Source organism: Haloarcula sp. Atlit-47R, assembly GCF_003665985.1.
Taxonomy (GTDB): Archaea; Halobacteriota; Halobacteria; order Halobacteriales; family Haloarculaceae; genus Haloarcula; species Haloarcula taiwanensis.
In genome coordinates this window covers 443,384-499,320 of the sequence record NZ_QPLQ01000001.1, presented here as the reverse complement: position 1 = coordinate 499,320, position 55,937 = coordinate 443,384, and the positions used below count along the sequence as shown (strand labels likewise).

Sequence of the window (55,937 nt, the reverse complement as noted above, 5' to 3'; positions counted from 1 at the left end):
AATATCACTCAACTTGATATTTGGCTAGGAGAGGAAGCCGAGTATGAGCCAGAACAATTCCCATATATCGTCTACCACCCTTCTGATATCGACTGTACGATGACAATCTCTGCATCGGGTAAATGTGTCATCAATACCTCTGTCGGGGAAGAAGCAGTCAATCGTGTCATCTCGAAACTTAAACAACAATTAGATGAGCTGCAAATGCAGGAATAGATATTATCTAACTACAATATAGTACGGCTCAGAGCCATTCTCAGGGCCATAAAGGTAGAATGTCTTTCCAGTCAAATCCAACTCACTCACCTTTTGGTTCAATTCACCCCACCGTAGCATTGTCGTTACATTCCGCTGTTCAGCTTCCCAGACGGGTTTATGAATGAGTTCAAGTTGATGATAGCCTTCATGCTCATCGTCGAGGTTTACGTGAAAGATGACCTGAGCAGATTCAACAATCGGGTTAGTCTCAATTTCTTCCCAATCAAAGTCTGAAAATACATCATATCTGAAGTACGTAGTTTGGTCAATAACATCCCCAGAAATTTCCCAACCAGCCTGACTAAATCGCAATTGCCCAGTTACGTGACTAGCTCCAGCATCTTGAGCATCTGACCGTGGTAAATCTGGTTTTTCCCACAGTAGAGGCCCTCGCCCCGTATCCATCTCTTCTACCTGACGAACCTCTGAGTCTGAGAGTCCGGGGTCCGAGTGTTCTGCTGGTGGACGAGCAACATCAATCGGGGGGAACAGGTCGCGGACTTCATCAGATGTGTCGCTTTGGCCCGAAGCTGATGACCCAGAAGTGCTCCTAGTCTCTACTTCACTCTGTATGAGTTCGCTTTCGTATAGCATATTAATTAAATCAGTAGATAATTCGTGGACATTGGGACTAGCTCCTGAAATCAACGGCTGATAATATTCCTGAATATCGGTTATTACCGCCTCTCCATCCTCATCTGGTTTTTCGAAATCGACAAGAATCGATGATTCCACGTTCCGAAACAGACCTGAATTGGTTAGATTAGAAGAACCCACAATCACCCTTCCCTTTTCGGGCCCCTCAAAAACGTAAATTTTCGGATGGTATGTACTTGGAGACCTTGTATAGAATACACTTGCACCAATATCTAACTCTAATAAGTCTTCTAACGCTTCTTTTGTGGTTCCCTTTTGGTCAATACCAACAATAACTTGAAATTCATCGATGTTCTCCTTTGACTGTTGTATTACCTCACTTAGACTTCGGATTCCAGATGAACGAGCAAAGGCGACAAGGGAGATGAATTTCGTATAGCTCTCATCGGCAAATGACTCATTGAGTAGGACCCCTATTGGATTATCAGAATTCCCGAACCCTTGACCCACGAAAGACAGTTCCATACAACTCGGTTCCTATCCGATTCACTAAGCATTTACTGACAGGAAGGTCGTTAACGCTGTCTGATTTCGTGTTGTGGAACAGTAGGACCGATAACAGGGCCTATGTGACGCCTCAGAGTGTACTCTATTCGCCTTTTGATTACGACTGTCCTCTCTCAGAGGGTAGCAGACGCGATTCTCTGACGTTCGTGCACTTCTTTCCCGAAATGTATGGATAGAAAGCTGGCCTCGGCACTCATAGGGCTCGTCACCAGCGGGGAGTCACCCCGGTTCGGCCCTGTGAGTTGTCGTCATCGGCCGTCAGATGGTACCGCCGCCGGCGACAAGACGGTTACTCATCGTGGCCACACAGTGGAACAAACGCTAAACCCACGCGGGTCAACCAGTCGTATATGAACAGACGACGCTTTCTCACACTTTTCGGGACGGGTGTCGTCGGCGCCATCGCGGGGTGCAGTGGTGAAGCAGACAACGCCGAAACCATTGACAGCCACCCGGCGGCCGCCGACCTCGAAGCCCAGCCCCGCCGCGGCGAACTGGGCGGCCACGTCGTCCTGGCGTTCGAAGACCCCTCCTGTCCGACCTGCCGCCGCTTCCACGAGAACACGGTGCCGGCTATCCGGGAGAACATCGTGGGGACGGGCAAGGGCGCATACGTCGTCCGGACGTACCCGGTCATCTATCCCTGGGGTGAGCCGGCGACACAGGCGCTGGAGTCGACGTTTGCCCGCGACAGCGAGGCGTACTGGGCGCTGTTCGAGCACTACTTCGCCGAACAGTCGTCGTTCGATACGGACAACGTTCTGGACCGGACGGCGACGTTTCTCACCGAGGAGACAGCGGTTGACGGCGAGGCGGTCGCACGCGATGCGCGGGAGCGAGCGCACGACGACGCTGTACAGGCTGATATCCAGGCGGCCGAGAACGCCGGGTTGGGTGAAACGACGCCGATAATTCTGCTGTTTGAGGACGGAGAGTTCGTGACGAAGGTCAACGGGAGCGTCAGCTACGACCTCATCGCCGAGGCGCTGGGAGAGCGCGACGGATGAGCATCGCACGCGGCCTCCGCCTGCCAACCACGCGCGGTGACTGGCGGCTCATGGGCCGAACGGTCAGGCTCGTACTCACGCTGCCGGTCTATGCGGCGGTCGCCGTGGTCGCTGCCGTCGTCTCGCTGACGGTATTCGTCGTCTCGCTGAACGTCCCGCTAGTGCTTGACCTCGTTATCGGTGGGTCGCTCCCGCTTGCCAGCCGGCTGCGCGTGCTCGCTGAACTGTACCCGTTTATCGGCACGTCGTTCAACCCTGCCCAGGGTACCCTGCTGCTCGTCGTCGCCGTCCTCACGGGCGTCGACATCGGTCTGGTGGCGTACCACTTCCGCGAGCACGGGCTCGACCTCCAGCAGGGTGGCGCGGGTGTCGCGGGCGTTGTTCTCGGCACACTCGGCGCTGGCTGTGCGGCCTGTGGGTCGGCGGTTTTGCTGGGACTGCTGTCGCTACTCGGCGTTTCGACCTCGCTGCTGTTTCTGCCGCTCGACGGGCTGGAGTTCGCGCTGCTTGCGCTCGTGGTGTTGACCCTCTCCATTTACTGGCTCGCAGAGGGGATGCGCGGCGGCGAGATCAACGGGTGTCCGGTCGACATCTGACTGTGTCGCCGTGCAGTCATCCGTCCGGCTCTCTCGAGGAGATATCCGTGTCAGCGAGAGAAAACGTATAGTATCGTCAGCCGAACACCCATACCGAGAAGGTATGTCCGAGACGGAGCCTCAGGTGACGGTTTCGACGGAGTCCCCCGCCGAGTACGAGCACCTCCACCGGAAGCGGAAAGAGACAGTCGGGACAGTCGAACTGGCCGAAGTCGTCGATGTGTGGGTCGGTGAGAGCGAACTCGTCTGTCGGTTCCAGTTCGACTGGGCGACCGACCCGATACAGCGGCGCTACGACCTGAACAGCGACCGCGACATCGCCAAGGTCGAGCGACTCTGTGAAGCCAACGGCCTGCAGTTCGAGCAGGTCAGTCATCTACAGGGGTCGCTGGTCGAACTCGAATACACCGGTTCCCAGTGGCTGCCGCGGCCAGAGGCTGCCTACACAGACGGTGAAGGATCGGCGGTCGAGACGTTCCGCGCGGAGTGTCGGTTGCTGGTGGCTGAGCTGGCGCAGTCGCCCGCGTTCGTCCGGCGAGGGATCGAACGCGTCCGGGAACTGTCGACGACGCAACTGATTATTGGCATCATCCTCGTCAAAAAAGTCGCCATCATTGCTTTGCTCGCTCACCTTCTGCTGTAGCCGGACGCCTGCCGGCCTGCAGTGTGTAAGTCAGTTCTTGACTCGCCTCAGTCACTCATCGCGGGTCCGGAGTCAGCAGGCGTGTCCACGCGGTCGGTCCCGGCGGTCTCGAACTGTGAGAGTTCGTCGTTAAGAGTGGTGGCGTCGTCGGCGAACCGCTCCACCGAGTCGACCATCCCGGCAACGGTCTGGCCCTGCTGCTCGACCGTCGTGGCCATTTCACGGGCGTCGGTTGCGGTCTCCCCGGCGATGTCGTTGATATCGTCAATTATCCGCACGACTTCCTGTGCGCTGGTCGCCTGCTGGTCGGTCGCTCGGTCGATTTCCTGAATGCCGCCGTTGACATCGACGGTGGCGTCGACCACATCTTCGAGCGTGGTAATAGTCTCGGAGATGGTGTTGCTGCCGCGGTCGACAGCATCTTCCATCGTCTCCATGGCGTCGACGGATGTGCCGACTTGGGACCGCAGCGAGCCGATGAGGTCTTCCACGTCGCCGGTGGCGTTCTGTGTCTCGGTCGCAAGCTGTTTGATTTCGTCCGCGACGACGGCAAAGCCCGAACCCGCTTGGCCGGCACGAGCGGCTTCGATGGACGCGTTCAGCGCGAGCATATTCGTTTCCTCGGCGATGCCGTCGATGACTTCGACGATCTCGGCCATGTCCTCGGCGATGTCGTCTAGTTGCTGGACCTCGCTTGCGGCGTTCGTCGAGTGATGGCGGATCTCGTCGACGGCACTCTGGGCTTCCGACGAGGACCGCTGTGCGTCTCGGCCGAGATTCGCAGCAGTGTTGCTCTGGTCGGCGATTTCGGCCACGGACGACGCCATTTCCTCGACGGTCGCCGAGAGGTCGCTGAGTTCGCTCGCTGCGTCGTCTAGTTGCTGGCGCTGGGTTTCTGCCCCGTCGGCGATGTCGGATGCGGTGTCGGCCACGGACTGTGTCTCAGCACGGACCTGCTGCCCGTCGGCCAGGACAGTTTCACTTCCGGTGGCGATACGTGTCGAGGTCGACTGGCCGCTGCCGATAGCAGTCTCCAGATCACTCAGAGTCTCATTGATCGCGGTCCCGACGGCGGCCATAGCGTCGCTCATGCTGTCGGTGTCAACACGGGCAGTCAGGTCGCCGGCGGCCGCGTCGTCGAGCGCCGTCCGGTACTGTGTCGCTTTCAGTTCGAGGTGGCTGCTCAGCGCCTCCATCTCGCTTCGCTCGGCTTCTGCGGTTTCACGGGCTTCTTCGGCCGCTTCGCGGGCCTCCTCGGCACGCTCCTGAGCTTCGTTTGCTTCCTGAATGTTCCGGCCGAGTGAGGCCGCCGCCCGTTCGAGTTTCGTGTATGCGTCTCCGACCTCGTCAATCCGGTCGACGCCGAAGTCGATGTCGTACTGGCCGTTGTCGACTGCCGTCGCCTTTCGATTAATTTCGATTATCGCGCGGTACATCTCACAGTAGCCCAGAAATCCGGTCACAGCGACGACGAACCCGATGAACACTGCGGCGGCTGTCACAGAGGAAAACAGCACGATAGCTAGTGCCGGTGCGCCCACAATCGACATCGCTGCCAGCAGGAAGACACGGGCGCTGAACGTCCGCCGGAGTGGCGTCGGCAGGTGCGGTTCGATTGTCATGGGCACGGTGCCGACCGCAAGCATGAGCCGGCCAAGTGCGCCCGTCGAATCATCCGTCGTCATCGAAACCACCTCAAAACAGATGACGAGCAAACGACAAAAATAGGCCTTTTCGGGTGCATGTGTTCCGTTCTTTCCGACGTATAAAAAGTCGCACCCTCAGAGTATCAGCGGTGAATCTCCCAGTGTTAGTTCGTTGTCGTGATTTCGACCACGTCGCGGTGGTCGAGTTCGGTGTCAGCGCCGATCTGGCGTTCGGTTCGCACGTCGTGCGCATGGAGGAATCCGTCGCCGATGTCGGTGTGCAGGAAGTACGCGAAGTCCTCTGCAGTCGACCCGTCTGGGAGGACGAAACAGTCCTGCAGGAAGGTCCCGTCCTCCTGGGGCTTGCGAGCGCCGGGGAACACCGCGATAGCTCCCAGTTCCTCGAACAGCGCGGTTTCGAGGGCCTGTTGGACGCCCGTCCCGCCGAACTCGGTCACGAACTCCCGAATCTGTTCCAGCCCCGCGGCCTTCTCCTCTGGTAGGTCCGCCGTCACGGTAAACTCTTCGTCGCCCGGCCGGTAGTCGAGTACGCCCTGCTCGTTGCCGTTTTTCAGGGCCTTCTCCGCGTGGGCCGAGACGGGGACGAACGTCAGGTGCTCGTACTCGGGGTCCTCGGTGACGGTTTCCCAGTTCGCCTGGGCTTCCGGGGTGTCCATCTTGTTCGCCGCGATGAGCATCGGCTTGGTCCGGATGCGAATCTCGCGGGCCAGAGCCTCCTTGTCCGCGTCGTCCCAGGTGTCGGGGTCCAGTTCCAGGTCCAGGGCGAGCACGACCTGCTTGATCTCGTCGGCGTTGATCTTGAACGCTGACATCTGCTCGGCGAGGTCGTCCTCGATGGCCTTGTCCTCGCCGTGGTAGCCCGAGCGGTAGCGCTCGATGCCTTTCTCAAGAATATCGAGATACCACATGTCCAGCTCGTCTTCGAGGAAGTCAATGTCCTCGCGCGGGTCGTGGTCCTCAGTGGGTTCACCCTCCAGGTCCGTCTCGCCGGTGAAATCGACGACGTGGACGAGCACGTCGGCCTCGTTGAGGTCTGTGAGGAACTGATTCCCCAGCCCCTTCCCTTCGTGTGCGCCGGGAACGAGGCCGGCCACGTCGACAAGCTTCGTCGGGACGAACCGGACGCCGTCGGTGCAGTAGCCGTGGTTGGGCGTGCAGGTGTGGTCGAACTCCGGGGCCGCACAGTTGACGCGGACGTAGGCTTCGCCCATCGACGGGTCGATTGTCGTGAACGGGTACGCGCCCTCGGGCACGTCGTTCATCGTCGCCGCATTGAAGAACGTGGACTTGCCGACGGAGGGCTTGCCGACGAGTCCGATCTTGTAGCTCATTGCACCGACGAAGCGGTTTCAGCGGCTTAAACGCTGTTACACGAGCGACGAGAGCGTGTGAGTCACACGCAACGGGTGGGAAATTACACTGTCCGCTCGTACACGTTCACGGGGTGTTCCTGGCCGCCGAACTCGGCCGTCCGCTCGCCGATCTTCTCGAAGTGGGTCCGGTAGAACCCGTTGCCGACTTCGTTCTCGGCCAGCACCTCGTCGCGTATCTTCCGCACGGAGAGGTCCCGCAAGTGGCCCTCGCCCCGGCGAAGTAGTTCGGTCCCGATACCCTCGCCCCAGTAGTCCGGGTGGACGTACAGGTCGAGGTCGCCGAACCCGGTCGCGTCTGTCATCCCACAGCTCATGTACGCCACTACGTCGTCGTCGGCCGTCGAGACGAACAGTCCGACCTCGTCGAGTTCTATCATCCGTTCTAGTACCGGCGGCGCGTACCCCTCCCTGAGGTGGTCGTTTACCGTCTCCGCCCCGAGGATATCGTCGTACACCGCGTGCCACGCGGCCCGTGCGACCCGACGGATATCTGCGATATCCACCGATTCGGCCGGTCGGATGGCTGTCTGGAACGACATATGTGAACATCCAGCGTGAACCCTCATAGAACTGTGGTCTGGCTGACACCGTCCGGTATCCGCCGTGGTCCGCTTCGCCTGAGATAATAGGGCAACTCTTATGTACACTTCTGTACGTTAGTGTTCAGTAATGGACGACAGTGAGGAGATAGACCCAGCGGTTCAGTCGATTCTCGACGCGGCGCGGGAGCGCGGTGGCGGCGGCGACAGGGTGTCGGTGTCGCCCCGGTCGCTGTCGGACGCCTTCGACGCGGTGGCGGCCGACGGACGGACGCCGGTCATCGCCGAAATCAAGCCCACGAGTCCGACCGCGGACGGCGAGCGGACCGACGACCCGGTCGACCTCGCCCGCCAGATGGTCGAGGGCGGCGCGGCGGCGCTCTCGGTGCTGACGGAACCAGACCACTTCGGCGGGTCGGCGGCGGCGCTCGAACGGGTTCGCGATGCCGTCGACGTGCCCGTTCTGCGAAAGGATTTCATTCTCCACGAGGACCAGCTGGACGTCGTCGAGGCGGATGTCGTCCTGCTCATCGTCCGCTTTCTCGAAGCCGACGGGGCGGACGACCTCGCGGACCTCCTCACGGCCGCACGCGAGCGGGGCTTCCAGGTCCTCGTGGAGGCCCACACCCCGGCGGAGGTCGAGACGGCGCTGGAAGCGGGCGCGGACATCATCGGCGTCAACAACCGCGACCTCGCCGAACTCGACGTGGACCTCGGAACGTTCGAGTCCGTCGCGCCAGACGTCCCGGAGGGCGTCACACTCATTGCTGAAAGTGGCATACAGACAGCAGACGACGTCACACGGATGTGCGATGCCGGTGCGGACGCCCTGCTAATCGGCTCGGCGATCATGGACCACGACGCGGCGACGGACGTGGAAGCGAACACGCGGCGACTGACACGCGCGGACACTGATGCAGTTGAGACGACACCTACAGACACATGAGCACTGACGACGCATACGACCCCAAGTTCGGTGAGTACGGTGGACAGTACGTGCCCGAGGCACTGATGCCAGCTATCGAAGAGCTGACCGACGCCTACCAGCGGTACGTGCTGGAAAACGAGGACGGCTTCATGGACGAGTTCCGGGAGCGGCTGGCCGACTTCGGCGGCCGACCGACGCCGCTCCAGTACGCGGACCAGCTTTCTGCCCGGTACGATACCGACGTGTATCTCAAGCGCGAGGACCTGCTCCACGGCGGCGCACACAAGCTCAACAACGCGCTCGGGCAGGTCCTGCTGGCGAAGTACATGGGCAAGGAGCGCATCATTGCCGAGACCGGCGCGGGCCAGCACGGCACGGCGACGGCGATGGCGGCGGCCCACCTCGACATGCCCTGCGAAATCTACATGGGCGAGACTGACATCGCGCGCCAGCGTCCCAACGTCTTCCGCATGCGCATCAACGGCTCCGAGGTCAACCCTGTCACGGTCGGCCGCGGCACGCTGAAAGAGGCCATCTCCGAGACGATGCGCGACTGGGCGACCACCGTCGAGAACACCCACTACGTCATCGGGAGTATCGTCGGCCCGCACCCGTTCCCGAAGATGGTCCGGGACTTTCAGGCGGTCATCTCTGAGGAGGCCCGCGAGCAGGTTATCGAGAAGACCGGCGGGCTGCCCGATTCGGTCCTCGCCTGCGCTGGCGGCGGCTCGAACACCATGGGCACCTTCGCCCACTTTGTTGATGATACCGACGTCGACCTCTACGCCGTCGAAGCCGGCGGCTCCTCGCTCCAGGTCGACGAGGAGGAGGGCGTTGCGCCCAACTCCGCCACTCTCTCGACCGGCGACGAGGGCGTCCTCCACGGCGCGCGCACGAAGCTCCTACAGGACTCTGATGGCCAGATCATGGAGTCTCACTCCGTTTCGTCGGGGCTCGACTACGCCGGTGTCGGCCCGGAACTGGCCCACCTCGTCGACGAAGACCGCGTCACGCCGGTCAACGTCGACGACGACATCGCGCTAGAGGCGTTCCACCGCCTCTCCCAGGACGAGGGTATCATCCCGGCTCTGGAGACGGCCCACGCCTTCGGCTATCTTGAAGAGCACCACGACGAAGTCGGTGACTCTGTCATCATCAACGTCTCCGGCCGTGGCGACAAGGACCTCGAAATAGCCATCGAAGAGACCGCGAAGCGCGACCTCGATATCGCGCCGGACATGTCTATCTTCGAGCGCGTCGGCGGAGGTGGCCTCTGATGGGTCTTGAACGCGCCTTCGCCGACGAGCCCGCCTTCGTTCCCTACCTCGCGGCCGGCGACCCGAGTTACGAGGCGTCGCTAGAGTACGTCGAGGCGCTGGCTCGCGGCGGGGCAGACGTCATCGAACTCGGCCTGCCGTTCTCCGAGCCCATCGCGGAGGGCAAGACCATCCAGAACGCTATCGTCCGCGCGCTGGAAGCCGGGATGACGCCCGACCGCTTCTTCGAGTTCGTCGAAGACCTCGATGTGGACGTACCGCTCGTCTGTATGACCTACTATAACCTCATCTATCAGTATGGCGAGAGCGAGGGGCCGCGCCCCTTCGTCGAGAAGGCCGCCGCGGTGGGCATTGAGGGGCTCGTCGTCCCGGACCTCCCTGGGGAGGAAGCCGGCCCGCTCCGGACGGCCTGCGACGAGTTCGGGCTCGATCTGGTGTTCATCGTCGCGCCGACGACGAGAGGCGACCGGCTCGAACGGATGCTCGAACAGGTGTCGGGCTACGTCTACGTCCAGGCACGTCTGGGCGTCACTGGCGCACGAGAGAACGTGGACGATGCCACCGAGGAGTCGCTGGCTCGCCTCTCAGACTGGAACGTGCCAAAGGCCGTCGGGTTCGGCATCAAGACCGGCGACCACGCCGAGCGAATCGTGTCTGCCGGCGCTGACGGCGTCATCGTCGGCTCCGCGCTGGTGGATATTGTCGCCGAGGGCCACGAAAACGGCGATGCTGTCGGTGCGGTAGCCGACCGGCTCGAGGCGAAGGCTCGCGAACTCAAAGAAGGTGCGCTCCGGGGCGGACCAGAACAACCGCAACCGGAACGCACATAATCGTACTTGCCACACTGTCTCATATCATGACTGCAGGAAAACGCGCACGACTCGAACGCATCGGGACAGACGACACATACGTCATCATCCCGATGGACCACGGCATCACGATGGGGGCGGTAAAGGGCCTCAAAGACATCGAATCGACGATTGACGCGGTTACCAGCGGCGGCGCAGACGCCGTCCTTACCCAGCGTGGCATCGCCGGACGGGTCCACCCCAACAAGAACGACGCGGGCTATATCACCCATCTCAACGGCTCTACTACTATCGGCCCGGACGAGCAGGACAAGCGGACCACGGGAACGGTGGAAGACGCCATCCGCGCCGGGGCCGACGCCGTCTCGTTCCACATCAACGTCGGCAGCCAGTACGAACCCGAACAGATCGAGGAACTCTCCGAACTGACGACCGAAGCCAGCCAGTACGGCCTGCCGGTACTGGCGATGGCCTACGCCCGTGGCCCTGACATCGACGCCGAGAACGAGGACTACAACCAGTCCGTTGGCCACGCCGTCCGACTGGCCGAGGAACTGGGCGCGGACATCGTCAAGACCGGCTACACCGGCTCTGCCGAGACGTTCCAGCACGTCGTCGAGTCCACGTCACTGCCGGTGGTCATCGCCGGCGGCTCGAAGGGCACCGACGAGGAGACCGTCCGGATGGTCCGGGGAACGATGGATGCCGGGGCCGCCGGCGTCTCGATGGGCCGCTCTATTTTCCAGCACGACGAACCGGAGAAAATCGCTCGCGCCGTCTCCGCTGTCGTTCACGACGACGCCACCACCGAAGAGGCGCTCCGCGAGGCCGGACTGGCCGTCGAGGCCTAAAAGCCAAACAGCGACCGCATTCGCGAACCGAGACCGTCTCCGTCGCTGGCATCCGCGTCGCGCTCGCTTGGCGTGTCCGACGGCGAGTCACTGGGTTCTTCTTCCGGTGTGTCGGCACCTCGTGACACACCGCCGTCTCGCTCTACCTCGTCAGCATCCTGTTCTGGCCCGTCCATCGGTGCTGGTTCGCTCTCCACCAGCTCAGTCCCGTCGATTACCGACGGGGTTTCGGCTTCGTTTTCGGTGTCCGTCTCCGAAGCGGCTGGGTTATCGAGGTCGCTCAGCTCGGCCCCGTCGTCTGCCGCTGGCTCGTCCTCTCTGTACTGCTCGGCTGGCGCTGGACCGATCAGACAGCTGTCGTCCCTGATTGCGTCCGATGGGGGGACTGTCTTGCCGCCGTCGGTTGTCCCGAGGCTGTGGCTCTGTGGTGGCTGCTCCGTTGGCCGGGCCTTCGGTTCTAGGTCGTCCGAGTCAGTGGACTCCTTCAGAGCGCCTGCGTTTGTGGTGTCGGTCGACGCCTTCTCGGTGTCGACGAGCTGTTCGGATATCCGCTCGTAGGCAATCGCGGCACCGCTGTTGGGCGCGTTCCTGACGACGGGCGTGCCACTGTCCTGTGAATGTGGGACGGCGTCGTCTTCCGGCACGTGGCCGAGCAGTTCGACGTTGAGAAACGTCGCGATTTCATCGGCACCCGGCGACGCGCCTGTCCCAGACTTCGTGAGGATCAGGCCTCGAACCGGCGCATCGACCCGCTCTGCGAGTTCTTTGGTGTTCGAGACGTTCCGTATTGATGCCACCCGCGGTGTCGACACGAGCAACACGTCGTCGGCGAGTTTGAGCGGCTGAATCGTCTCTTCGCTCAGTCCCGCCGGGGTGTCCAACAGGACGATGTCGTGGTGCCACCTGAGGGTTTCGACGATACCGGGCAGCCGGTCGAGGTCGGTGTCCGCGTACCCTTCAAGTGTGGTCCCGCTCGGCACGATTGACAGGTTCACGTCGGTTTCGTACATCGCGTCCGTGACCGACGCGTCGCCGGCGAGCACGTCGTGAAACGTCGCGTGCTTGTCAGTGTCGATGCCGACATCGAGAAAATCGACGAGGTTCGCCATCGCCAGGTCCATCTCCACGACAACGGTCGAGTAGCCGGCCCTCGCCAGCAGTGTACCGAGGTTGATGCTGGACGTCGTCTTTCCGACCCCCCCTTTCGCCCCGGCAATCGTGTAGACGTGGTTAGTAACCATCTGTAGCTGGACCGTATTTTGTAGTTACTTTATTAGTAAAGCTTATTGATAAGTTTACTGGCTAACAATTAATTACGATAATCGGATGTAGATAAATAACAAGTGTCGTATTTCTTCTGGTTCTAATTCCAGGAACCCACCCGAATCGCCTGTCGTACCCATTTCTCTTCTCTGTTCACCACTCGACAGACCCACCCGGGTTCCGCCACGTTCAAGCCTCGCCGTTGCGGACGTGGGCGTATGACTCGAAGCGTCTGGCTCAAAGCCGACAGCGAGGTCGGCGACTGGGAGACACGGAAACGCCGGATAACCGCTGGTATCGAGGCCGGCGTCGACTGGGTACTGGTCGACGAGGACGATGTCGAACGCGTCTCGGAACTCGGCGAAATAAACATCGCTGCGTTCACCAACGGCGATGTCCACGTAATGGAGGCCGAGGCAGCGGACTCAAAGGCCGACGCCACCATCGTCGGGAAAGACGGAGAGGGCGACGGCACGGTCGACCTCCCGTCCGACTTCTCCGGGTCCGCGGACCTCTCGACGCTCCGGCAGAACGGAGCCGCTCCCGACGGCGGCTACGTCCGCATCTTCGACGAGGACTACGAGGCCTTCGCCGAGGCGGTCGCCGCCGAAGCCGACTTCACCATTGTAATCGGCGAGAACTGGCAGATTATTCCACTCGAAAACCTCATCGCCCGCGTCGGCGAGGAGACGGACCTCATCGCCGGCGTCCGGACCGCCGAAGACGCCCGAACGGCCTACGAGACGCTGGAACTGGGTGCCGACGGCGTCCTGCTAGATACCGACGACGTCGACGAAATCCGCAAGACGGTGGAGGTCCGCGACGAGATGGGACGGGAATCGCTCGACCTAGAGTACGCCGAGGTCACCGCCATCGAGCAGACCGGCTCCGCTGACCGCGTCTGTATCGACACGGGCAGCCTGATGGAACACGACGAGGGGATGCTCGTCGGGTCGATGGCTCGCGGACTCTTCTTCGTTCACGCAGAGACGGCAGAATCACCGTACGTCGCTTCCCGGCCGTTCCGGGTCAACGCCGGCGCGGTCCACGCCTACGTCCGGACGCCTGACGGCGGGACGAAATATCTCTCGGAACTCCAGTCCGGCGATGAGGTCCAGATAGTCGACGCGAACGGTCGGACCCGCGAGGCTATCGTCGGCCGCGCGAAAATCGAGAAGCGCCCGATGTTCCGCGTGCAGGCCGAAACCAAGGACGGTGACCGTATCGAGACGCTGCTCCAGAACGCCGAGACAATAAAGGTCCACACCCAGAACGGCCGAACCGCCGTCACGGACCTCGAACCCGGCGACGAAATTCTCATTCACCACGAGGATACGGCGACGCACTTCGGCGAACGGATCGAAGAGAGCATCATCGAAAAGTAAGCCGACCCCATTCGGGGCTGACCGCAGCCGTCGGGCTACTGCTGGTCCGCCTCGAGCGGGTCCAGTTGCGTCGTACACCAGTGACAGAAGTCGATGTCTTCGTCGAGTTCCTTGCCGCAGTTCGGGCACGTTGTGCCGGCTTCGACTTCCGTGGCCTGATTTTCGTTGACCGCGACCCAGTAGGCGTCGACGACGTTGAGCGTCGTAATCACAACCGAGCCGATTGTCACTTCGGTGGGTCTGGACTGATACGACGACGAGATAGCCTCTACGCTTAGCTGGGTGACAGGGTCGATAGCGCCAGTGACGACGAACACCACCGACAGCATGAACAGTAACCCGAGCCACAGCAGTCCCCGCACCCACTTACGGAGGTAGAAATGTCCCAACCCGGGGAAGATGAACGCAAGCACCACGGCCAGCAACGGCCGCTTGCGTCCTTTGCCAGTCATACTCAGCGAGTCTATCTCGCATACCCCTATATCTTCCGAAGGATCCCTGTCCGGACGAAAGCCCCGTACAGGCGGCTCCCCCATCAGCCGTCGCTCTGTAGCTGTCTGACCAGCGTCCGGAGCGTTGCGAGGTCGTACTGACCCGGCGCGGTCGCGTCAGCGGGATCAACCGGTGCATAGCCGATGCGGGAGCCGTACAGCGGGGCAACGGCCCGGGAGTGGCGACCGGCCGACCCCATGCACATCGTGGCGACCTGTTTGCCCGCGGTGGTCAGCGCTCGGGTCGCCCCGAGCATCGCCAACACGTCGTCGGGCGACTGGGCTGTGCTGGCCATCTTCCCCACGTCGCCCTGAGCGCAGGCCCGTTCGAGCCGACTTACAATCGCCTCACGGGCAGGTGTGGACTCGAAGTTGTGCGTCGAGACGACCACGGACGCATCGCGGTCGCGGGCAGCGTCGGCGACGCGGCCAGCGTTGTGGTCGCCGGCTCCCTCCAGCGCTGCGAGTTCGAGGTCGACGGCCCTCACAGCGTCGTGTTCGAGCGCAGCTTCGAGTGTATCGAGGCGGCCTGCGGTATCAGCGGCCTCGCCACCCTCCCACGTCGGTCGGTTCGTGACGAGTATCGGGAGATCGCCGTCGTAGGCGTCCAACTGTGCCAGCGGCTCGTCGGCGAAATCCATCCGTAACTCCAGCCCGTCGGCGTCGGCGCGAGCGGCCGGCTCCACCCCAAGGTCGTCGGTGGCAGCGAGCAGGGTGAACGACTCGAAGTCCATGGGTCGGCTTGGACGGAGTCACACAAAAAGGCGTGCTTACTCGACCCGCTCGTGGACAGCCCGAAAGCCGTCATCGGTCGCTGTGACTGAGTCAACCGCGTAGAACTGGATCCGTTTTTCCTGTTTCGTGTTGACGACGAAGTCGTACTGCTCGGCCTCGTAGCCCGGTTCCTTGCCGTCGGCGCGCCGTTGCTCTACCCACGAGCGGTGGTCGGCGAGGCGCTCCTGAGCGATGGTTCGGGAGCGCTCCGGAGCGGTGGCAACCCGATCTTCCAGCGTCGACAGCAGGTCCGGGTCGCGGTCCACGCCCACCGAATTGCGGCCGGCGACCATCGCCGCCAGCGTCGTCGTCCCGGTGCCGAGAAACGGGTCGAGCACGGTGTCGCCGTACACCGAGAACATCGAGATGAGCCGATAGGGCACCGTCAGCGGGAAGGCTCCCGAGCGGTCCCGGAGCCCGTCGTCGAGGTCCTGCGTCTCGCCGGGCAGTTCCCAGAGGTCGGAGAACCACTCGTTGCGCTCCTCCCAGAAGTAGGCGCTCTCGTAGCGGCGGTCTGCGCCCGGTTCGAGGCGGCGGCGCTCCCCGTTGCGGAACACGAGGATGTGTTCGTGTTCGAGCGTCGGATAGGCGTTGGGTGGCACCATCCCCGAACCCATGAACTTCGCGCCGCTGTTGGTTGGTTTCCGCCACAGAATATCGGGCAGCGCCCGCAGGCCGTGGTCGGTCAGTCGGTCGGTTATCTCCGCGTGGTTGGGATAGGAGCGAAAGCCGTCCGCCATTGATCGCGTCGCGTCCCCGACGTTGATGCAGGCGATGCCGCCGGGGACCAGCACGCGCTCTATCTCAGCCCACACCGCATCGAGCACGTCGTGCATCAGGATAAACGCCCGGTCGCCGTCCCCGCGGTCCAGCGCCGCCCCGATGTCGGGGTCTAACTCTGTGAAGATGTCGTCCCACATCTCTATCATCGGATAGGGCGGGGACGTGACCACCAGTTCGACGCTGTCGTCGGGGCAGTTGAGCGTGCGGGCGTCACCGGTTCGAACCCGGTGTGTCGTCTCCATACCGGTCCCAGCGGGCGGGCCGACTCTAGTCTTGCGGTTATCGGTCGGTGAGTCTGCTCGCTGAGCGGTCGATACTAAAAAACGCTCTCCGACGCTCCCCTGTGACACCTGAACGGGTTACGCGACGGGCAGGTCCTGCTCGGCTTCCAGCAGCTCGTGGTAGCGGTTGCGGATGGTGACCTCGGAGATGTCGGCGACCTCGGAGACGGCGGCTTGCGTCGTCTTCTCGTTGGTCAGCAGTGCGGCGGCGTAGACGGCGGCGGCGGCGAGGCCGACCGGCGACTTCCCGGAGTGGACGCCCTGTTCCTTGGCGTTCTGGAGGAGCTGACGGGCGCGGTGTTCGGCCTCGTCGGACAGTTCCAGCGAGGAGGCAAAGCGCGGGACGTAGCTCTCGGGGTCGGCAGGACGGACTTCGAGCGAGAGTTCGCGGACGACGTAGCGGTAGGTCCGCGCGATTTCGCTTTTCTCGACCCGGGAGACCTCCGTGATCTCGTCGAGCGAGCGCGGGACACCGGCTTGGCGCGCGGCGGCGTAGACGGACGCCGTCGAGACACCTTCGATGGAGCGGCCGGGCAGGAGGTCCTCGTCCAGCGCGCGGCGGTAGATGACGCTGGCCGTCTCGCGGACGTTTTCCGGGAGTCCGAGTGCCGAAGCCATCCGGTCAATCTCACCGAGGGCCTGCTTGAGGTTGCGTTCCTTGGAGTCCCGCGTTCTAAAGCGCTCGTTCCACTTGCGCAGGCGCTGCATCTTCTGGCGCTGTTTACCCGACAGAGAGTTACCGTAAGCGTCCTTGTCGCGCCAGTCGATATTGGTCGAGAGGCCCTTGTCGTGCATCATGTTCGTCGTCGGTGCGCCGACGCGGGACTTCTCGTCTTTCTCGCTGGAGTCGAACGCGCGCCACTCGGGGCCGCGGTCGATCTCGTCAGACTCGACGACAAGGCCACAATCCTCACAGACTGTTTCGCCGTGTTCGTCGTCGATAACGAGCGAGCCACTGCACTCCGGGCACGCCGTGCTCTCTGATTCCGTCGACTCCGTCGTCTGTTCTTCACGTTGCTGTCGTGTCCGTGTGTGTTCACTCATTGGTTGCGAAGGCGGGTGCTCACCGGGTGGGAGACATCACAGAACCCGGAGGCAGTCGGTAACACTGTATTCGAACGAAAGTCATTAAAACATTCCGGTATTGTCATCGAGACCACCGATACACGTCACGAAACCCACGTTTGTGCATCAGTCGCATGACCATTCATATAATAGCTGTCGGGTATTTTCGGGGTCAGTTCCCACAACCCGGTTATAATTGCGTACAATAAGTAGCGCCACCCCTTCGTTGTCACTGCCTACTGAAATGTTTCGACGACAGCGGGCAGACACCCCTCCCCGGGCTCGTAATAGGAATTGTGGTCGGCAACGGCCGCCGTGACATCGTAATCGGTGTAATTCCCGGGAGCGTCTTCGGGACTCTGGACACCCTTTTCACCGACTGCTTCCGTCCACTCCGCAGCACTGAATGCAGTCCCCAGCACCACGTCGTCGTCCTTGTGGAAGTTGTCGAAAGACGCGGTGGCGTACTTGATGGACTCGCCGTATGTCTCATCGACCTCAACGACGGAGTCACCGATAGCGCCCCCCAGTAGAGCTACCGACTCGACTGCATCTTCGCGTTCACGCTCGTGGAGCGACGCCATCGTTTCCACAGCCACTTTCGCACCGAGTGAATGGCCGAGTATCCGGACTGGTAGCCCACCGCTGTCGTTGTGGTCGACAACCCACTGCGCGAGCTTCGGACCGTTCTGTTCGGCGATGGCGACCCCTTCGCTCCAGCCAATGCCGTCGCCCATATCGGCATCCCAGGTGAACCCCACGGTGAACTGGTCGTACTCGTTCGCTTCAAGCCCGATCTGACAGGTGTAGGCGGCGTCTCTGGCATCCGTCTCCCCGAGGCTCCAGCCATGGACGAAGATGACGAGTTCCGTATCGTCGTTAGTCCGGTTAGACTGCCAGTCCCCGACTGTTTCGTACTCTGTCTCTGTATATTTGGCCTTCAGTTTACCGTCGTCAGTGAACTGCTCACGTGTCGAAACGAGCGGGAACTCCGCTGGAGCCGTGTACTCTCCGTCATCACCGCCGAGCTTGCCCCCTCGCACAGAGCCACTCGTACCGAGTGCTGCCATCGATGCCACGGCACCAGTCGAGGCTCTGAGGAAACTGCGTCGCGTTTGCCCGTCCAGTTCGCTCGATCGTATGCTACGTTGAAGCATAGCAAAATCGCGTAGCTTTCCACTTTATATAACATTAACTATTATGATTAACATTGTTAGTAAAGACTCCCTTATTTGTAATATTAATAAAGAAGGGAACCGCCTGAGGACTGCTAGCTGGACGCGAAGTCTCAGTGGGGCGTTGTTGTATCGGCCCGAGTGTTGCCAGCGCAATCCCAGTCGAGTGGGGTGCTGTTGCAGGACGCGGCGGCACTGCGATCAGTCGTTCGTTTCCGGTTCGATAGCGTCCGTCGACTGGGACTCCTCGACGGCTGTGGTCAACGAGACGTTGAGCCAGGCCATAGACACGACGCCGCCGATGATGGTGACGATGTTCTTGACCGCGTGGTCGACGATAGCGACACCGATGGCCGCGGCGACGCCGACCGGTGTTAGCGACGCGACGATGACGGTGAACGCACCCTCGTAAAGACCGACCCCGCCGGGCGTCAGCGGCAGAACCTTGGCGAGGTTCCCAACGCTGACCGCGAAGAAGCCAACGGCAACCAGTGACGGCGTCAGGCTGTAGCCGAAGGCCGCAAAAACGATTAGAGCCGTTATCACGTCGAACGTCCAGATCAGGAGACTTCCGATGCCGACACGAGTGAACGCTGACCCATCAGCGGCCACCGTCTGTACGTCACCGACGAACCCCTCGATAATGCCGGCAACGTAATCAGCATAGGAGTCACCGCTCAGTCGCTCGATGACGGCCCGAACGAGGTTGCGGTCGCTCCGCGCACTGGCGACAATAGCCACCACGGCTCCGATTGCTACAAGGCCAACACCACCAGCTACGGCCACGGCAGTCCGTCCGCTGCTGGCTGCGTCGCCGCCGACTGTATCGCCCGTCAGCGCCGTCAGCAACTGTTCGGCCGACCCCGTTACAGCCAGCCCGATCATGACGACACCAGCAAGTAACGTTATCGTCAGCAGATCAAACACCCGCTCGACGGCCAGCGACGCGAACCCGGACGGGTACGGAATCGAACGACGCGCTTTGATAACATACGCTCGGACCGCGTCACCGGCTCGCGCCGGGAACACAAGGTTCCCGGTCTGGCTGATGAATACCGCCCCCGTCAGGAAGCGCCACCGCTCCCGATACCCCATCGAGACGAGGATGTCCCGGTAGCGGATGCCCCGGAGCGGCCACGAGACGGCGTAGACGACGGCGCTCAGCGCGACGATTTCGGGCGCTGCCCCGGCCATCTCCGCGAGGACGCGGTCGGGGTCGAGGTACTGCGTCATCAACAGGAGGGCGACGACGACGAGCAGCGTCCCTGCGCCCAGCGACACCTCACGGGTAATCCGGGGGCTGACCGACAGCTCCCAGAACGTCCGGAGAATCTGGCTGCCCATGCCGAACACGTCCCGGACGATGTCGACCTTCGAGTCGCCCTTGGGCGTCCAGTCGACGGGGAACTCCTTCACCCGGTAGCCGTTGCGCTGGGCCTTCACGAGCAGTTCCGTGTCCCAGAACCAGTGTTCGTCTTGGACGAGGGGCAACAGCGTCTCCAGCGCCCCCCGGTCGAAGGCCTTGAAGCCACACTGGTGGTCCCTGATGTCCGACCGGAGGAGCGTCCGGACGAGCGTGTTGTAGCCGAAGCTCGGAACCCCCCGCTTGGCAGGTCTGTCGGCGCGGTTCTCGGGCATCCAGCGCGACCCCGTCGCCACGTCGTGGCCGTCGACGCGGACGGCGTCGACGAGTTCTTGGAGGTGCCCCATGTCCGTCGCCAGGTCGGTGTCGAAATACACCAGCGTGTCGCCGTCGGCCCGCTCGAAGGCGTACTCCAACGCGCCCCCGCGGCCGAGCCGCTCGTCGCTGTGGACGTGTCGGACCCGGCTGTCCTCGTCTGCGAGCCGCGCCGCTATCTCCGGCGTGCGGTCCGAGCACCCGTCCTCCGCGACGATGACCTCGAACGCGTCTTCGGGGAGAAACGAGGCGAGCGTCCCGACCGTCGTCGAGACTGTGCTCTCGATGGTGTCTTCCTCGTTGTAGGCGGGGAGAACGACGCTCACCTCGACCGCAGTCATACGCTCTTGGTCATCCCCGGAATGAAAAGTACTTTCCGTTCGTTACGCTCCCGGGACGGGAACGGCAGTTAGTCAGCGCCTTCCCCAGACTGGGTAGTCGCGAACCGCTCGATGGACGCGACGTCGATGTCTCCGACCGACTCGTAGGGTCTGTTTACCACCACGTCGCCGGCGGTGCTGCGGCCGATGCCGGGAATCGCGGTGAGTTCGTCCATCGACGCGCTGTTGAGGTCCAGCGGGTAGGGGACCCCGGTGACCGATCGGTAGCCGTGGTCCGTGACCGCGATGTCGACGACGCTGCCGAGTTCGCGCTCGCCCGGGATGCCCACGAGAAGCGGGTAGGTCCCCAGTTGCCGGCCGAAGGTCTTGCCGTCCTGGTGGTACTCTAGGTGTACGTCGGGCAGGACGGTCCCCGGCGGCGCGACCCGCTGGAGCATCGGGTTATCGATGGTCTCTCGGACCTCGCGCTTGTACTGTTTGAACAGTTGCTTGTGGTCCTTCGCGATGTCCGCGCCGGTGTCGGCCATGTCGGTCCCCTCGAAGGCCATCACCTGGCGGATGTTCACCCGCCGGAGCATCAGCCCCTCGTCGTAGACGCGCTGGAGGAACCGTTTGTTGTGCTCGAAGGTCTCCCGCGTCTCGCCTTTCAGCCCGTGGACGAGGTTGATGCCCGGCAGGAGCTTCGGGAGCCGGCGTGCGGCGTCGTCGCCGAAGTTGGGAGCAGTGTCTCTGTCCCCTCCCGGCCGCCAGCCGGCTACCTCGTTGACGATTTTCACCGCCTCGAAGCACTGGTCGGCGGTGACGTTGAGGTTGTTGTCGCTCATCACGTTCGGGTCGGCCGACTCCAGGCCGAACGCGGCGGTGTCGCCGGGCGTGTTGTGCTCGGCGATGATGCGGATGCCCTCGCGGGCTTTCTCCGGCCACTTGACGACCGTGATGGGGTTCATGTTGTCGAGGTGCAGCGTCTCCAGGTCCGGCGCGACCTCGCGGATGCCGCCGTAGAGCCGCCGCAGGGCGTCGGGATTGGGTGCCTCGCCGTCGCCGCCGTAGGCGAGGATGTCGGCCTGCCGCCCGAGTCGGAAGTGCTTCACGCCGCGGTCCGAGAGGGCGTCGACCTCGTCGACGACGCTCTCGGGCGGCCGGAAGTCCGGGTCGCCGTACATCGGCTCCGTGCAGAAGGAACAGCGGTACGGACAGCCCCGGGACGTCTCCATCTCGCAGATGAGGTAGTCGGGGTGGTTCGGGTGCTGTTCGACGACGAACGCGCCGGCCCGGGCCCAGCGGGTCTCCTCCTCGACCGAGCGGTAGCGGTCGTTGAACCCCTCCAGCCCGGAGTCGACGAGGTCGTACACCGCGGCCTCCACGTCGGCCATCGCCAGGAAGTCGAAATCGAGGTCGTCGCGGGCCGTCTCGCTCGCGCCCTCGTTGGCCTCGCCGACGCCGAAGCGGACCGGGCCGCCCATCAGCGAGGTGCCGTCGGCCGTCCAGGCGAGTTCGCGCACTTCGTCGGGTTCCGCCGGCGTCCCGCCGACGTACTTGCCGGGGACGGTCATGCCGCCGACGTACACCATGAGGTCGGCGGCCTCCACGTCTCGCCAGACTGCGTTATCCTCCCGGAGTTCGTCGATAGTGTGATACGTTATCTGCTCGCGGGGGACGCCGGCGTCGACCAGCGCGCCGGCGGCGTACCGCGGGTACGTCGAGATGTACGGCGGCACCCCGAAGTGTGCGGGCTCGTCGACGTAGCCGTCGACGATGGTCACGTCGAGCGTCTCGGGGTCAGTCATACCCGCCGCTTGACGCTCGACACTCAAAACCGTGTCTGGTCAGCCGTGGCGACATACACGGCCAGGTGCGGGCTCAAGAAAACGTAGTCAGTACTATCGCTACCCTCGGTTGCAAATCACTTTCTCCCAGCCCGCGCCATGGCCTCGTATGGAACGGGTCGAATTTACTGTCCGTGGCGCGGACGCGAGCACGCTGCCCAGGGCGTTCCATGACATTGATGAGGAGAACCGCGAACTGTATGACGGCAACGGGTTCGTTGTGGCGGTTACGGAGAACCACTATCGCATGGAACTCACTGAGGTACAGGCGACGACCGTGCTGGAGCTAATAGATGAGACGACTTGCGAGGTGACGATCATCGCTGGCGGCGGCGGATACGGATTGACGGCCGATGCGGGTGGCCGTGAATCCGAGGAGGCTCGAAAGATCAGGCGGCGGCTCGAAACGTTCTGTGAGGATCGTGACCTCACTGTCGAACGGATGTAGGCCAGCAGCATTGCCGGAGGGGATGATGCAGTGACAGAATCACCCAGAGGTAGACGAACTCAGTCGTCGGCGACAGCGGACGACGCGACCGAATCAGCCTGCTCGGACCCGTCGTACCGTCCGCCGAACAGCGTTGTCGCAAACAGGAGCAACGGCGAGAGGAACGCGAAGAAGTAGTACGGGGCGTAGGCAAGCGTTCCAACCCCGAAGACCGCAGACATGTAGACGGCACCGGCGTGCCACGGGAAGAGTGCGCCGGTCGGGGTCCCGGCGGATTCGATAGCCTGCGAGAGATCGTCGCTTGTCAGGCCGTACTCGTCGTAGAGGTTCCGGAGCGTGAGCCCGGGCACGACGATGCTCATGTACTGCTGGGCCGAGAAGGCGTTGACAAAGATGGCCGAAATGCCGGTCCCGACGACTAGGCTGCGCTGGCCGCGGACAGCGGTTGCGAGGTGGTGTGCGAGCACAGCGAGGACACCGGTCCGTTCGAGGAGTCCGCCAAGACTGAGGGCCGCGACGACGACGGCAATCGTCCAGGCCGACCCCGAGATACCACCGCTGGCCAGCAGATCGTTCACGAGTGCCGTCCCCGTCTCAGGGGCCGTCCCATCGAGAAAGACAGTCCAGGCGGCAGTGAACGACCGGCCCTGCACGAAGATGGTCGTGAAAGCCCCGGCAAAGACCCCGGCGACGAGCGTCGGGAGTGCCGGGATTCCGTACAGCGCCAGCCCGAAGGTGACAACGAGCGGGATGAGTACCAGCACTGAGAGGTCGTAGCTCCCAGCGAGTGCGCCCTGTATCTCGGCGACACGCCCGGTCGGGATTTCACCGACGGCACGCAGTCCCAGAACAGCGTAGAGCAGGACTGAGAGGCCAAACGCCAGCACAGTCCCGTTGCGCATCGCCCGGATGTGGTCGTAGAGGTCGGTGTTCGTCACGGCGGCCGCGAGGTTCGTCGTGTCCGAGAGGGGTGACTGCTTGTCGCCCGCGTAGGCCCCCGAGAGGATGGCACCAGCAGTCATCGGGGTCGGCACACCCAGACCGGAGCCGATGCCGATGAAGGCCACGCCGAGGGTACCGGCCGTCGTCCACGACGACCCGATGGAAAACGCGACGACCATCGCAAGCAGCGCTGTCGCCGGCAGGAACACGTCCGGTGTCAGTATCGAGAGGCCGTAGTACATCAGCCCGGGGATGGTCCCCGCGCTCACCCACGTCGCGATGAGGCCGTAGATGATGAACAGGATGAGAATCGCCTGCAGTCCCATCAGCAGACTGTCCGCGAGCCCCTCGTAGAGGTCGTCCCACGAGTAGCCAAGCCAGTATTTGCCGACTGCACCAGTCAGTACAATGCTCCAGAGCAGCGGCCCGTGTGGGGCCAGCTTCAGATATCCCGATCCGATGCCGAGGAACAGGACGACACCGAGTACAGGGACTAGCGCCTGAAGGACCCCCGGCCGGCGCTCCGACGGGATGTCCTCGTACGTCAGCGGTTCGAGAGTGAGTGATGTCACGCTTACGCCGACCTAATAACTGATGTGTATTAAAAAGAGCGATAATATCTCTGTAGTGCATATGAGAAAGTATCTCTTTCAGGGGTGTTGTTGGCACGCGCCAGTGTAGCAGACGCGAAGTCGCGACTAAGATGCACTCGACTGGCGTCCTCTTGGCGAGCCACGCTGGGTGCTGTGGACTTGAACGGTGGAATCACGTCTTCGGCGGCGCGGTAAGTTCCAGTAGACCCAATCGAGGACTTGGCGGTGGTCGGACAGCAGCAGTCTCAGTCGTCGGCGCTGACCGTTCGGTCGTCGGCCTGGGCGTGCCAGAGATCAGCGTAATCGCCGTCGGCCGCGAGCAGGTCGGTGTGGCTACCGCGTTCGACGATTTCGCCGTCGTCCATCACAACGATGCGGTCCGCGTCCTGAATCGTCGAGAGGCGGTGAGCGATGACGAAGGCGGTGCGGTCCGCGACCAGCTGTTCGATACTCTCCTGAATGCGGTCCTCCGTCTCCGTGTCTACGTCGCTGGTCGCCTCGTCGAAGATGATAATTTCGGGGTCGTTCAGCAGGGCACGGGCGATGGCGACGCGCTGGCGCTGGCCGCCGGAGAGCTTGATGCCGCGCTCGCCGATCTGCGTGTCGTACCCATCCGGCAGGTCCTCGATGAACTCGTGGGCCTGTGCGGCTTCCGCCGCGTCGCGGACGCGGTCGCGGGCTGTCTCCCAGCCAGTCTCTCGCGCCTCGCTGTCCGCCTGCTCGGCATCAAGCACCTCGCGGTCGCCGTAAGCGATGTTCTCGGCGACCGTCCCCGAGAACAGGTACGGCTGCTGTTCGACGACGGCGATTTCGCTCCTGAGGCTCTGGAGGCCGTACTCGCGCACGTCGACGCCGTCAACCCGGACCGCACCAGCATCCACGTCGTGGAACCGTGGCACCAGTTTCAGCAAGGTTGATTTGCCGGCTCCGGTCGCACCAGCCAGCCCGATGGTCGCGCCGGCGGGCACGTCCAGCGACACGTCGCGAACGACCGGCGGCTCGTCGCCGTAGCCGAAGGTCACATCGTCGAACTCGACCGACCCGTCGATGTTGTCGGGTTCGTACGGGTCTGCGGGGTCGGTGACTTCGGGGTCCTGACCCAGCAGCCCGAACACGCGCTCGGCGCTGGACTTGGCGAGCTGGTACTTGTTGGCCGACTTGCCCACGCGGCGCATCGGCGAGTACAGCCGGCGGATGTAGAGGAAGAAGGCGGTAAAGGCCCCCGCTGACAGCGCCGCCTCACCCTGTGGGTTCGTGATGAAGTCCATCCCGGCGACGTACAGAATCAGGACGAACACGATGCCGGTCAGCAGTCGCAGGCCGGCGAAGAAGGCCCGGCGGATTCGAAGGGCTGCGACTTTCTCGTCGTGGTACGTCTGGCTCTGGTCGGTCACCCGCTTGCGCTCGAAGTCGTAGCGGTCGAACGCTTTGATGACCGGCGCGCCGCTAAGGTTGTTCTCTAGCCGGGTGTTGAGTCGCGAGACCGTCTGGCGAATCGAGCGGTACCGCGGCTCGATCCACGTGAGAAAAAAGCCGCTGGCGACGCCGATAATCGGGACCGGCGCGAGCGCGATGAGCGCCAGCTTCGGGGAGTATGTGTAGAGGATAACGGCGATGCCGCCGACGGTCGCCACCACCCGGATTAGCTGGCGGAACTCCGTGTTGAGAAACGACTCCAGGCGGTTGATATCGCTGTTGAGTATCGACATCATCCCGCCGGTCTGGTGGTTCGCAAAGAACGACAGCGAGAGGTGCTGGAGGTGGTCGTACGTGTCGTTCCGGAGGTCCCGCTGTATCTTCTGGGCGCTGGACTGGAGCAGGTATCTGGAGCCGAAACGCGCCGCTGACCGGATGAGATACGCGATGGCTGCGATGACGACGAGCCGCTGGAGGAAGGCGATCCGGGCGGCTTCGCCCGTGATTTCGCCGGGCGGCAACAGCCCAGCGTCGGTCAGCAGCCCCGGTTCGCCGCTGGTGAGGACGACGCGGTCGATGGCTGCAGCTACGATTATCGGCGGCACGAGGCGGGCGAACCGGGTACAGAACGCCGCCAGAATACCGACGAACAGCCGGAGCCAGTAGGACGTGGCGTAGCCGACGAGGTTGACCATCGGGTGGCCGTCGACGTTCTCGCGGACGCCCTCGAAGCCGCCCTGGTCGTCAGGCATAGACGCTAGTTGGTCCGGAAACTGATATATGCCGGGCTTCGATCTGGGACATCGACGCCACTGCGTCGTCAGACGTAGATACAGCCTTCACTCTGTGGGCCTGCTGCGGGCGGTCTGGCACCGTCAGCCAGTCGGCTTGCGGAGACGACAGCGGCCAGCGAGTCCAGCGCGTCGTGGTTCCCGAGGTAGGTATCGCGGTGGTCGCCGACGGTGACGCTACAGGCTTCGACCGCCGCAACGTTTGCTTCCCGGCGCTGTCGGGGGTCATCGACGTTCTTGTATCCCTCACGGTAACAGCCCAACCAGCCAAAGGTTGCAGCGGGGTACACCTCGGCGACGAGCGTGTCGGCGTCCCAGCCCTGCATCGGCACGACGGCCGTGTCGTCGTCGGCTCGCAGTTTCCCGAGTACGTCCCGGACGCCGTAGAAGGTCATGCTACGGGTCCGATTCGTGTACGGACACAGTGCACCGCGTCGGAAGTCAGTCTCCCGGCGCAGGTCACGGCTTCCGGTCGCCATCTCGGCGGTGTGGCGGCAGGCCTCGGAGAGCGACCCCGGGTCGGTCGGGCCGCTCCCGCTCGCGAGCCAGTCCACGAAACCGGTCCAGGTCCCGCCACACTGCGCATCAAGTAGCGCCTGTGGCAGGCTGAACGGGAAATCCAGCCCGACCGTGCTCACATCGTCGTCGGTAATGCGGTCGACGAGGCCTGCATGGGCCGCTTCACGGTCACGACCCCACTCATCGGTTCCGCGGTAGCACCGTTGAATTTCGAGCCCGTCGTCCGTCGATATCGCCTCGGTGACCCAGAGCGCGTCGCCAGCGGCTGCTGCGCCGCTGAAATCCGCCCCGAGGACGCGTTCACTCATACGCCCGAGTACGCCGGTGACGGCATCAATGTTGGGACTGGCAGGACGGGGTAACCCCGGCCCCGTCCGTAAGGGGTTTGTCCCCGACGGACCAACGGAATAGTATGCCAGCCACTATGGAGGTCGTCTGCACGGACGACAGCTGCGAACTCGACATGTTCGAGATGCACTACACGTACGATATGCCGGACGATGTCGAACTCGCGGCGTTCTCCTGCCCGTACTGTGGCGGGACGGACTGTCTTGACGAAGTGGAACTATGATGCGGGACATCGGCTCCTCTATCAGCGACGCGATATTCGAGAACATCGGTCGGGCCGCCGGTCGAGTTCAGGAGAACAAGCCGCTGGCCTCGGACCTGCTGGAGTCGGAAGACGCCTATCTCGTCGTCTTCGACGCGCCCGGCACGGCCGCGTCGGACATTCAGGTCCGGTACGTCGATGACCGCGTGGAGGTCCGTATCGACCGGTTCCGTGATTTCTACGAGGGCTTCGAGATGCGCTACCCCGGCCGCGGGCTCGCACTCGACGGGAGCGTCACGCTTCCGAGCGATGCCGCCGTCGACCCGGAGGCGGCCCAAGCCACGCTCAAGAGCAACGGAACGCTCCACGTCCGTGTTCCGAAGGCCGAGGCGGACCACGATGAGGACGAGGCAACGGATGTCGGCGTTGCAACCGACGACAGCGAGAGCCACGAAGGGGCCGACGCAGATGCAGACGCCGATGTCGAAGACGTGACCGACTCGGCCGACGAAAGCGAAGACGACGCCTGATCGATCTGCATACAGATTCTCACAGCGAATTCAGCCGCCCCAGTCACGCGTCGGGTCGTCCAGCGCAGCGAACTCTTCGGAACCGTCGAACCGTGTCGGGTCGACGCGATCAGGCAGGTGTTCCGAAAGCGGGTTCGGGCGATTGAGAACGTCTGCGGCGAGATAGTTCCCTAGCGCAGGAGCCCGCATGAGTCCGTGGCCCTGCCAGCCAGTCGCCACCCAGAGCCCGTCGGCGACCTGTCCGGCCAACGGCGCGCCGTCGGGCGTCGCCGTACACAGGCCAGCCCAGGCTCTGTCACAGGCCGGCGTGAGCGCCGACGCTTGCTCGACGCGGTCGAGAGTCCGAGTGACGAACTCGGCGTCCGCGTCCGGGTTCCAGTCCGTCGGGTCGGTCTCGTGTGCGCCGTCACCGACTAGTAGTGCGTCGGCTTTCGGCCGCCAGTAGAACTCCCGCGTCGCGTCGTAAAACGACGGTAGCGTGGCATCGACCGGCTCGGTCACGAGGGCCTGTGCTCGATAGGTTTTCAGTGCGAGCGAGACGCCAACAGTGGCGACGAGCGATTTCGTTCGCGGGCCAGCCGCGACGACCACCGCGTCGAACGCCCGGGTTTGGTCCGCTGTTTCGACGCCGGTCGGCGAGCCGAGCGAGACTGGTGTGTGCGTCTCGATAGCCGCGCCGTTTTCCTCGGCCCGCTCAGCGAGCGTCGCCACCACCTCGTCCGGGTCGAGTACGCCGGCGTCGCGGGCGAGACCGGCCACCTCGATGCCGCTGGTATCGAGTGCGGGGTAGCGGTCGCCGAGTGCCGTCGGCGTGAGCGCCTTGACGGCGACACCGTTGCGCTGCATCCCCGCTATCTGCTCGCGGACAGCTGTGGCGTCGCCTTCGTTGCGTGCAACCCAGACGTAGGGCTGTGGCTCGAACAGGTCAAGATCGCGGTAGCGACCGAGCGCGTCCGCAGCGACGCCCGCGTCCACGCCGTCGGCGAAGGCGTCGTAACACAGGCCCGCCGCGCGGCCGGTCGCACCGCTCCCGAGGGCGTCGCGTTCGAACACCGTGACCGATTCGCCGCGGCGACACAGTGCCAGCGCGGTCGAGAGACCGACGGCCCCGCCGCCGACAACGGCGACGGTCATCTACGAGAGGAAGGGGTCGAGTCCACGCGCCGGATAGCCGACAATCGTGTCGACACCGATGTCGCGGAGCCGCTCGGTTCGCTCGGCGACTGTCTCGACGGAGCCGACGAGCGCGTAATCGCGGATGGCCTGTTTGAGTACATCTCTGGCCCGCCCCGTCGCTCGGCTGTCCGTCGGTGCGCCATCGGGCAGTGCGTTCCGGACCGGGCCGCGCCGGGCCGCGTAGTCGCCGACGGCGTCCAGCATCGCGTCCTCGCTGTTCGAGAGCACCAAGGGGGCGTAAACGGCAATCGAACCGTCGAAGCCCGCCGTGCGGAGCGTCCGAACGTCGCGGGCCGTCGTCCGCGAGAGGAGTTCGTACTGTGTCCCGCCGACTGCCAGCGCGAGGCGCTCGATGCCCTCCGTGCCGACCCATGGATCGCTGGCGTCGTCGACGGCCGCCCGAAGCCGCGGTGCGACGGCTCGTTCACCCTCGTCTTCGGAGAGATACGCGCTGTGGCCGGCGACCAGAACACGGCCCGCATCCGCCGGCAGCGCGTCGAACCCGCTATCGTCGCCCAGTGGGTCGAAGCCGTCGGCCCGGACTGGCGTAGTGACGCGCACGTCAGCGGCCGACGCCAGTCGCTCGATGGCCTCTGTGTCTGGGACGTGGGCCGCACCCTCGTAATCGATTGCAAGCGTCTCAACATCGAGGGCCGTTGCCTGCGACACGTCCACTTCCGTCGGCTTGAGCGCCACCGCGTCGATGCCGGCGGCCGCCAGTGTCGCACCGGTAAGCGTGGTCATCCAGTACGCGGTCAACGTCACGGGGCTGGAAAATCCTGTCGCTCTCGGCCCCGGCACAGTCGGCCCTGCTTCACTCAGCTTCGTCGCGCACGCTCGGCGGCAGCTCGTCGTCGGGCTCCATGTATCGGTCAGGTTCGGGCGGCATCCGCCAGTCGGTCGCGAGTTCGAGCAACTGGACGAGCATCCGCGCCGTCGCGCCCCAGACAGTGTAGCCGTCGACGTAAAAGAAATGGAGGCGAATCTCCCCGTAGTGGGGGTGGTCGCGGTGCTCTGACTCGTAGTTGTCTAAGTCAGTCAGTTCCGACACCGGAAGCGTGACGATCTCCGCGACTTCTTCGTCCGAGGGCAGGTAGTCACGGTCTGGGATTCGTCCGACGAACGGGCGCACGGAGTAGCGCGTGATGGTCCTGATGTCGTCCAGCCGACCGACGACGTTGACCGCCAGCGGGTCGAGCCCGATCTCCTCGTTTGCCTCTCGAAGCGCAGTCCGCAGCAGGTCATCGTCTTCGGGTTCGCGGCCGCCGCCGGGGAACGACATCTGCCCGGGGTGGTCCGACAGGTGGTCGGCGCGCTTCGTGAACAGTATCGCCTCGCCCGCAGGTCGCGTGACGACCGGAGCGATGACGGCGGCCTCCTGTGGCTCATCGTCCACGACGACTGGCTCGTGGGCCGCAACCCGGTCGAACTGCATAGCATACGGTAGGTGACCGACCGTCTTAATTCGGGTGGCTCACTCGCTCGAAACATCTGATTTAATCGTTTGGGATTTCGGAGCGCTGGCTTCACACGTCGTCGAGGCGGTCGCGGAGGCCGTCCATCTCGACGTTCTCCCAGGCTTCGATGTCGTAGCTCACGTCCAGCAGCGTCTCGACGCGGTCCCCGTCGTCGTTCTTGACGGCCATCACCGCGTCCTCTCGGAAGCGGGACTTGACAGCCTCGATAACAGCGTCACGCGCGAGGTCGCGGGCCGGCACATCCATGATGTGCGGGAGGTCAGCCGCACCGTCGGGCAGGGTTGGGAACGCGACCGGGCCGACGACCAGCACCGTCTCGTCGGTGCCGGCGGCGTGGTCGTCGACGGCGACGAGGTGGTACGAATCGACGGCGTCGTCGATGGCTGCCGCTACTGCGTCCGGGTCGGCGTCGACGCCCTGCTTGAACGCGAGTTCGCCGCAGGCGTCGACGAGCTCCGCTCTTGTGAGCGAGCCAAAGAGGTCGACGACGCCAGCCAGCTCGTCCGGTTGCAGGTCCATACAGGTGACGCGGTACCGAGCGGCTTCAGCCTTTAGGCTCGGGCGGCGCTCGGCAGTCGGCCGTTGCGGTGCAGCGACACCATTGCCACGAGGACGACGAGCAACGCGATGCCCATGCCCCGAAGCAGCGTCGGAAACGTGACGCCGGCATCAAGCAGTCGGCCAACGAGCGCGCTTCCGGGCGCCTGTAGCAGCATCATCCCCGCGCCGTAGGTGGCGTAGGCGCTCGCGCGGTGGCGGTCCGGGAGCGAGCCGAGCAGGTACGCGTCCACCGCCGGGAAGATGCTGTGGATGACGTAGCCGACGACGACGCTGAACGCGGCCAGCGACCAGAACCCGGTCAGCGATGGGAGCACCAGCACACAGCCGGTAAAGGCCGCAAGCATCGTCAGGAGGTACGGAATCGACGGGAGCCGGTCGGCCAGCCGACCGCTGACGTAGAAGGCCGGCACCCCCGCTCCGAACGCGAGCAACAGGAGCGTCCGTCCCCGACCGGGCGTGAGACCGACGCTCGTGGCGTAGGTGACGTAGAAGTTGAACAGCCCGTTCCAGACCAGCCCCGCGACGCCGATGGTCGCGACGCTGGTGACGATGATATGCCACTGAGCACGCGCCGCGCCAAGGAGGTCGCGGTCTTCGCTCCCAGCGTCAGGGAGTCGGGAGCGTCTTGCGATGATAGTGAAAGCGACGGTCACCAGCCCCGCGGCGACGGCAATCCCTTGTAGCGCGGTCCGCCACGTCCCGACGATGAGAACAAACGATATCAGCGCCGGCGCTCCGACAGCGGCGAGCTGGGCGGCGACGCCGTGTTGCCCGAGCGCGCGGCCGGGCCGCTCCGGAAACAGCTCACTGACCAGCGTGTTTGCCGCGGTCAGGTAGACGCCGCTCGCAATCCCCATGGTGAACGCCCCGACGAGCAACAGCGTCGGGTCAAACGCGAGGGCGGTGAACGTCGTTCCGATGGTCAACACGACACCGGAACCGAAGATGACCTTCGCCCGCGATATCCGAGTCAGCAGGACGCCGGTGGGGAGCCGTGGGAGGGCACTCCCGGCCCAGACCATCGTTGCGAGCAGTCCCAGTGTCGCATCAGAAGCGCCCGTCGTCGCTCGAATCGGTTCGATGAGTGGTGCGAAGACGACTCTCGCGAGGTTGATGCAGAACACCATCCCCAGCAGCGAGCCGAAGATGCGGCGACGGGACACGACCGGTGATAGACCGGAACACCTGAACAACGTTCCGGAACGCCGCCACGGGGTTTTTACACGCGGGTAGCACACTGGCAGGTATGGACTCAGTGAGGAAGGCCCTCCGGGCCGGCGATGTCGAGAAGGACAACTACGGGCGACTCTCCTGTACCAGTTGTGACGAGCCGCTTGCGACAGAGAACGACCCGGACGAAGTCGGGAAGGTGCGGGTCTGTCCCGAGTGTGATAGCAAGTGGAAAGAGCTCAGTTAGCTACTCGAAGACCGCGTCGAACGCGTCAGCACCGAGCGGCTCGTACCGACCGGCATCGACGTTCTCCCGGGCGTGTTCGACCGATCCCGTGCCGACCAGCGAGCAGGTCACGCCCGGCGCGCTGCGTGCGAAGTTGACAGCGCGCTGTGCGCTTGTTTCGCCTGCGAGTTTCGCCGCGACGTCGTCCGGGAGCTCCGCGGCCAGCTTGCCCTGCATGATGGATGCGCTGGTGAACACGTCCAGCCCGGCCTCGTGAGCGAACCACAGCGCCGACTGCGGCCCTTCCGCGCCGTTGTGGGACTCAACGGTGAACGCGTCGGCCATCGCGACGTTAAAGGGCAACTGAATCGCGCGGAGGTGCGTCGCCGCGTTGCCGATTGTCTCTGCCGCCGCGCGTGCACGCTCGACGACCTCAGGGAGCGAGAGATAGCTGTCGTGGTCGGTGGGTACGCGGAACCCCTCCCACGTCGCGACGCCGTAGTGTCTGATATCGCCGGCCGCCGCTCGTTCCTCCAGTTGCTCGAAGGTTGCTTCTAGCTGGTCATACACTGCCTTTCGGGATTTCGACTTTAGTTGCGTCTCCGGATTGTGAACGTAGTAGAGATCGATTGTATCCAGTCCAAGATTCGCCAGCGACCGGTCGACCTGGTCGTCGATGTAGTCAGGCGCAATGCAGTGCTGGCCGGCAACGAGGTCGTCGCGGTCGACGATGCCGGTGTCGAGGTACTCCGACCGGACGAACGCGCCGGGGTCGTCCGGCCGAGCCCCGTCGAAGGGGACGAAGCCGCCCTTGGTTGCGACGGCGACGGCCTCACGGTCCACGTCGGCGTCCGCGACGGCGTCGCCGACGACACGCTCGGAGCGCTGGTGGCGGTAGTTTATCGCCGTGTCGACGACATTGATGCCGGATTCGAGCGCCGTGACGATAGCGTCGTGGTAGCTCGCATCCCGCTCGTCGGTCGCGTCGCCCAGATACGTGCCGATGCCGATGCTGGAGACGACGCCGTCGCCGAACCGCCGATAGAAAGTACGCGCGAACTCGTCGTGGTCGTCCCGGTACGCCCAGGTCGCCTCCCGTGTAGCCATACCAGTCGTTGGTCGGGCAGTGACAAAAGGACAGAGATTCACTGGAACCGGCGGGTATGTTTCTGTCGCCCGTTACAGGTCGCCACTCATAGCGTCGAACACTCGTTCGCGGAAGTCTTCACGGGAGACTCCATCGCTGGGTCCGAGACCGGCCATGTGCTTGATCGGGACTTTCCCGCCGCCCATCCGCGCGTGGCCGCCCCCCTCGGCCATCGGGATATTGTCGACGACGGCCTCTATCGCCCGGCCGATGTGGACGCGGTCGTCCCGCGAGCGCCCGGCGATGCGCATGGTCCCTTCCTTCTCGCCGACGACGACGACTGCAGAGACACCCTCTAACGTCTCCAGCTCGTCGGCTGCCTGTGGAATCGCGTCCGTGTTCGACACCTCGCCAACGTCGCTGAACGCGTACGGCGCGCGCACCTCTCGTTTCCCGATGGCCCGGGATTTCACGTCGAGCACTTCCGCGTCGACTTGGGGGTTTGCGATACGGTTGAGCAAATCGCTGTCCATCCCATCGTAGAGGAACGCAGCGGCCGCGAAGTCCTCGGACTCACACCCGTTTGTCAGCGACCGGGTATCTGACTGGATGCCGTACATCAGCCCCGTTGCCAGCGCACAGGGGATGGTTTCTGCCGGTGCCGCGTCGATATCGATACTCTCCCCCGTGTCGCTGAACTCGAACTCTAACTGATTGAAGTAGCTCGCGAAAATGGTCGCACAGGCCCCGTAGTCGGACCGGATGTCGGTGAACTCGTTGCCACTCCCGTTGCCGGGATGATGGTCGATGACGGCAACCGGCTCGACCTCCTCGGCCCCGGGGAAGCCGCGTGCCGTGTTGTGGTCGACGAGGACGACTGCCTCCCCGTTGATGTCGTTGACAGTCTCGATGTGGTCGAAGTCCAGATCCAACACCGTCTGGAAGGCCCGGTTCTCCGGACGGCGTATCTCCCCCGGGTACTGTAGCGACGCCGATGTCTCGGTGCCGGCGATGAGTTGGTTGACAGCCAGAGCAGAGGCCATCGCGTCTGGATCGGGATTCGGGTGCATCAACACCGTAATCCGGTCGTAGTGGGTCAACGTTCGACGCAGTCGTTCGCCGGGCGTTCGGTTGAGATACCGGTGTACCCAGATACCGGTACCGAGGAGGGCGAGAAGGACCACAGCGACACCAGCGATCAACAAAGGGTTCTCGCTAGCGAACGCCGCGGCGGCGTCAATCTGGAGTCCGCCGGCGGCAACGCGTGTCATACCACGACTTTCGCCAGCCTATCAGTAATAAAGTTCGCCCCTGATACAGCTAATATTGCCGGTATCCTCGGATAGCGTCGCGGTATCCCTCCCGGAACGTCGGGTACTTTAGGTCGTAGCCCAGTTCCCGTAGCCGTTCGTTCGAGCACCGCTTGCTCGTCTGAATACGACGCTTTGCGGTCTCCGAGAGGCTCTCGTCAGCCAGTCGTTCCTCGGTCGTCTGTTTCGGCGGGAACGGGACGTCGCACTGCTCGGCCAGCCAGTCGGCAAAAGCCCACTTCTCGACGGGTTCGTCGTCGACGACCAGTACAACTTCCTCGCGGTGCCCCTCTGTCAGCAGGTGGCGCACTGCACCGGCCGCGTCGGCCCGGTGGATCATGTTCAGGTAGCCCGCCGTCACTGGTCCCTCCAGATACCGCTCCAGTCGGTAGCGGTCTGGACCGTACAGGCCGGCGAAGCGGGCGACGGTTCCGTGGCCATCGTGTTCTACTGGGCGCTCACGAGCGACCCGCTCCGCCTCGGCCAGTACTTCGGTCTTCTCGGTCTGTGGGTCCAGTGGTGTGTCCTCGTCGACCCACGCGCCGTCGTGGTCGCCGTAGACACCGGTACTGGAGGTGTACACCAGTCGCTCGGGCGGGTCGGCCCGCGACCAGAAGTGGTCGATAGCTGTCCGGAGCCCCTCGACGTATACCTCGCGGGCCGCCTCGGCTCCCCGCCCGCCGGAGCTTGCGGCGAAGACAAGCCAGTCGGCGTCCGGCACCGCAGACAGCGACTCGGCGTCAGTTACGTCGGCCCGGACCGCCTCGAAACCGGCGTCTTCGATAGCCGAGATGCCGCTGTCGGACCGGCGAACGCCCACGACCTCGTAGTCGTCGCGCAGTTGTCGACCGAGTTCGAGGCCGACGTAGCCACAGCCCAGAACGGCAACGCGCTTCGTCACCGCTGTTCCCCCTCGATGTGACTGTGCAGGAGTGCGTACTCCGCCAGTGTCACCGGGTAGCGGCCTTCGATTTTCTGCTGGATTTCCTTTGGCTCCAGTTCGTCGTCGATGCCGGAGGCCAGCGATTCCACGTCCATTACGGCTGTCGTCATCCCCATCAGGAGGATATCCTGGGCCTCGGCTTGCAGCGCGTCGGCGTCCGGCCGGTCCGGCCCGGTCGCCAGTACGGTGACCGCCTCACCGAGCGTCCGGTCGGCGATATCGCCGTCGGCGAACGCTGTCACCGTCGCCTGATCGAGACTGGTCTCGGCGACAATCTCCTCGACCCCGACTGTCTCGACTGTCTCGGCCAGCACGGTGCCGTAGGCCGCCAGTAACTCCTCGGGGGACTGCTCGCCCGCGTCCGGAAACTCGCCTCGAAGCATGGGAATCGGTATGGCCCCGGGGTATTTTACTTCGGTTATGCGGCCTGTGGTTAGGAGCCTGCGTCCGGCCACCCGCTGGATTCCTCCACGGCGTTGCCGTCCTTGTCACCGACTCCGCGCGGTTTGGGTGGCACGACGACGACAACGCCCGTCTCGGCTCGGAACGAGACACGGTCGGCGGTACCCAATCGCTCGCCTGTTCCGTCGTCGTCCACGTCGAGCGTGACGTTGTGCCCGTCGCGTGCGTAGGTCGTTCGCGCGCCGGGCGCGCTTGGCCGGCCGTGGCTCGCGGAGACGGCGAACCGTGCGTACTCGCCCTCGACAGTTACCCACCAGATGTTCGCTGTCGCGTACCAAGGGACAACTGGCGGTGCCAGCGGGAGACCCGCCGGGAGCCTGTCCGTCCCGAGCCGCTTCTGTGCGAACTGCTGGACCTTCCGCTCGCCAGCGTTCGCCAGAGCGCTACTCAGTTCGGTTTTCGCAACGGAGCGCACCGCCGAGGCCGTTCCGTTTGTCGACCCCAGCGTCGGTTTAGTTGCCGGTGCATCGACCGAGAGCAGCTGCAGGCGGAGGCGGTCGCGTTCGACCCGTGTGAGGGTCAGTCGCGCACTGGCGACACGGGCGACCCGTTCCTGTGCGGAGCCGTTGGTCAGAGCCAGCGCTCGGACCGCCGATGTGTCCCACTGCTCCATCGCGTCAGCGACGATGGCCTTGCTCTCGTCCTGTTCAGCCTCAGTGTGTTGGGAGACCGCCAGCCAGAGTGCCGTCGTCATTTCCGTGTTGGCCGCCCCGACCTCCCGCTGGAGTGCGTCACGCTCTGAAGCGAGCGTCGCGTTCGACTCCGATTTGAGGGTCTCGTTCGCGGCCGCGAGTGTGTTCGCCGCCATTGCGAGGCGTACCCTGTCACCGCCCTCGAACGCACCACCAACGACGGCATCGGCGGCGTCACCGTATGGGACTGTGAACACGTTTGCGTTCCGCGCCACCAGCGGATGTTCGCCCCCATCCAGCGCGCGATACCGACTCTCGTCTAGTTCGGTCAGCGTCAGATACGGTGTCTGCGTATCGACCCGTGTTCTGACGGGACCGGCCGGCCCGACCGGCACTGGCCGTGACCGCGGAACGGGCGTCTCACTCGCAGTTAATCCTTTTCGGAGGGCACGCAGCGATCCTTCGGTGCGTTTCGATAGCTGTGTATTTACTCGCTTCCGGTGACCGTTCCGCGCCGAGGCCTGCCTGTCCAACTCTGCCGACACCGCATTCAGATATGTCAGCCGGGCCGCGACGCGTGCCTTCTGTGCCGCGCTGTCGTAGGTTTCCGGCACGGCCGCCAGAGTGGCACGACGTTTCTCGACCCGCTCCCGGAGTTCCTCCGGGGGACTCGTCTCGAAGGTCCCGACGCGTCCGCGCTCGACGGTAACGGTCGTGTTGCGGACTGACGCCCGGAGGTCCATCAGGTCCCGATACACCCAGTCGTGCAGTTCTGGCGGTCGGTCGGCCGCCACTGTCGCCTCCGTCCGGCTCAGGCTATCGTCGACGACTCGTTCGGCCACTCCGTCCCGGCCCCCGGCGTGGTTGACGAGCGTGCCTATCGCTTTCGGCTCCACGTCGGCGAAGTTCGACCCGTTCAACGGACTTGCGCTGGCGTCGTGTGCGGTCCGAATCGAGCGGTTCGGTGCCCGTGAACGGCCGTGATGGCGGCCGACGACGGCGGCAGTCACGCGATAGCGCACGGTGCTTGACCTTGTTGTGCGCCGACGTACTGACCCGTTCTGCCAGACAGCTGTCCGGGTGTACTGGCGCTCGACAGTTCGACTGAACGTCTCCAAGGTATGCCAGCTGTCCGGCGTTGCGACGCGACCGCTAGCCTTCCCGACTGCCTCCGTAGCGGTGGTCGTCCGGTCGGCGACCAGTGTCCACCCGGTGCCCGGCGACGGCGGCATCTCCGGCGGGCCTCCGCCCAGTCGATGCTTGTCGGTTTCCAGCGCCACCTCGACGGTGTATGCGTCCTCAAGCGTCTCGTTGAGCGTCGACGGGTCAGTGACAGCCCGGAACGTGGTGTCTGCTGTCTCGTTGACGCCGACAGTCATCGATTCGGTCGGGCTCGGTCCCGTCGTGGACTTCGGATGCAGTGGCGTCTCGCTGACCGGCTTGTACTGGGCTTGGTCGAGCACCGCACTTGAGTGGGCCGTTCCCTTGCTACCCCGAACGATGTCTTCGATTCCCGTCATCGCTGTCGCCTCTGCTATGGCACGGCGACCGGTAGGGTCGCTCCGGCCGAAGGTCGACCGCTGGACGCCGAGCAGTGCGCCGTTCGTCGCCAGCGAGACGTGCCGGTTTGCCACGACGTTTTCGATGCCAGCGCCGCCGTACTGGGCATACCCTCTTGCCCATGCTATCGGGTACAGCCGGGCTGTCATTCGCTGGCTCAGCCCCGGCCTGCCTAGACCGTTGTTCAGACGCGTCTGGTAGGTCGACACCTGATCGTGGAGCATGAGCGCCTGCGTCGGGACGACGACGGTCGGCGAAACGCGCCGCGTCGAGACCACCGCTCCGTTGCGCCGAACTGTCAGAACGATATTCTCAACCGTCGCCCGCATCGCGGTCTTGTTCGGCCCGGCGCGTTCGACCGAGATGCGGTGTTTCGCCGCTCGGAGACCGCTCGCGTTAGCAACCGCCGGCAGACTGGCAGTCACGGTCACGTCACCGCTTCGGCCGGAGACACGCTCTAGTCGGTCCGCAACCCGGAGATAGGCACGGATTCTGAGCGAGTCCCGGAACGCAGTCGAATCGTTCAGAACCCGACCAGCAGGTGTGTCAGCAGGTGTGACAACCGGGCTCGCGGCCGCCTGTTGGCCAGCCGTCGAAACGCCGTCCCGCACGGCGACCTGGGTCTCCGCTATGGCCTGATTCAGCGCCCGTTCGACCCCCGTCTCGCTCGGGGCTGGCTCGGTGACGAACGTCGGGGCCAGCGTGAGGCTGCTCACCAGCAGGAGAACGCCGAGCAACGCGAACGGCACTCGGCCGCGGCTGTCGTCTCTCACGGCGACCACGTCCTGACAGTTACGCGGACACGGCTCACCCGAACGGCGCGGGCGGCGTCTGCCGGTGAGTCGTACCGCGACCGCATATCGGTTCGAAGCCGCGTGGCAAGCGCCGGGGTCAGGTCGCGGTTCATTTCGACCGTCGACTGTCGCTCAACGGCAACGCTCGTCCCCGTCAGACCAGCCATCCGCTCGTATCGCGCGGCCATCAGCACGGCCGACGGGTAGTCGCCACGGAGGGCGTAGCGTGACTGCGCCGGCGGGAACAGTCCGTCGACGACGCTTCGAGCCACGACCGTCGACACGCCATCGTAGCCGCCTGTATCCGCCGCTTCGCGGGCTGGCTCCGAGACGTTCTCCATCCCGCTCGGGACGGTCACTGTCGCCGCCCGAACGTCGACAGTATCCGGCGGCCGGTCGCCGACGCGGTACTCGCCTCTGACTGGCGCACCGGGATACGGTGTCCAGGTGACACAGACGGACGTTCGATGGCCGCGGCTGTGGAGCCTATCACGCGTCACCGCAGCGACTCGTGACTCGAAGTCTGTGCCGGCGCTCGATACCCGTTCGCCGTCCACGGTGACACCGCTCATCGCAGCCTCACCGAGTAGTCCTGCGACGGTCCCGTGACTCGTCCGTTGCCGCCGTGTCGCGTGGTCGGGCGGCCTGCCGTACTCTGACGGTGGGACGAGCAAATCGTACTCGACGCTTGCGGTACTCGTCGCCAGCGTCGACGCGTGGTCAGCTGCAGGGCTTGTGGTCGCCGCCGGCTTCTCGACGCTGACGCCGCTCACGAGGGTCCCTGCGGCCGCACCAACGAGCAGGAGGAATACTGTCACGTCGGCGACGGCACTCATCGCCCTGTTCATCGCCACACCCGAACCGTGAGCGTTCCGCGACGGACTGCCCCCGCTCCGACTCGCACGCTCACTGTTCTGGCTTCGATGTCAGCGCTGGTCGGTGGCTTTTGGCCACCGCTCCATCGCGCGCCGGTCGTCGCTGTGATGGTCGCGTTTCCGTGGTAGTTTTCTGGCACGCCCTCGAGCGCACCGTCGAGTTTTTCGGGCCGAACGACGCCAGCCGACGAGAGCCGCTGTTCCACAGTATCGGCGGTCGGCGTGGCGATATTTCGGTCGTCGTCAAGTGTGCTGAACGCGTCGTCTACCACACCGGCATACAGGGACACGCCAAACGTGACGGCGAAGACAGCGACAAGCGCGACCAGCGGTTCCGTCGTCGCTCTATCCGACGACCGTGACATCGGTTCCTCCCCAGGCGACGTGCCTGACAGTCACCCGGTCCGGAGCCGGTCGCCACCCGTCGTTCGCGGTCCGTGCCTGTCGGGTCGCTCGACTGAACGCGACCGGTGATTCGTACACGGCCTCCGGGCGCTCGCCGTTCACCACATTCTGTAGCCGGTCGGTCTGTGCCGGGACGGCCGTTCGAGTCAGTCGCGCGGTGGCTGACCCGCCGTCGTTGCGGAGACGGATTTCGCTGCCATCGAACGCCCACTCTGTAGCGACGAGTCGTCGATGTGCGACGGACCCGGGCGGGCTGGTCGTGACCTCATCGATAGTCGCCGCTGCCGCCGTCGCGTCCGGCGCTGCGGTCGTCGGGAGGCCGACGACGACACCAAGGACGGCCACGCTCACTGTTCCTAGGCCGACCCAGAGAGACAGCGTGTCGACGTGCGTCTCGAACATGGACCGTCTTGGCCGCGTTCTCCGGTTTAAACACTTAGACCAGCAGCCCGGTCGCGACGACGGCGGCGAGGAAGGTGGCCGTGGCCGAGAGGAGCGCCAGACCGGTTCGGTACCCAGCGAGCGCGCGGTCGAGGCCCCGATGCAACCCCGTCGATAGCATCGTCAGCAACACAGCCAGAACGAGCACGTACCAGCCGACAACCGGCCCCAGCAGCGCACTCGAAACGGTAGCGAACTGCTCGCCGCCGCCCATCGACCCGGCCAGCGCGACGGTCGCACCGCCAATAAGCGGACCGAACAGCGCAGCGGTGTTTGACAGCGTTTCGGTTATCTGTGCGAGGTCTCGGCGCGTCTCGCGCTCAATGGCCCGGAGCGCGTCGAGATGCTCGCCCATCGCCGTCACGGATGTTCCCGCCGGTGGCCCGATTGTCGCGGCCGTATCCAGCAGGATTGCCGCACGATGGGTGCGACGGCTCGGAACGTCAGCGAGCGCCCCGCCGGGACCCAGAAACGCTCCCTCGACGCTGGTCCCGAGGCATTCCTGACGCGCGACGGCGGCTTCGATGACGGCACTTGTCGGTGTGGGTGTCTCATCGACGGCCTCGACAAGCGCGGTTTCGACTGACTCGCCGCGACCCAGCCGTCGACCGACAGCCGATAGCACGTCCGGCAGGCCTGCTTCAACGTCGGTGACGTAGTCCCGGACCTCGGCGACGGGTCGGTAGTAGCTGACGAGCGCGCTCCCGACGCCGGCCCCGAGTGCCCCGATAGGAGACGCCCACGCAGCGACGAGCGCGCCGGCAAGGAGCCACCCCCCGATTCCGGCGCCGATTCCGACCACAACTGAGGGGAGTGCCGACGCCGGCACGTCCGGGTGGCTTCGCGGGATTGTTGCAGGCGGGAACGCGACCGGTCGCCGTCCTAAAAGCCAGCAACAGGCGACCAGCAGCGCGGCGGGCATGACGACGCCGTAGGTCCCAGCCAACACGGGAGCTGTCACTGGCACACCTGCGGCAGCGGCGGCGGGCAGCAGTGACGCCATCGCCAGCGGCAAGAGCACACCGAAGGCGTACAGGCCGGTCGCCGGTCCGCGAATCGAGGCCGCAAAGGCCGCCATCTCGTCGCGCGTCCCGTCGAGGATGCATCGCCGTGCACGTTCGAGGATCTCGGGCCGCTCCTCGGCCGGGGCCGCCGTCGCGTTCTCGACCAATCCGACTGCGCGTTCGAGCGCCGGGAACCGGTCGCTCCAAGCCGCCGCGAACGTTCCCAGACCGCTCCGTGGCGTGCCCGCGGCTCGCTGCCGATGGTGGTCCAGCCGTGTGGCGAGGAGCCCGCGTCCGGTTCGTCCGGCGAACGCCGCCGCCCGTTCGGCGCTTGGCCACAGTGTCACGCCGAGCACCAGCGTCGTGACAAGCGAGGGTGCGGCCCCCAGCGTTCGAATCCGCTTTGCTTTCGCGGCGAACGGCACGCCGTACCGTCCCAGCGCCGCAACGCTCAGAGACAGGGCGAGGAACCCGAGGCTGACGGTTGTCGCCAGCAGTCCGGTCACCGTCACAGCGACGAGCAGTGCGAGCAGGGAGCCACACACGGCAACGACGTAACTCGCCGCCAGCAGTGCCTCAGGCGGAGTCGTAACCGAGAGCAACTGACACGCTCGCCGGTAGTCGTCTGGTACCTCGACAGTGCCCGGGTAGGCCGCAACGACCGCGGTTGTGAGCGGTGCGGCTGGTGCCGTGCTCGCGCTGTCGCCGGAGTCGTCTGAACCGCTGGCGTAGCTCACGGCTGGGCCTCGTCTGTGGGCGGCTCGTTCCCGCGTGTCTCGACAGCCACCGACTCCTCGAATCGTTTGGTTCGCGCCTCGATAGTGTCGAGTACCTCGGCGTAGGACTCGTCGGGCGCGGCGATGGACTCCACCAGACGGCTGTTACCCCGCGTCAGGCGACCGGTAGCTGTCGCTGTCGGTCCGTCGCGTTCGTAGAGTGTCTCGAAAGATACACAATCGCCATGAGAGACGATTTCCGCGACAGATTCGATACCGCGGCCGTGCGCCGACGCGGGCGGAGCCAGCGTTATCACGAGGTCTGTCGCGGCGAACGACTGGACCGGGACGTCGAGGTCCGACACCAACCGTTCCCGAACGGCTTCGGGGCCGTTGCCGTGAATCGTCCCGAGGACGGCCCCGTCGCCGCCACCGACACGCATCGCTTCGTAGAGAACGCCGGCCTCCTCGCCGCGGACCTCTCCAACGGCGAGCGCGCCTTCGCCGAGCCGAAGCGCGGTCCGCAGGGCCTCTGTAGCATCTACTGATGGTCCGTCTCCGCTGGTGGTCCGAAGCGTCTGCACGTCCCGGCCGTCGGACTGCAACGACGACGCCGGAAGTTCGGGCGTGTCCTCGATCAGGATTGTCCGGACCTCGTGGGGAAGTTCCCAGAGCAACGCCCCGAGCGATGTCGTCTTGCCCGCACCGCGGGGACCGGCGACGAGGCAGGCCCCGCCGCGCTCCACGGCGACGGAGAGCAGTCCGGCGACGGCGGCCGGCATCGTCCCGTTGTCGACGAAGTCCGCCAACCGCCACACGTCGCTGTTGTGGGCGCGAAAGGCGAAGGCGAGGCCGTCACTGACCGGTTCACTCACACCGGCGACGCGAATCTGCCGGTCAGCCACCGTCGCCGTTGCATCGAGCGTCGGGTTCGCTCGCGAGAACGCCCGGCCGCTCGACCGCCTGAATGTCGATGCAAGCGTGTCCGCACCTGAAGGCGTCAGCCGGACGTTCGTTCGCATCGTTTCACCGTTACAACGCACTCGGAGCCGGATGTCACTCACTGGGGCTGTGGCGAACACGTCGGACACCCGCTTATCGGCGAAGATATCTTCCAAGATCCCGAGCCCGCCCGTGTGCTTTTCGAGCACGGCACCGACCGCGGTTGCCGTCGTACTGTCACCGGCCACCGCGGCAGCTGCATCGTACGGGTGACAGCCGCCGTCGGTGGCAGCGGTCGCGACTCGCCTGTACGCTTCGACAAGCGTCTCCATCGTGTCTGGGTCGAACCGCTGTTCGCGGGGCTCGATATGATACACCGGCAGTTGGTCGCCGTGCGCGTCGTATCTCCGAACGATGGCATCTGTCGGGAGCGCCTGCTGGCCCCGGAGCGTCGCATCCGCCGGCGGCGCTGTCTCGACACGGGCGTCGCTAATCGTTGGCCCGGTGGAGGCAGTAAGCGCCTGTTCGCTGGTGTCGAAGCCCTCGGTGGCGACAGCCAATCCGGTCTCTGCCGCCAAGTCGGCGACCGGCCCCGCTCGGCCGACTGCCTCTGTCGCGGCAGCGACGGGGTCCCGTCGGGCACGGGCTGCGAGGCGGTCGTCCAGCGCGGTGACTCTGGTCGCGAACCGGCCAGCCGCAGTGAGTACTGCCGCCGCCCGCTCGGCGTACACTCGCGCCTGTCCAGCTTGCGCTGTGACGACTGTCTCGATACCGGCCGACGAGAGCGAATCGACGACTGTCGCCCGGCAGTCAGCCGACGCGGCGAGGTCGCCGCCGCCCGGACACTCGTCGGCCGTCACCACCAGCCGCCCACTCTCGATAGTCGTTTCACAGCGACAGTCGGATGCTGTCGGTGACCCGAAGAGCCACTCACGCATGGCTACGCCTCGCCGCGGCTTCGAACTTAAACCGATGGACCCGCAGCATCCGCTGGCCGTTTGACCGCGTCAGCACGAATACGAGCCGATGTGTGCCGGGTTCGTCGAGTCTGTCGGTCGCGGCTGTCGTTCGGATCGGAATGCTGACCAGCCGTTCGGTCTGTTTCCGGGACTCGACCGTCCAAGTCGCGACGCCGACACCGCCCCGATCCACGAACTGTAGCTGACTGACGCCGGCATTCGTGTAGGTCCCTACGGGAATTCGTATCGACACTGTTCGCCGTGCGTCGCCGTTCACTGTCGCGGCGTCGGTCTCGGTTAGCCTCGTCAATTCGGTCCTCAGCCCGTCTACTTGACGCTCCATCGTGCCGCTGGCTGCGTCCGCTCGGGCTGTCGACAGTGCCGGGGCTGTTACACCGAGGAGTGCGGTCATGACCACGACGGCAAGGACCAGCCGGTATATCACAGCAGCGCGCGAATGCGGCTGACGACGCCCGAATCAGGCGTCTCGTCCCTGTCGTGGGTGCTGCTGTCAGTGATCGCGGAGAAGTCGGTCGCGGTGTCGGGCGCTGCATGGGTGCCGTCCGACGAACGTGGAGCAGTCTGTACTCCCTCGGTTCGATTCTGATCGCTCTCAGCCGCCTGTAGACTAGATGCCGACGGCGACGACAGTGCGTCGTTGAGTTGCTCCTCCAGTCGGTCAGTGGCCGCCAGCGCCGCATCGGCGCGCTGCTCGATATCCTCGTTGACCGTGCGAACATTCCCCACGTAGCCGCGGAGGGCCTGTGTAGCGGCTTCGAGTTCCGTCGTCCGCTCGTCGATGTCGGCGATACGCTGCTCAAGGGCGTCCACGCGCTTCTCCAACTCAGCGAGTTCCGTCACTTCCGGGAACTCCGTCGTTCCGTCTGTGACAGCGCGTTCGACCGTACGGAGCCGTTCGGCCAGCGTCTCGATATCTGTCATGCTCGGCGCTGGTCCCGTGCTATTATTTGAACGCTTGGACGGGGTCCTGCGGGAAACGCACCGGTCGCTGCCAGAAAACGTTCGCCCCGCCCTACCCGCCGAGGATGAACAGCGCGAGGATGACGGAGATGAGCAGGGTTGCCAGAATCAGCAGCGCGACGACTGTGATTGACGAAAGCGCCGTGTCGTCGGAGCGAAATTTGCACAGCGGCATGATAAAATACTATTATTTCGTTGTCAGCTAGCACTATCGCAGGACCGTTAGTTCTATCGAACGAATCACCTCACTATCTTGTACGCGTTCTCGATCAGTTCGGTTGGGCGATTGTCTCCACAGCGTCATTATCTGCCTCGGTACCGGTGAACATTTATATAGGATGCCGTGGCCACGCCACGCTATGGCCGATAGCGACCAGGTGAAAGCGGCACTCTCGGCGCTCGCTGCCGGTGAGGGCAACAGCGACGACAGGGGCCAAGCGACCCGAGCAGCCGACCGAGAGGGCGATAGTACCACAGCCCGGATGGCGACCGATGAGACGGGCGGTGACGCCGGCTACCAGACGGTCATCGAGCGAGCGTCTCGGGCAACCGACGATTTAGACAGAGCAGTCGCCTTCGTCGAGACGTTCGGCGTCGGCCAACTCCAAGCGGCCGTCGAACAGGCCGAACACGAAGTGAGCGGGCTGGCAGATGAGGGGCGGGCGGCTTTGCGAGCGTTCCGGCGGTACCGGGACGCCGCGGCGGGGCCAAACGATGGGTCGTAGTCACCGGGTCAATTACAGTCCTGTCGACCACTTTCACTCCGCTCACGATACCCCTTTAGGTGGCGCTGGCTTACAGGTGGGCAAATGACACGGGTGATACACACCGGCGATACCCACGTCGGATATCAGCAGTACAACGTCCCTGACCGACGGGACGACTTCCTTGATGCGTTCCGGCAGGTGGTCCGAGACGCCATCGGGGACGACGCTGACGCTGTCGTCCACGCCGGTGACCTGTTCCACGACCGCCGTCCGGCTTTGGCCGACATCATGGGCACGCTGAGCGTCCTCGAAGAACTCTCTGAAGCCAGTATCCCCTTCCTTGCTGTCGTAGGAAACCACGAGGCCAAGCGGGACGCCCAGTGGCTCGACCTGTACGAGTCACTCGGCCTGGCGACGCGGCTCAACGACGAGCCGACTGTCATCGGCGACACCGCCTTCTACGGCCTCGATTTCGTGCCACGCTCGCAACGCGACGACCTCGACTATGATTTTGCCGCCCACGACGCAGACAGCGCCGCGCTGGTCACCCACGGCCTGTTCCAGCCCTTCGAGTACGGCGACTGGGACGCCGAAGAAATTCTGACCGAATCGTCGGTCGAGTTCGACGCGATGTTGCTCGGTGACAACCACGACCCCGGCAAACAGCAGGTCGAAGATACCTGGGTCACCTACTGCGGGTCGACCGAGCGCGCGAGTGCGAGCGAACGCGAGGACCGCGGCTACAACATCGTCACCTTCGACGACGAAGTACGCATCACACGTCGCGGTCTCGACACCCGCGAGTTCGTCTTTGTCGACGTGGACCTCGGGCCCGAGGAAGGCGTCGAACGGGTCCGGAGCCGCGTCGGCCAGCACGACCTGGCGGACGCCGTCGTCATCGTCTCCATCAGCGGCGACGGCGACCCGGTTACTCCGGCCAGCGTCGAATCATTTGCACTTGACCGGGGTGCGCTCGTGGCTCGCGTCACCGACCACCGGGAAATCACGGCCGAGGAGCGAGAAACGGAGATCAGCTTCGCCGACCCTGACGACGCCGTCACCGAGCGCGTCCGCGAGCTCGGACTGAGCGAGGCCGCCCACGACATCGACGAGACGATACGCGCCTCGAAGGTCGCCGACGCGAACGTCAAGGACGAGGTCGAACGGCACGTCCGCGAACTGCTTTCCGAGGAGTCAGATGCCCTCGCAGCCGACACCGAGACGGCGGCGAGCGATGGCGCGTCCGACACCGACGCCACCGCGGGTGCAAACGAGGGCGAAGGCGACGACGGAACACCAGCGAACGAAGCCGACGGCACAGACAGCGAGAGTCAAGCGAGCGTCGAGGAGTTCCTGTGATGGAGGGTCAACAATGAAATTCCAACGGGTCAAGCTATCCAATTTCAAGTGCTACGACGATGCCGACCTGCGACTGGACAACGGCGTGACCGTCATCCACGGACTCAATGGGAGCGGGAAGTCATCCCTACTTGAGGCCTGTTTCTTCGCGCTGTACGGCTCGAAGGCGCTGGACGAGAACCTCGGCGATGTGGTTACTATCGGGGCCGACGACTGCACTGTCGAATTGTGGTTTTCTCACGCCGGCGGCGACTATCACCTCACGCGCCGGGTCCGCGCGACCGGGGCGCAACCGACGACGGCGAAGTGTGTGCTCGAGACGCCCGAGGGGAACTACGAGGGGGCACGCGACGTGCGCCGACGCGTTACGGAGCTCCTACGGATGGACAGCGAGGCGTTCGTTAACTGCGCGTACGTCCGTCAGGGCGAGGTAAACAAGCTCATCAACGCCTCTCCCGGCGACCGACAAGATATGCTCGACGACCTCCTGCAACTGGGGAAACTGGAGGAGTACCGCGAGCGGGCCAGCGACGCCCGCGTCGGGGTCGGTCGCGTGCGCGATGACAAACAGGGGGCACTATCACAACTCGACGAGCAGATACAGGAGAAAGAGTCGAAAGACCTCCACGAGCGCCTGAACAGCTTGGAAACAAAGGAATCGGAACTGCAGGACGAAATCGAGCACATTGAGGACCAGAAGGCCACTGCCGAGGAGACGCTCACGCAGGCCGAATCGGTCCTCGAAGAGTACGAGGAGAAACGCGAGGAACTGGCGGCGCTGGAAGACGACATCGAAGAACTGGAGACGACCATCACAGAGACGGAGACGGAACGAACCGACCTCAAAGAGCGCATCGGGGAGCTACAGGACCGCCGGGAATCGCTTCAGGAGCAACTCGCGGAAACGGTTTCCGAGACCGACCTCGACAGTTCGGAGCCGGACCCCGACACCGTCGATGCGCGACTCGAAGAGCGACAGTCTCGCGACGACGACCTGCAGGGCCGCATCGAGGACCAGCGCGTCGACGCAAAGGAACACAGCAGCACGGCTGATGCGCTCGCTGACAGCGCTGCCGACCTCGAATCCCGGGCCGAGGAGAAACGCAAAGAGGCCGACGAACTGGAAGCAGACATCGAAGCCGCGCGGGAGGCCATCGCCGAGCGCCGGGAGCAGATCAGCGACATCGACGACCAGATCGCTGCCCTCGAAGCCCGGTTCGAGAACGCGCCGACCGACCGCAACGGGGCGCAGTCGTACAAAGAATCTGTCGCCAGTGACCTCGAAGAGGCCCGACAGCAGGTGACCGAACTGGAGACGAAACTGGAGAGCGAGCGCGAGTCGCTCGCGGAGGCCGAGGCGCTGCTGGAGGCCAGCAAGTGCCCCGAGTGCGGGCAGGACGTGGCCGAGTCACCGCACGTCGACTCCATCGAGGACGACCGCGAGCGAATCGCGGAGCTGGAGTCGACGCTCGCAGACGCTCGCGAAGAAGTCGAAACACTGGAGTCGAAACACGAGACGGCGGCGGAGCTGGTCGAGACAGCGGACGAACTGGCGACGCTCGAAAACAACCGCTCGAACATCGTCCAACTCGTTGAGGAGAAGGCGAACGGGCTGGACGCGGATCAAGAGCGTATCGAAACCCTCCGAGAGGAAGCAGCGGACCACGAGTCCGAGGCCGAGACGAAACGTGAGAAAGCCGCCGAAGCCCGCGAGCAGGCGGAAGACTGCCGCTCGGTCGTCGCGGAGTGCAATCAGGAGCGCCAGCAGGTCAAGCAGTCGATTGAGCGTCTAGAGCGGGTCGAAGACCTGCTTGGGAAGATCGACGACTGCGACGACGACATCGAGCGCTTGCGGGAGAAGCGCAGTCAGCAGGCCGAACTAAACGACCAGCGCCGCGAACAGCTCGCGGAGAAGCGCGAGCGCAAGCAGGACCTGGCCGAATCGTTCGACGAAGAGCGAATTGATGAAGCCCGCAACGAGAAGCAACGCGCGGAACAGTACATCGAGCAGGCCGAAGAGGCGCTGGCGGAGAAACGCCAGAAGCGCGACGAACTACAAAACGCCATCGGCGGTGTCACGAACGAAATCGAGGAACTGGAGTCACTGCGGGACCGGCGCGAGAACCTCGAAGTGACCCTGGAGAAACTCGAAACGCTGTACGAGGAGACCGAGGAGCTACAGGAGATGTACGGCGCGCTTCGAGCGGAACTGCGCCAGCGCAATGTCGAAACCCTCGAACGGATGCTCAATCAGACGTTCGACTTGGTGTACCAGAACGACTCGTACTCACACATCGAGCTTGATGGACAGTACCAGCTGACGGTGTACCAGAAGGACGGCGAACCGCTGGAACCCGAACAGCTCTCCGGCGGCGAGCGCGCGCTGTTCAACCTCAGCCTGCGATGTGCTATCTATCGTCTGCTCGCGGAGGGTATCGAAGGAGCCGCACCGATGCCGCCGCTAATCCTCGACGAGCCGACGGTATTCCTTGATTCAGGCCACGTCACGCAACTGCTTGACCTTGTGGAGTACATGCGCGACGAGGTTGGCGTCGAACAGATTCTCGTGGTCAGTCACGACGAGGAACTCGTCGGTGCAGCGGACGACCTCGTCCGTGTCGAGAAGGACGCAACGACCAACCGCTCGCGGGTCGAGCAGGTCGAAGCGACGGTCGCGGAACTGGCCTGACCGCAGTCACGACGCTGACCAGACCTCAGTCGCGGAGCTGCGCCAGCCCATCGCTGGCCGTGTCGGTCGTGTCGTACCCCGGCTGGCCGTGGACTCTGGCCTCCGTGAGCAGGCCGGCGGCGCGAAACTCGGCTAGCAAGCCGTGCAGGTCGCTCTCGCAGAGATCGTAGGCTGAGAGCAGTTCCGCCACGGGGAGCGGCCCGCGCTCGTCGAGTTCCACGAGCAGGCCTAGCGCGCGCTCATCATGGGCCGCCGTAATGACTTGACGGGTGGCGTCGGGAACGGCTTTGGCGGCCGTGGTCAGCGGTGAGTCGCCATCCACAGGTTCGAGGTCGGCGTTCGGAACGTGTCGTTGTTCACCGGTTTCAGGGTCCCTGACCAGACTCGAATCGGTGGACTCCTTCAGCAGTAAGTACCGCGTGCCGTCGTCGTCCCGCACAGTACGCATATAATGCTTCGTAGCTGGCCGGACCGGTTAGCCGTTGTGGTCGCCTGACTCTGTGCCGTCGGACTGCGTATGTGTGGTCTCGGCTGTGTCGCCCTCGTCGTCCGATTTGCGCTCGCGCTCGAACTGGATGTACCGAAACGTTCCGTAGCCGAAGGCGATGACGCCGACGAGGAATATCCGGACCCCGAGGTCGACCTGTCCCTCGAAGTACGCAAGCATCGGGCCGAGCGAGAGGGCAAGCAGCGCGACGTTGAACACGATGACGAGTTTGACGAACAGCCCTGTGGTGTCGCCGCTGTAATCGCCGTCCGTCGGGGACGGAACGTCCGGTCCGAGGCTCTCCGGGTCGAACTCCTCTGGTTCGTACTCGCTCTTTTCCGAGAGGACGCCGCCGCTCTCGTTCGGGTCGTCCTCGCCGGGGATGTCCATCACACTAGCTACGACGCGTGGACGCTAAAAGTACTTCCTGTCAGGCGATCTCCTGTAAAGTGAGCGCCGTATCAGTCTGTAGCCACGCGAGCGGGTTCTCGGCGTCGTAAAACACTGTCCCCTCCTCGGTCTCGTAGGTCTCGGTCGTCTGGATGGCGTCCGGGAGCGCCGGCTCCGACCGCAGTTCTTCGGACCTATCCGCCTCGCCGTGGGGGGATGCGTGGTGCGACATTGGCCGTCAAACTTGGGTATGTTACTCGATGGCATATACTTTCTGCCTGTGGCAATACCCCGTCGACCGCCGGTGTTTTTATGCGGCATCTCGAAACAAGGCCAAGAATGAGTGACGGCACCCAGGGCACGCTGGGGGACTTCGGGCAGGACGCGGGCACAGACGACCGCCCGGTCGCCGACGAAGCGGCGGCCATCGCGGGCAACGGTGGGAGCGACGGCGGGACGAGCGTCGTCGATCTCGACGAGCGTCAGTTCCCGCCCGTCGAGGAGACCGTCGAGTTCGTCGTCACGCAGGTCGACTACACCATCGAGGGCCAGGGCGACGACGAATTCCCGGTCGTCCACGTCTTCGGCCGCACCGACGACAACGAACCGGTTCACGCTCGTGTCTTCGATTTCAAGCCGTACTTTTACGCGCCGACCGACAGCGTCACCGACGACGGACTCCGTCAGTACGATAGCATCACTGGCTGGGAAGAAGCCGACGCGGACGGCGAGCCCTACGAATCGATTCGGGGCGAGCGCCTGACGAAGATATTCGGCCAGACGCCACGCGACGTGGGGCAGATACGCGACGACTTCGACCACTACGAGGCGGACATCCTCTTTCCCAACCGGCTGCTGATCGACAAGGATATTACGAGCGGCGTGCGCGTCCCCGCCCGCAAACTCGACGACGGGAGCCTGAAGGTCCACCACGAGGAGATTCAACCGGTCGAGGCCCACGCCGACCCGCGGGTCAACACCTTCGATATCGAGGTCGACGACAGGCAGGGGTTCCCCGAGGACGGCGAGGAACCGATCATCTGCCTTACCTCCCACGACTCCTACCGCGACGAGTACGTCGTCTGGCTGTACGAGTCCCCCGACGGCATCGACGGCCCCGAGGCGCTGGCCGGCTACGACCCGATTCGGGAGGACTTCGAGGCCGACGTGCGCGTCTTCGGCGAGGAGGAGGCCATGCTGGAGGCCTTTGTCGACTACATCATCGACACCGACCCCGACGTGCTGACGGGCTGGAACTTCGACGACTTCGACGCGCCGTACTTCCTCGACCGCCTAGAGGAACTCCAGAGTTACAACCACGACTACGACCTGTCCGTCGACCGCCTCTCCCGCGTCGACGAGGTCTGGCGGTCGGGCTGGGGCGGCCCCGATATCAAGGGCCGGGTCGTCTTCGACCTCCTGTATGCCTACAAGCGTACGCAGTTCACCGAACTCGAATCCTACCGGCTCGACGCCGTCGGCGAGCAGGAACTCGGCGTCGGCAAGGAGCGCTACACTGGCGACATCGGCGACCTCTGGGAGCAAGACCCCGAGCAGTTGCTGGAGTACAACCTCCGGGACGTGGAGCTGTGTGTCGAACTCGACCGCGAGCAGGACATCGTCGACTTCTGGGACGAGGTCCGCACCTTCGTCGGCTGCAAACTGGAGGACGCGACGACGCCTGGCGACGCCGTCGACATGTACGTCCTGCACAAGCTCCACGGCGAGTTCGCGCTCCCCTCGAAGGGCCAACAGGAGAGCGAGGACTACGAGGGCGGCGCGGTGTTCGACCCCATCACCGGCGTCCGCGAGAACGTCACCGTGCTGGACCTGAAGTCGCTGTACCCGATGTGCATGGTGACGACCAACGCCAGCCCGGAGACGAAGGTCGACCCCGAGACCTACGACGGTGACACCTACTGCGCGCCCAACGGCACGCACTTCCGGAAGGAACCGGACGGCGTCATCCGGGAGATGGTCGACGAACTCCTGACAGAGCGCGAGGAGAAGAAAGAACGCCGGAACAGTTTTGACCCCGAAAATCCGGAGTACGAGCGCTTAGACCGTCAGCAAGCGGCAGTGAAGGTGATAATGAACAGCCTGTACGGCGTACTTGGGTGGGACCGCTTCCGCCTCTACGACAAGGAGATGGGTGCGGCGGTCACCGCCACCGGCCGCGAGGTCATCGACTACACCGACGAGGTCGTCGCGAGCGAGGGCTACGAGGTCGTCTACGGGGACACCGACTCTGTCATGCTCCAGTTGGGCGACATCGGCCCGGCGGACGTCGAGGGCGACGTGACCGTCACCGACGAGATGCGCGAGAAACACCCGGAGATGAGCGACGACGAACTCGAACTCATCGCCGCGACCATCGGGAAGGGGTTCGAACTGGAGGAGACCATCAACGACTCGTACGACGAGTTCGCGATGGAGGAACTCAACGCCGACGAGCATCGCTTCCAGATAGAGTTCGAGAAGCTCTACCGGCGGTTCTTCCAGGCCGGCAAAAAGAAGCGCTACGCGGGCAACATCGTCTGGAAGGAGGGCAAGCACGTCGACGACATCGACATCACGGGCTTCGAGTACCAGCGCTCGGACATCGCGCCCATCACCAAGCGGGTCCAGAAGGAGGTCATCGACCGCATCGTCCGCGGCGAAGACGCCGAGTCCATCAAACAGTACGTCAGCGATGTCATCGAGGACTATCAGGACGGCAACGTCAATTATGACGACGTGGGCATCCCCGGAGGCATCGGCAAGAAACTCGACAACTACGACACCGACACTGCGCAGGTCCGGGGCGCGAAGTACGCCAACCTTCTGCTGGGGACGAACTTCCAGAGCGGCTCGAAACCCAAGCGCCTCTATCTCGACCGGGTCCACTCGGACTTCTTCCAGCGCATCGAGGAAGAGGAGGGACTGGACCCCCAGCGGGACCCGCTGTACGGCGAGTTCCGACGGGACCCCGACGTTATCTGCTTCGAGTACGCGGACCAGATCCCCGAGGAGTTCGAAATCGACTGGGACAAGATGCTCGATAAGACACTGAAAGGACCGATTGCTCGGATCTTGGAAGCCATGGATATCTCCTGGGAGGAGGTCAAGTCCGGGCAGGAACAGACGGGACTCGGCAGCTTCATGTAACCCACAGAAAGCAGGGGCTTACTGCTGCAAGAAATATTATTTCTATATACAGAAGTTGAGTTCGCAGCAATGCGAAAGCTTCATGGGTGAAACGTACCTTCTTTCGGTTGACCTAAGAGATACCTATGGCGAAACTCGAAATCAACAATCTCCACGCAGAAGTCGCAGAAGAGGACGGTGAGACGATTCTCCGCGGTGTCGACCTCGAAGTCGAGTCCGGTGAGATCCACGCGCTGATGGGTCCCAACGGCTCGGGGAAGTCGACGACGGCGAAGATTATCGCCGGCCACCCGGCCTACGAGGTAACCGACGGCGAAGTGCTCATCCACCTCGAAGAGGACGAGTTCGGCGACGAGGAGATCCCAGAAGATCTCCGCACCTGGGACCTGCTCGACCTCGAACCGAACGAGCGCGCCGCGCTCGGTATCTTCCTCGGCTTCCAGTACCCGGCCGAGATTGAGGGCGTCACGATGGTGAACTTCCTGCGGACCGCGCTCAACGCCAAGCTCGAAGAGCGCGAGGAGCTCTTCGAGGACGACGAGGAAGAAGAGGCCGACGCAGAGGGCGGCGACACCAACGAGGACGCCGCCGGCTACGACACCTCCCCGATGGAGGGCAACGTCGAAGAAGGAGAAATCGGCGTCGCCGAGTTCCAGGAAATCCTCCAGGAGAAGATGGAGCAGCTGGACATGGACGAGAAGTTCGCGTCCCGGTATCTCAACGCTGGCTTCTCGGGTGGCGAGAAGAAGCAAAACGAGGTCCTCCAGGCCGCGATTCTCGAGCCCTCGATTGCCGTGCTCGACGAAATCGACTCCGGACTGGACATCGACCGACTGCAGGACGTCTCCAACGGCATCAACGCGCTCCGTGACGAGCAGGGCGCAGGCATCCTCCAGATTACCCACTACCAGCGCATCCTCGACTACGTCGAACCCGACCACGTCCACGTGATGCTCGACGGCCAGATCGCCACTTCCGGTGGTGCCGAACTCGCCGAAAAGCTCGAAGACGAGGGGTACGACTGGGTCCGAGAGGAAGCCTACGAGGCCGCGTAACGCCCTTCCGTACACAGCGATAACACTACACACACTATGAGTTCAGATCAAGACCACCTCAAGGAAACGGACACCGAGAAGCGCTTCGAGTTCAAGAAAGAGGAGAAGTCCGCCTTCGAAGCCGAGAAGGGCCTCACGGAGGAGACCATCCGGGTCATCTCCGAAGACAAGGACGAGCCCGAATGGATGCTCGAACGCCGCCTTCGCGCGCTCGAACAGTACAAGGAGATGCCGATGCCGGACGGCTGGCCGGGCGCGCCCGACCTCTCCGAGGTCGACGTGGACGAAATCGTCCCGTACATCCGCCCCGACATCGAGACACGCGGCGGCGTCGACGACTGGAACGACCTCCCAGAGGAGATTCAGGACACCTTCGACAAACTGGGCATCCCGGAAGCCGAGAAGAACGCGCTCTCAG

Annotated in this window: 55 protein-coding genes (2 of these 55 running past the window's edge); 19 read left to right on the top strand and 36 right to left on the bottom strand. The window is 63.9% G+C overall.

The annotated features are described in order from the left end of the window. Positions 1-216: the end of a hypothetical protein gene (locus DVK00_RS02575; RefSeq protein WP_121577178.1), read on the top strand. 345 nt of this gene lie to the left of the window's left edge; only the last 216 of its 561 coding nucleotides appear in the window; its start codon lies off the left edge, out of view; its stop codon occupies positions 214-216. 3 nt (positions 217-219) lie between these two features. Here DVK00_RS02575 and DVK00_RS02570 read toward each other — a convergent pair whose 3' ends face one another. Continuing rightward, positions 220-1,380, bottom strand: a complete 1,161-nt coding sequence (locus DVK00_RS02570) for a restriction endonuclease PLD domain-containing protein (RefSeq protein WP_121577177.1) — start codon at positions 1,378-1,380, stop codon at positions 220-222. Between the two features lie 392 nt (positions 1,381-1,772). Between DVK00_RS02570 and DVK00_RS02565 the strand changes: the two genes are divergently transcribed. From DVK00_RS02565 to DVK00_RS02555, 3 genes are all read left to right on the top strand, one after another. After that, complete coding sequence (locus DVK00_RS02565) at positions 1,773-2,429, top strand: thioredoxin domain-containing protein (RefSeq protein WP_121535315.1); 657 nt, start codon at positions 1,773-1,775, stop codon at positions 2,427-2,429. Beyond that, positions 2,426-3,025, top strand: coding sequence for a hypothetical protein (locus DVK00_RS02560; RefSeq protein ID WP_101350794.1), 600 nt, complete (start codon positions 2,426-2,428; stop codon positions 3,023-3,025). The genes DVK00_RS02565 and DVK00_RS02560 overlap by 4 nt, the downstream gene beginning before the upstream one ends. A 103-nt stretch (positions 3,026-3,128) precedes the next feature. Further along, positions 3,129-3,668: a hypothetical protein gene (locus tag DVK00_RS02555; protein WP_101350793.1), complete on the top strand. Its 540-nt coding sequence runs from the start codon at positions 3,129-3,131 to the stop codon at positions 3,666-3,668. 47 nt (positions 3,669-3,715) lie between these two features. On the opposite strand, the gene DVK00_RS02550 is transcribed toward DVK00_RS02555, so the two are convergent. The 3 genes from DVK00_RS02550 to DVK00_RS02540 all read right to left on the bottom strand — a co-directional run bounded on the left by DVK00_RS02550 (position 3,716) and on the right by DVK00_RS02540 (position 7,247). Next, on the bottom strand, positions 3,716-5,353 hold the full coding sequence (locus tag DVK00_RS02550; RefSeq protein WP_121577516.1) for a methyl-accepting chemotaxis protein: 1,638 nt from the start codon (positions 5,351-5,353) through the stop codon (positions 3,716-3,718). Between the two features lie 125 nt (positions 5,354-5,478). After that, entirely contained in the window at positions 5,479-6,666 is a 1,188-nt protein-coding gene (locus DVK00_RS02545) for a redox-regulated ATPase YchF (RefSeq protein WP_101350792.1), read from the bottom strand. Between the two features lie 83 nt (positions 6,667-6,749). Next, positions 6,750-7,247, bottom strand: coding sequence for a GNAT family N-acetyltransferase (locus DVK00_RS02540; protein ID WP_101350791.1), 498 nt, complete (start codon positions 7,245-7,247; stop codon positions 6,750-6,752). A gap of 130 nt (positions 7,248-7,377) precedes the next feature. Here DVK00_RS02540 and trpC point away from each other — a divergent pair, with 130 nt between their 5' ends. From trpC to DVK00_RS02520, 4 genes are read left to right on the top strand one after another with little or no spacing between them, the layout of a single operon-like run. Continuing rightward, a complete protein-coding gene (gene trpC, locus DVK00_RS02535; protein ID WP_121577176.1) occupies positions 7,378-8,193 on the top strand; it encodes an indole-3-glycerol phosphate synthase in 816 nt (271 codons plus the stop codon). Next, the gene (gene trpB / locus DVK00_RS02530; RefSeq protein WP_121511559.1) at positions 8,190-9,452 is read left to right on the top strand and encodes a tryptophan synthase subunit beta; all 1,263 of its coding nucleotides are present in this window, start codon (positions 8,190-8,192) and stop codon (positions 9,450-9,452) included. Before trpC ends, trpB begins: the two co-directional genes overlap by 4 nt. After that, complete coding sequence (trpA, locus tag DVK00_RS02525) at positions 9,452-10,282, top strand: tryptophan synthase subunit alpha (protein WP_101350788.1); 831 nt, start codon at positions 9,452-9,454, stop codon at positions 10,280-10,282. Before trpB ends, trpA begins: the two co-directional genes overlap by 1 nt. A gap of 26 nt (positions 10,283-10,308) precedes the next feature. Continuing rightward, the gene (locus DVK00_RS02520; protein ID WP_101350787.1) at positions 10,309-11,112 is read left to right on the top strand and encodes a 2-amino-3,7-dideoxy-D-threo-hept-6-ulosonate synthase; all 804 of its coding nucleotides are present in this window, start codon (positions 10,309-10,311) and stop codon (positions 11,110-11,112) included. Here the strand turns inward: DVK00_RS02520 and DVK00_RS02515 are convergent. Then, positions 11,109-12,353 (bottom strand): P-loop NTPase, encoded by a 1,245-nt coding sequence (locus DVK00_RS02515; RefSeq protein WP_121511562.1) that lies wholly within the window; start codon positions 12,351-12,353, stop codon positions 11,109-11,111. The genes DVK00_RS02520 and DVK00_RS02515 overlap by 4 nt on opposite strands. A 240-nt stretch (positions 12,354-12,593) precedes the next feature. Here DVK00_RS02515 and DVK00_RS02510 point away from each other — a divergent pair, with 240 nt between their 5' ends. Beyond that, entirely contained in the window at positions 12,594-13,760 is a 1,167-nt protein-coding gene (locus DVK00_RS02510) for a 3-dehydroquinate synthase II (protein ID WP_101350785.1), read from the top strand. 35 nt (positions 13,761-13,795) lie between these two features. On the opposite strand, the gene DVK00_RS02505 is transcribed toward DVK00_RS02510, so the two are convergent. The 7 genes from DVK00_RS02505 to DVK00_RS02475 all read right to left on the bottom strand — a co-directional run bounded on the left by DVK00_RS02505 (position 13,796) and on the right by DVK00_RS02475 (position 22,135). Continuing rightward, positions 13,796-14,212: a DUF6677 family protein gene (locus tag DVK00_RS02505; protein ID WP_101350784.1), complete on the bottom strand. Its 417-nt coding sequence runs from the start codon at positions 14,210-14,212 to the stop codon at positions 13,796-13,798. Between the two features lie 83 nt (positions 14,213-14,295). After that, complete coding sequence (locus DVK00_RS02500; protein ID WP_101350783.1) at positions 14,296-14,985, bottom strand: type I 3-dehydroquinate dehydratase; 690 nt, start codon at positions 14,983-14,985, stop codon at positions 14,296-14,298. Between the two features lie 36 nt (positions 14,986-15,021). Then, positions 15,022-16,050, bottom strand: a complete 1,029-nt coding sequence (locus tag DVK00_RS02495) for a site-specific DNA-methyltransferase (protein WP_101350782.1) — start codon at positions 16,048-16,050, stop codon at positions 15,022-15,024. A gap of 117 nt (positions 16,051-16,167) precedes the next feature. Beyond that, positions 16,168-17,133, bottom strand: coding sequence for a transcription initiation factor IIB family protein (locus tag DVK00_RS02490; RefSeq protein ID WP_004591241.1), 966 nt, complete (start codon positions 17,131-17,133; stop codon positions 16,168-16,170). A gap of 257 nt (positions 17,134-17,390) precedes the next feature. Continuing rightward, positions 17,391-18,224 carry a DUF726 domain-containing protein gene (locus DVK00_RS02485; protein WP_232794477.1) on the bottom strand — a complete coding sequence of 278 codons (834 nt, stop codon included), beginning with the start codon at positions 18,222-18,224 and terminating at the stop codon, positions 17,391-17,393. Positions 18,225-18,530: 306 nt separating this feature from the next. Continuing rightward, on the bottom strand, positions 18,531-20,348 hold the full coding sequence (locus tag DVK00_RS02480; protein WP_121577175.1) for a flippase-like domain-containing protein: 1,818 nt from the start codon (positions 20,346-20,348) through the stop codon (positions 18,531-18,533). 68 nt (positions 20,349-20,416) lie between these two features. Further along, positions 20,417-22,135 (bottom strand): radical SAM protein, encoded by a 1,719-nt coding sequence (locus tag DVK00_RS02475; RefSeq protein ID WP_101350780.1) that lies wholly within the window; start codon positions 22,133-22,135, stop codon positions 20,417-20,419. 148 nt (positions 22,136-22,283) lie between these two features. Between DVK00_RS02475 and DVK00_RS02470 the strand changes: the two genes are divergently transcribed. Beyond that, positions 22,284-22,622, top strand: coding sequence for a hypothetical protein (locus DVK00_RS02470; RefSeq protein WP_121535304.1), 339 nt, complete (start codon positions 22,284-22,286; stop codon positions 22,620-22,622). A 59-nt stretch (positions 22,623-22,681) separates the two neighbouring features. Here DVK00_RS02470 and nhaC read toward each other — a convergent pair whose 3' ends face one another. The 3 genes from nhaC to DVK00_RS02455 all read right to left on the bottom strand — a co-directional run bounded on the left by nhaC (position 22,682) and on the right by DVK00_RS02455 (position 27,191). Next, positions 22,682-24,136 (bottom strand): Na+/H+ antiporter NhaC, encoded by a 1,455-nt coding sequence (gene nhaC, locus DVK00_RS02465; RefSeq protein ID WP_121577174.1) that lies wholly within the window; start codon positions 24,134-24,136, stop codon positions 22,682-22,684. Between the two features lie 266 nt (positions 24,137-24,402). Continuing rightward, a complete protein-coding gene (locus tag DVK00_RS02460; RefSeq protein ID WP_121577173.1) occupies positions 24,403-26,325 on the bottom strand; it encodes an ABC transporter ATP-binding protein in 1,923 nt (640 codons plus the stop codon). 68 nt (positions 26,326-26,393) lie between these two features. Then, positions 26,394-27,191, bottom strand: a complete 798-nt coding sequence (locus DVK00_RS02455) for a DUF429 domain-containing protein (protein ID WP_101350777.1) — start codon at positions 27,189-27,191, stop codon at positions 26,394-26,396. A gap of 104 nt (positions 27,192-27,295) precedes the next feature. On the opposite strand from DVK00_RS02455, the gene DVK00_RS21565 reads away from it, so the two are divergent. Continuing rightward, entirely contained in the window at positions 27,296-27,454 is a 159-nt protein-coding gene (locus DVK00_RS21565; protein ID WP_004517194.1) for a hypothetical protein, read from the top strand. Further along, entirely contained in the window at positions 27,451-27,963 is a 513-nt protein-coding gene (locus tag DVK00_RS02450) for an Hsp20/alpha crystallin family protein (RefSeq protein WP_121577172.1), read from the top strand. Before DVK00_RS21565 ends, DVK00_RS02450 begins: the two co-directional genes overlap by 4 nt. A gap of 30 nt (positions 27,964-27,993) precedes the next feature. On the opposite strand, the gene DVK00_RS02445 is transcribed toward DVK00_RS02450, so the two are convergent. The 5 genes from DVK00_RS02445 to DVK00_RS02425 form a co-directional block, all read right to left on the bottom strand. Next, the gene (locus DVK00_RS02445) at positions 27,994-29,097 is read right to left on the bottom strand and encodes an FAD-binding oxidoreductase (RefSeq protein WP_121577171.1); all 1,104 of its coding nucleotides are present in this window, start codon (positions 29,095-29,097) and stop codon (positions 27,994-27,996) included. Next, positions 29,098-29,883 carry a luciferase gene (locus tag DVK00_RS02440; RefSeq protein WP_121511571.1) on the bottom strand — a complete coding sequence of 262 codons (786 nt, stop codon included), beginning with the start codon at positions 29,881-29,883 and terminating at the stop codon, positions 29,098-29,100. A 70-nt stretch (positions 29,884-29,953) separates the two neighbouring features. Next, positions 29,954-30,574 (bottom strand): CoA pyrophosphatase, encoded by a 621-nt coding sequence (locus tag DVK00_RS02435; protein WP_101350773.1) that lies wholly within the window; start codon positions 30,572-30,574, stop codon positions 29,954-29,956. A gap of 91 nt (positions 30,575-30,665) precedes the next feature. Then, positions 30,666-31,136 carry a hypothetical protein gene (locus tag DVK00_RS02430; RefSeq protein ID WP_101350772.1) on the bottom strand — a complete coding sequence of 157 codons (471 nt, stop codon included), beginning with the start codon at positions 31,134-31,136 and terminating at the stop codon, positions 30,666-30,668. A gap of 32 nt (positions 31,137-31,168) precedes the next feature. Then, complete coding sequence (locus DVK00_RS02425) at positions 31,169-32,305, bottom strand: MFS transporter (protein WP_101351468.1); 1,137 nt, start codon at positions 32,303-32,305, stop codon at positions 31,169-31,171. A gap of 119 nt (positions 32,306-32,424) precedes the next feature. Between DVK00_RS02425 and DVK00_RS21560 the strand changes: the two genes are divergently transcribed. After that, positions 32,425-32,595, top strand: a complete 171-nt coding sequence (locus DVK00_RS21560; protein WP_198560187.1) for an HVO_0758 family zinc finger protein — start codon at positions 32,425-32,427, stop codon at positions 32,593-32,595. Here the strand turns inward: DVK00_RS21560 and DVK00_RS02420 are convergent, their stop codons facing one another. The 13 genes from DVK00_RS02420 to DVK00_RS22190 all read right to left on the bottom strand — a co-directional run bounded on the left by DVK00_RS02420 (position 32,596) and on the right by DVK00_RS22190 (position 45,860). Then, entirely contained in the window at positions 32,596-33,681 is a 1,086-nt protein-coding gene (locus DVK00_RS02420; protein ID WP_121535296.1) for an aldo/keto reductase, read from the bottom strand. 72 nt (positions 33,682-33,753) lie between these two features. Beyond that, positions 33,754-34,932 carry a bifunctional oligoribonuclease/PAP phosphatase NrnA gene (locus DVK00_RS02415; RefSeq protein ID WP_101350770.1) on the bottom strand — a complete coding sequence of 393 codons (1,179 nt, stop codon included), beginning with the start codon at positions 34,930-34,932 and terminating at the stop codon, positions 33,754-33,756. Positions 34,933-34,981: 49 nt separating this feature from the next. After that, positions 34,982-35,872 carry an SDR family oxidoreductase gene (locus DVK00_RS02410; protein ID WP_121535294.1) on the bottom strand — a complete coding sequence of 297 codons (891 nt, stop codon included), beginning with the start codon at positions 35,870-35,872 and terminating at the stop codon, positions 34,982-34,984. Then, positions 35,869-36,297: a DUF5791 family protein gene (locus tag DVK00_RS02405; RefSeq protein WP_121535292.1), complete on the bottom strand. Its 429-nt coding sequence runs from the start codon at positions 36,295-36,297 to the stop codon at positions 35,869-35,871. The genes DVK00_RS02410 and DVK00_RS02405 overlap by 4 nt, the downstream gene beginning before the upstream one ends. Before the next feature lie 50 nt (positions 36,298-36,347). Further along, positions 36,348-39,350: a hypothetical protein gene (locus DVK00_RS02400; RefSeq protein WP_121577170.1), complete on the bottom strand. Its 3,003-nt coding sequence runs from the start codon at positions 39,348-39,350 to the stop codon at positions 36,348-36,350. Continuing rightward, positions 39,338-40,198, bottom strand: a complete 861-nt coding sequence (locus DVK00_RS02395) for a hypothetical protein (protein ID WP_121535288.1) — start codon at positions 40,196-40,198, stop codon at positions 39,338-39,340. The genes DVK00_RS02400 and DVK00_RS02395 overlap by 13 nt, the downstream gene beginning before the upstream one ends. Before the next feature lie 8 nt (positions 40,199-40,206). Further along, a complete protein-coding gene (locus DVK00_RS02390; protein ID WP_101350765.1) occupies positions 40,207-40,602 on the bottom strand; it encodes a hypothetical protein in 396 nt (131 codons plus the stop codon). Further along, positions 40,583-41,044, bottom strand: coding sequence for a hypothetical protein (locus DVK00_RS02385; protein WP_101350764.1), 462 nt, complete (start codon positions 41,042-41,044; stop codon positions 40,583-40,585). Before DVK00_RS02385 ends, DVK00_RS02390 begins: the two co-directional genes overlap by 20 nt. A gap of 34 nt (positions 41,045-41,078) precedes the next feature. Then, positions 41,079-42,824, bottom strand: a complete 1,746-nt coding sequence (locus tag DVK00_RS02380) for a type II secretion system F family protein (protein WP_121535284.1) — start codon at positions 42,822-42,824, stop codon at positions 41,079-41,081. After that, a complete protein-coding gene (locus DVK00_RS02375) occupies positions 42,821-44,683 on the bottom strand; it encodes an ATPase, T2SS/T4P/T4SS family (protein ID WP_121577169.1) in 1,863 nt (620 codons plus the stop codon). The genes DVK00_RS02380 and DVK00_RS02375 overlap by 4 nt, the downstream gene beginning before the upstream one ends. Beyond that, positions 44,676-45,149, bottom strand: coding sequence for a hypothetical protein (locus DVK00_RS02370; protein ID WP_121577168.1), 474 nt, complete (start codon positions 45,147-45,149; stop codon positions 44,676-44,678). The genes DVK00_RS02375 and DVK00_RS02370 overlap by 8 nt, the downstream gene beginning before the upstream one ends. Beyond that, positions 45,146-45,646: a hypothetical protein gene (locus tag DVK00_RS02365; protein WP_101350760.1), complete on the bottom strand. Its 501-nt coding sequence runs from the start codon at positions 45,644-45,646 to the stop codon at positions 45,146-45,148. The genes DVK00_RS02370 and DVK00_RS02365 overlap by 4 nt, the downstream gene beginning before the upstream one ends. Positions 45,647-45,737: 91 nt before the next feature. After that, the gene (locus DVK00_RS22190; protein ID WP_255410197.1) at positions 45,738-45,860 is read right to left on the bottom strand and encodes a hypothetical protein; all 123 of its coding nucleotides are present in this window, start codon (positions 45,858-45,860) and stop codon (positions 45,738-45,740) included. Between the two features lie 184 nt (positions 45,861-46,044). Here DVK00_RS22190 and DVK00_RS02360 point away from each other — a divergent pair, with 184 nt between their 5' ends. From DVK00_RS02360 to rad50, 3 genes are all read left to right on the top strand, one after another. Next, the gene (locus tag DVK00_RS02360; RefSeq protein WP_101350759.1) at positions 46,045-46,410 is read left to right on the top strand and encodes a hypothetical protein; all 366 of its coding nucleotides are present in this window, start codon (positions 46,045-46,047) and stop codon (positions 46,408-46,410) included. 84 nt (positions 46,411-46,494) lie between these two features. Next, on the top strand, positions 46,495-47,751 hold the full coding sequence (mre11, locus tag DVK00_RS02355) for a DNA double-strand break repair protein Mre11 (RefSeq protein WP_121511581.1): 1,257 nt from the start codon (positions 46,495-46,497) through the stop codon (positions 47,749-47,751). Positions 47,752-47,764: 13 nt separating this feature from the next. Further along, entirely contained in the window at positions 47,765-50,440 is a 2,676-nt protein-coding gene (gene rad50 / locus DVK00_RS02350) for a DNA double-strand break repair ATPase Rad50 (protein WP_121577167.1), read from the top strand. Positions 50,441-50,465: 25 nt separating this feature from the next. On the opposite strand, the gene DVK00_RS02345 is transcribed toward rad50, so the two are convergent. Genes DVK00_RS02345 through DVK00_RS02335 form a run of 3 tightly spaced genes read right to left on the bottom strand, consistent with a single transcriptional unit; the run spans position 50,466 to position 51,549 of the window. Next, a complete protein-coding gene (locus DVK00_RS02345) occupies positions 50,466-50,888 on the bottom strand; it encodes a hypothetical protein (RefSeq protein WP_101350756.1) in 423 nt (140 codons plus the stop codon). A gap of 27 nt (positions 50,889-50,915) precedes the next feature. Next, complete coding sequence (locus DVK00_RS02340) at positions 50,916-51,317, bottom strand: hypothetical protein (RefSeq protein ID WP_101350755.1); 402 nt, start codon at positions 51,315-51,317, stop codon at positions 50,916-50,918. Between the two features lie 40 nt (positions 51,318-51,357). After that, positions 51,358-51,549, bottom strand: a complete 192-nt coding sequence (locus DVK00_RS02335; RefSeq protein WP_004517169.1) for a hypothetical protein — start codon at positions 51,547-51,549, stop codon at positions 51,358-51,360. A 107-nt stretch (positions 51,550-51,656) separates the two neighbouring features. Here DVK00_RS02335 and DVK00_RS02330 point away from each other — a divergent pair, with 107 nt between their 5' ends. From DVK00_RS02330 to sufB, 3 genes are all read left to right on the top strand, one after another. After that, entirely contained in the window at positions 51,657-54,464 is a 2,808-nt protein-coding gene (locus tag DVK00_RS02330) for a DNA-directed DNA polymerase (protein WP_101350754.1), read from the top strand. A 125-nt stretch (positions 54,465-54,589) separates the two neighbouring features. Then, positions 54,590-55,519 carry an ABC transporter ATP-binding protein gene (locus DVK00_RS02325; RefSeq protein ID WP_121577166.1) on the top strand — a complete coding sequence of 310 codons (930 nt, stop codon included), beginning with the start codon at positions 54,590-54,592 and terminating at the stop codon, positions 55,517-55,519. A gap of 36 nt (positions 55,520-55,555) precedes the next feature. Then, positions 55,556-55,937 carry the 5' portion of a Fe-S cluster assembly protein SufB gene (sufB, locus tag DVK00_RS02320; RefSeq protein WP_004517166.1) on the top strand. Its footprint extends 1,049 nt past the window's final position, so the window shows 382 of its 1,431 coding nt (coding positions 1-382); the start codon lies at positions 55,556-55,558; its stop codon lies off the right edge, out of view.

Bases quoted from the DNA above. Each gene is read 5' to 3' on its own strand.
- DVK00_RS02570 (WP_121577177.1), bottom strand. From the start codon at position 1,380: ATGGAACTGTCTTTCGTGGGTCAAGGGTTCGGGAATTCTGATAATCCA.
- DVK00_RS02565 (WP_121535315.1), top strand. From the start codon at position 1,773: ATGAACAGACGACGCTTTCTCACACTTTTCGGGACGGGTGTCGTCGGC.
- DVK00_RS02560 (WP_101350794.1), top strand. From the start codon at position 2,426: ATGAGCATCGCACGCGGCCTCCGCCTGCCAACCACGCGCGGTGACTGG.
- DVK00_RS02555 (WP_101350793.1), top strand. From the start codon at position 3,129: ATGTCCGAGACGGAGCCTCAGGTGACGGTTTCGACGGAGTCCCCCGCC.
- DVK00_RS02550 (WP_121577516.1), bottom strand. From the start codon at position 5,353: ATGACGACGGATGATTCGACGGGCGCACTTGGCCGGCTCATGCTTGCG.
- DVK00_RS02545 (WP_101350792.1), bottom strand. From the start codon at position 6,666: ATGAGCTACAAGATCGGACTCGTCGGCAAGCCCTCCGTCGGCAAGTCC.
- DVK00_RS02540 (WP_101350791.1), bottom strand. From the start codon at position 7,247: ATGTCGTTCCAGACAGCCATCCGACCGGCCGAATCGGTGGATATCGCA.
- trpC (WP_121577176.1), top strand. From the start codon at position 7,378: ATGGACGACAGTGAGGAGATAGACCCAGCGGTTCAGTCGATTCTCGAC.
- trpB (WP_121511559.1), top strand. From the start codon at position 8,190: ATGAGCACTGACGACGCATACGACCCCAAGTTCGGTGAGTACGGTGGA.
- trpA (WP_101350788.1), top strand. From the start codon at position 9,452: ATGGGTCTTGAACGCGCCTTCGCCGACGAGCCCGCCTTCGTTCCCTAC.
- DVK00_RS02520 (WP_101350787.1), top strand. From the start codon at position 10,309: ATGACTGCAGGAAAACGCGCACGACTCGAACGCATCGGGACAGACGAC.
- DVK00_RS02515 (WP_121511562.1), bottom strand. From the start codon at position 12,353: ATGGTTACTAACCACGTCTACACGATTGCCGGGGCGAAAGGGGGGGTC.
- DVK00_RS02510 (WP_101350785.1), top strand. From the start codon at position 12,594: ATGACTCGAAGCGTCTGGCTCAAAGCCGACAGCGAGGTCGGCGACTGG.
- DVK00_RS02505 (WP_101350784.1), bottom strand. From the start codon at position 14,212: ATGACTGGCAAAGGACGCAAGCGGCCGTTGCTGGCCGTGGTGCTTGCG.
- DVK00_RS02500 (WP_101350783.1), bottom strand. From the start codon at position 14,985: ATGGACTTCGAGTCGTTCACCCTGCTCGCTGCCACCGACGACCTTGGG.
- DVK00_RS02495 (WP_101350782.1), bottom strand. From the start codon at position 16,050: ATGGAGACGACACACCGGGTTCGAACCGGTGACGCCCGCACGCTCAAC.
- DVK00_RS02490 (WP_004591241.1), bottom strand. From the start codon at position 17,133: ATGAGTGAACACACACGGACACGACAGCAACGTGAAGAACAGACGACG.
- DVK00_RS02485 (WP_232794477.1), bottom strand. From the start codon at position 18,224: ATGGCAGCACTCGGTACGAGTGGCTCTGTGCGAGGGGGCAAGCTCGGC.
- DVK00_RS02480 (WP_121577175.1), bottom strand. From the start codon at position 20,348: ATGACTGCGGTCGAGGTGAGCGTCGTTCTCCCCGCCTACAACGAGGAA.
- DVK00_RS02475 (WP_101350780.1), bottom strand. From the start codon at position 22,135: ATGACTGACCCCGAGACGCTCGACGTGACCATCGTCGACGGCTACGTC.
- DVK00_RS02470 (WP_121535304.1), top strand. From the start codon at position 22,284: ATGGAACGGGTCGAATTTACTGTCCGTGGCGCGGACGCGAGCACGCTG.
- DVK00_RS02460 (WP_121577173.1), bottom strand. From the start codon at position 26,325: ATGCCTGACGACCAGGGCGGCTTCGAGGGCGTCCGCGAGAACGTCGAC.
- DVK00_RS02455 (WP_101350777.1), bottom strand. From the start codon at position 27,191: ATGAGTGAACGCGTCCTCGGGGCGGATTTCAGCGGCGCAGCAGCCGCT.
- DVK00_RS21565 (WP_004517194.1), top strand. From the start codon at position 27,296: ATGCCAGCCACTATGGAGGTCGTCTGCACGGACGACAGCTGCGAACTC.
- DVK00_RS02450 (WP_121577172.1), top strand. From the start codon at position 27,451: ATGATGCGGGACATCGGCTCCTCTATCAGCGACGCGATATTCGAGAAC.
- DVK00_RS02445 (WP_121577171.1), bottom strand. From the start codon at position 29,097: ATGACCGTCGCCGTTGTCGGCGGCGGGGCCGTCGGTCTCTCGACCGCG.
- DVK00_RS02440 (WP_121511571.1), bottom strand. From the start codon at position 29,883: ATGACCACGCTTACCGGTGCGACACTGGCGGCCGCCGGCATCGACGCG.
- DVK00_RS02435 (WP_101350773.1), bottom strand. From the start codon at position 30,574: ATGCAGTTCGACCGGGTTGCGGCCCACGAGCCAGTCGTCGTGGACGAT.
- DVK00_RS02430 (WP_101350772.1), bottom strand. From the start codon at position 31,136: ATGGACCTGCAACCGGACGAGCTGGCTGGCGTCGTCGACCTCTTTGGC.
- DVK00_RS02425 (WP_101351468.1), bottom strand. From the start codon at position 32,305: ATGGTGTTCTGCATCAACCTCGCGAGAGTCGTCTTCGCACCACTCATC.
- DVK00_RS21560 (WP_198560187.1), top strand. From the start codon at position 32,425: ATGGACTCAGTGAGGAAGGCCCTCCGGGCCGGCGATGTCGAGAAGGAC.
- DVK00_RS02420 (WP_121535296.1), bottom strand. From the start codon at position 33,681: ATGGCTACACGGGAGGCGACCTGGGCGTACCGGGACGACCACGACGAG.
- DVK00_RS02415 (WP_101350770.1), bottom strand. From the start codon at position 34,932: ATGACACGCGTTGCCGCCGGCGGACTCCAGATTGACGCCGCCGCGGCG.
- DVK00_RS02405 (WP_121535292.1), bottom strand. From the start codon at position 36,297: ATGCTTCGAGGCGAGTTTCCGGACGCGGGCGAGCAGTCCCCCGAGGAG.
- DVK00_RS02395 (WP_121535288.1), bottom strand. From the start codon at position 40,198: ATGAGTGCCGTCGCCGACGTGACAGTATTCCTCCTGCTCGTTGGTGCG.
- DVK00_RS02390 (WP_101350765.1), bottom strand. From the start codon at position 40,602: ATGTCACGGTCGTCGGATAGAGCGACGACGGAACCGCTGGTCGCGCTT.
- DVK00_RS02385 (WP_101350764.1), bottom strand. From the start codon at position 41,044: ATGTTCGAGACGCACGTCGACACGCTGTCTCTCTGGGTCGGCCTAGGA.
- DVK00_RS02375 (WP_121577169.1), bottom strand. From the start codon at position 44,683: ATGCGTGAGTGGCTCTTCGGGTCACCGACAGCATCCGACTGTCGCTGT.
- DVK00_RS02365 (WP_101350760.1), bottom strand. From the start codon at position 45,646: ATGACAGATATCGAGACGCTGGCCGAACGGCTCCGTACGGTCGAACGC.
- DVK00_RS22190 (WP_255410197.1), bottom strand. From the start codon at position 45,860: ATGCCGCTGTGCAAATTTCGCTCCGACGACACGGCGCTTTCGTCAATC.
- DVK00_RS02360 (WP_101350759.1), top strand. From the start codon at position 46,045: ATGGCCGATAGCGACCAGGTGAAAGCGGCACTCTCGGCGCTCGCTGCC.
- mre11 (WP_121511581.1), top strand. From the start codon at position 46,495: ATGACACGGGTGATACACACCGGCGATACCCACGTCGGATATCAGCAG.
- rad50 (WP_121577167.1), top strand. From the start codon at position 47,765: ATGAAATTCCAACGGGTCAAGCTATCCAATTTCAAGTGCTACGACGAT.
- DVK00_RS02345 (WP_101350756.1), bottom strand. From the start codon at position 50,888: ATGCGTACTGTGCGGGACGACGACGGCACGCGGTACTTACTGCTGAAG.
- DVK00_RS02340 (WP_101350755.1), bottom strand. From the start codon at position 51,317: ATGGACATCCCCGGCGAGGACGACCCGAACGAGAGCGGCGGCGTCCTC.
- DVK00_RS02335 (WP_004517169.1), bottom strand. From the start codon at position 51,549: ATGTCGCACCACGCATCCCCCCACGGCGAGGCGGATAGGTCCGAAGAA.
- DVK00_RS02330 (WP_101350754.1), top strand. From the start codon at position 51,657: ATGAGTGACGGCACCCAGGGCACGCTGGGGGACTTCGGGCAGGACGCG.
- DVK00_RS02325 (WP_121577166.1), top strand. From the start codon at position 54,590: ATGGCGAAACTCGAAATCAACAATCTCCACGCAGAAGTCGCAGAAGAG.